Below are 56,971 nucleotides of genomic sequence, written 5' to 3' on the forward strand. Positions count from 1 at the left end.
CGGCCCTACACCAGCAACACCGAACGCACCGCAGCCCTGGCAGACTTCCTCCACACCTACAACCACCACCGCTGCCACACCGCACTCGCAGGCCAGCCACCCATCACCCGCGTGAACAACGCTGCGGGTCAATACACCTAGGGCGGGGCGCCCTGTCAGATGTGTGTCCGGTCCTAGCTCCGGCTCTACCGCCTTGCATGCCGGATGAAGGCGGAACAGTGGTGCGGCGTCAGGCGCTCTGATGTCTGCCGCGGGCAGATAAAGGGCGCCGGCAGTCCCCGTCGCGAGTGCTCCACTCGAACTTTTTCGGCGCGCGAGCGTGTCGGAGGTGTGTCGCGAACGGTGCGAGACAACGAGAAAGAGCGGGAATCAGTGAGACTGACTCCCGCTCTCTCATTTAGGCATCCGCCCAGCTCAGCGCATGATTCTTGCTGGCTGCATGGCGAGTGCCCCCGGCAGGATTCGAACCTGCGCACACGGCTCCGGAGGCCGTTGCTCTATCCCCTGAGCTACGGGGGCTTGTCGGTGGAACCGGTGGCTCCTGGCGACGGGTAGAACACTAGCAGGTGTTCCGGGGTGATCAGGAACGGGTTTGGGTGGGGCCCGTGCCCGCCGGGGTGGAAGTGGGGAAAACCCGGACGCGGTGGCCGGTGCGGACCTACTCTCAAGGTGTGCCAGCCGCGTCGGGTCGGGTGCTTGTTGTGGACGACAACAAGGTCATCCGGCAGCTGATCAGGGTCAACCTCGAGCTCGAAGGTCTCGAGGTCGTGACCGCGGCCGACGGTGCCGAGTGTCTTGATGTCGTTCATCAGGTACGGCCCGACGTCGTCACCCTCGACGTCGTCATGCCCCGGCTGGACGGCCTCCGTACCGCCGCCATGCTGCGCGCCGACCCGCGGACCCGTGATCTGCCCGTCGCCATCATCAGCGCCTGCTCGCAGTACGAGGTGGAGAGCGGGCTCGACGCCGGTGTCGACGCCTTCCTCGCCAAGCCCTTCGAGCCCGCCGAGCTGATACGTCTCGTACGGCAGCTCATCGAGCAGGGGGCCAACCGGGACTCGTCCGACGTCGGGGACGATCTCGGGGATGGTCTGGGGGATGGTCTTGAAAATTCCGTCAGTGCTGGTGAGGGGGCCGGGGGGCGCGCCGGCGGTTGATGCGACCAGCGGTGATCTGACCAGCGGTTGATTCCGGCGGTCGACATGGGTGGTGCGGCCTCCCTTGCCGAGGTGGCTCGGGCCGCCCGTCCCCGAGTCTCCGTCTGGCCTCCCCGCACTCCCCCGTCTCCCCAACCCCAAACCGGCTCGCATGTCCTCCCCCCTCCTCCCATACCCTTGTCCCGTGACCCCCGTCGAGCTGTCCCGTGCCGTGCTGGTGGCGGTGCGGTGTGCCGTTGACGCGGGGGAGCTGCGCGTCGCCGTGCCCGAGCGGGTCATGGTCACCGTGCCGGGGGCCGGCGGATGCGGGGACTACGCCACCAACGTCGCCCTCCGGCTCGCCGGTGAGGCCGGGCAGCCGGCACTGCGTGTCGCCGAGATCCTCAAGGAACGTCTCGCCCAGGTCGACGGTGTCGCGGACGTCGCGGACGTCGTCGTCACCGGGCCCGGGTTCCTCAACGTCCGCCTCCGCCGAGGCCCCGACGCCGCCGCGCTCGTGCGGGAGATCCGGGAGCGCGGTACGGCCTACGGGCACAGCGACGCGCTCGCCGGGCAGGTCGTCGAGTTGCGGGTGCCGTACGAGGCCCGTGCCGAGGCCGTCGCCGAGGCGCTCGTGCGGATCGTGGCCACCCAGGGCGGGCGCGTCGAGATCGAACACCGCGAGCCCGTCAACCTGCGGCCGGTACCCGCGCCCGAGGACCCCGCGCCGCTCGGTCCGGATGCCGCCCGCTGGGCCCTGCTCCACCCCGCCGCGCACGACCGGCCCCGGATCACCGCCGACCATCTCGTCCAGCGCGAGGGCAACCCCCTCTTCCGCATCCGCTACGCCCACGCCCGCACCCGGGCGCTCACCCGCAACGCCACCCGCCTCGGCTTCACCGCAGAACCCGGCGAGCTGCCCGAGCCCGAGTGGGAAGCACACGTGAGTCCGTCCGGTGCGTCCGGTCCGGCGGGTGGGTTCGGGCCGTCCAGTGCGTCCAGTGCGTTCGGGCCGTCCAGTGCGTTCGGGCCCTCCAGTGGGTTCACTGACGCCGACCCCCTCACAGGCCCCGACCTCATCCTCGGCCCCCGCCCCCGCCCCACCCCCACCCCCCGTCTCCTGGACCACCTCGCCGACCACCCCCGCGTGCTCACCTCCGCGGCCACCCACCGCGCCCCCGATCGGCTTGCCCGGCAGCTCATCAGCGTCGCCGATGCCGCTCTGCCCTTCCTCCTCACCGTCCTTCCGCACGGCGACGAGAAACCCTCGGCCGCCCACCGCGCCCGGCTCGCGCTCGCCGAAGCCGTCGGGGCGGTGCTGGCCGGCGGCCTGTCCCTGCTCGGCATCGACGCACCCGAACACCTCTGAGAGCCCGCCGACACCGCGCTCCCGGAGACACGAGACTGAGAGTCAGAGAGCCACCGTCATGAGCCGTTCCGCACACCCCGCCGGGCCCCGCCACGCCGACGTCCTGCCCGAGGGGCACTACGCCGCGCCGCCCGCCGACCTCAACTCCCTCGACCCCAAGGTGTGGGCCCAGACCGTGACGCGCGACGCCGACGGGGTCGTCACCGTCGGCGGCATCGACGTCAAGCGGATCGCCGAGGAGTTCGGCACGCCCGCCTACGTGCTGGACGAGGCCGACTTCCGTGCCCGGGCGCGCGCGTGGCGCACCGCCTTCGGGGCCGACGCCGACGTCTTCTACGCCGGCAAGGCGTTCCTCTCGCGCGCCGTCGTGCGCTGGTTGTACGAGGAGGGGCTCAACCTCGACGTCTGCTCCGGCGGCGAGCTGGCCACCGCGCTGTCCGGCGGCATGCCCGCCGAGCGCATCGCCTTCCACGGCAACAACAAGTCCACGGACGAGATCCGCCGCGCGGTCGAGGCGGGCGTCGGGCGCATCGTGCTCGACTCGTTCCAGGAGATCGTCCGGGTCGCGCACCTCGCTCAGTCGCTCGGCAAGCGGCAGAAGGTGCAGATCCGTGTCACCGTCGGCGTCGAGGCGCACACCCACGAGTTCATCGCCACGGCCCACGAGGACCAGAAGTTCGGCATCCCGCTGGCCGACGGGCAGGCCGCGGAGGCCGTCCGCCGCGCGCTCCAGCTCGACGGCCTCGAGGTCATCGGCATCCACAGCCACATCGGCTCGCAGATCTTCGACATGTCCGGCTTCGAGGTCGCCGCCCACCGGGTCGTCGGCCTGCTCAAGGACATCCGCGACGAGCACGGCGTGGAACTCCCCGAGATCGACCTCGGCGGCGGCCTCGGCATCGCGTACACCAGCGACGACGACCCGCGCGAGCCGCACGAGATCGCCAAGGCGCTCACCGAGATCGTCACGCGCGAGTGCGAGGCCGCCCGGCTGCGCACGCCGCGCATCTCCGTCGAGCCCGGACGCGCGATCGTCGGGCCCACCGCCTTCACGCTTTACGAGGTGGGCACCATCAAGCCGCTCGACGGGCTGCGGACGTACGTCTCCGTGGACGGCGGCATGTCGGACAACATCCGTACGGCGCTGTACGACGCCGAGTACAGCGTCGCGCTGGTCTCGCGCGCCTCGGACGCCCAGCCGATCCTCGCCCGGGTCGTCGGGAAGCACTGCGAGAGCGGGGACATCGTGGTCAAGGACGCGTTCCTGCCCGCCGACCTGGCACCGGGTGACCTCCTCGCGGTGCCCGCGACCGGGGCGTACTGCCGGTCGATGGCCAGCAACTACAACCACGTCCCGCGCCCGCCCGTCGTCGTCGCCGCCGACGGGGGCGCCCGGGTGATCGTCCGTCGCGAGACCGAGGAGGACCTGCTCCGGCTCGACGTCGGATGAGTCCGGCGGCGGACGGGGCGACGGCCCGGCACGGACCCTGCGACGGGCCCCCGACGAGCTTCGCGACAGCCCCGGTGACGAGGGGAAACGGACGCCGGAAGATCTCCCGTTCCACAACCCCCGCAAAATGAAATAGACGTCTCACGATCCGGACGAAGGGTAGAAACTCCCGTCCGGTGAGTGAGACTGGTGCAACCGTCGACGGTACGAGGAAACGAGGTCGGATGATGCGTACGCGTCCGCTGAAAGTGGCGCTGCTGGGCTGTGGGGTAGTCGGCTCAGAGGTGGCGCGCATCATGACGACGCACGCCGACGACCTCGCCGCACGCATCGGAGCCCCCGTCGAACTCGCGGGCGTGGCCGTCCGGCGCCCCTCCAAGGTCCGTGAGGGCATCCCCGCCGAGCTGATCACCACCGACGCCACCGCCCTGGTCAAACGCGGCGACATCGACGTCGTCGTGGAGGTCATCGGCGGCATCGAACCCGCCCGCACCCTGATCACCACCGCGTTCGAGCACGGCGCCTCCGTCGTCTCCGCGAACAAGGCGCTGCTCGCCCAGGACGGCGCCGCGCTGCACGCCGCCGCCGAGGAGAACGGCCGGGACCTCTACTACGAGGCCGCCGTCGCCGGCGCCATCCCGCTGATCCGCCCGCTGCGCGAGTCCCTCGCCGGCGACAAGGTCAACCGGGTGCTCGGCATCGTCAACGGCACGACCAACTTCATCCTCGACAAGATGGACTCCACGGGGGCCGGCTACCAGGAGGCCCTGGACGAGGCCACCGCCCTCGGGTACGCCGAGGCGGACCCCACCGCCGACGTCGAGGGCTTCGACGCCGCAGCCAAGGCCGCGATCCTCGCCGGCATCGCCTTCCACACCCGGGTGCGCCTCGACGACGTCTACCGCGAGGGCATGACCGAGGTCACCGCCGCCGACTTCGCCTCCGCCAAGCAGATGGGCTGCACCATCAAGCTGCTGGCCATCTGCGAGCGTTCGCAGGACGGCGCGTCCGTCACCGCGCGCGTGCACCCCGCGATGATCCCGCTGACCCACCCCCTCGCCTCCGTGCGCGGCGCGTACAACGCCGTGTTCGTCGAGTCGGACGCGGCCGGGCAGCTCATGTTCTACGGCCCCGGCGCGGGCGGCGCCCCGACCGCCTCCGCCGTCCTCGGCGACCTGGTCGCCGTCTGCCGCAACCGGCTGGGCGGCTCGACGGGGCCCGGCGAGTCGGCGTACGCCGCGCTGACGGTCTCGCCCATGGGCGACGTCGTCACGCGCTACCACATCAGCCTCGACGTGGCCGACAAACCGGGTGTACTGGCCCAGGTCGCGACGGTCTTCGCCGAACACGGCGTGTCCATCGATACGGTTCGGCAGCAGGGCAGAAATCCAGGCGGCGGGGGCGAAGCCGCCGTCGAACAGGGTGGCGGCGGGCGACGGGAGGGCGGCGAGGCGTCCCTCGTCGTCGTCACCCACCGGGCGTCCGACGCCTCCCTTTCCGGGACCGTCGAGGCGCTGCGCAAGCTCGACACCGTGCGGGGTGTCGCCAGCATCATGCGGGTTGAAGGAGAGTAACCAGCAATGACCCACCAGTGGCGCGGAATCATCGAGGAGTACCGGGACCGGTTGCCGGTGTCCGACACCACGCCGGTCGTGACGCTCCGTGAGGGTGGCACGCCGCTCGTGCCCGCGCAGGTGCTCTCCGAGCGCACCGGCTGCGAGGTCCACCTCAAGGTGGAGGGGGCCAATCCGACCGGCTCCTTCAAGGACCGCGGCATGACCATGGCCATCACACGGGCCAAGGAGGAGGGCGCGCAGGCCGTCATCTGCGCCTCCACCGGCAACACCTCGGCCTCCGCCGCCGCGTACGCGGTGCGTGCCGGGATGGTCTGCGCCGTCCTCGTCCCGCGGGGGAAGATCGCGCTCGGCAAGATGGGCCAGGCCCTGGTGCACGGCGCGAAGATCCTCCAGGTGGACGGCAACTTCGACGACTGCCTCACCCTGGCCCGCAGCCTCAGCGACAACTACCCGGTGGCCCTGGTCAATTCGGTCAACCCGGTGCGCATCGAGGGCCAGAAGACGGCCGCGTTCGAGATCGTCGACATGCTCGGCGACGCCCCCGACATCCATGTCCTGCCGGTGGGCAACGCGGGCAACATCACCGCCTACTGGAAGGGCTACACGGAGTACGCTGCCGACGGCGTGTCCGCCCACAGGCCCCGGATGTGGGGCTACCAGGCGTCCGGCAGCGCCCCGATCGTGCGCGGCGAGGTCGTCAAGGACCCCTCGACCATCGCCACCGCCATCCGCATCGGCAACCCCGCGTCCTGGCAGTACGCGCTGGCGGCGCGCGACGAGTCGGGCGGTCGCATCGACGAGGTGACCGACCGTGAAATCCTGCGCGCCTACCGGCTGTTGGCCGCGCAGGAGGGCGTCTTCGTGGAGCCCGCCTCGGCCGCGTCCGTGGCCGGTCTGCTGAAGGCCGCCGAGCAGGGCGAGGTCGACCCCGGTCAGCGCATCGTGTGCACCGTCACCGGCAACGGCCTCAAGGACCCCGACTGGGCGGTGGCCGGAGCGCCGCAGCCGGTGACCGTACCGGTCGACGCCGTCGCGGCGGCCGAGCGGCTGGGTCTCGGCTGACGGGGGTCGTCCGGGCCGTGCCCGGACGACCGTCCGGGCAACCCGGGTGCCCCTCGTGACGTCTTGACACGGGGACTCCCTACGAGGGGGGCACGGGGGGCTTGCGACACGCATCGTGCGCCTCCTGTGCGCCCTATGTCGCCACAGAACCTTCCTTCGATAGGCTGTACCGAACCCGCCCGCCGCATATGCCCGCGCATACGGCCGGGTGCCGCACCGTCGTAGCGGCCCGAGGGTCCTCACGTACGTATCGAAAGTCACTCGACCATCACGCAGCTCAAGGAGAGTCATCGAGCGATGGCCGGTCCAGCGTTCCGCGCCGCCGCCGTCCGGGTGCGCGTCCCCGCCACCAGCGCCAACCTCGGCCCGGGCTTCGACGCCCTCGGCCTCGCGTTGGGGCTCTACGACGACGTGGTCGTCCGGGTGGCCGACTCCGGGCTGCACATCGACATCGCGGGCGAGGGCGGCGAGACGCTCCCGCGCGACGAGAACCACCTGCTCGTACGGTCCCTGCGCACCGCCTTCGACCTGCTGGGCGGGCAGCCCCGCGGCCTGGAGATCGTCTGCGCCAACCGCATTCCGCACGGCCGGGGCCTCGGCTCCTCCTCCGCCGCGATCTGCGCCGGCATCGTCGCCGCGCGGGCGGTGACCATAGGCGGCGAGGCCCGCCTCGACGACGCGGCACTGCTCGAACTCGCCACGGAGATCGAGGGCCACCCCGACAACGTCGCGGCCTGTCTGCTCGGCGGCTTCACCCTCTCCTGGATGGAGGCCGGCGCCGCCCGCGCCATCAGGATGGAGCCCGCCGATTCCATCGTTCCGGTGGTTTTCGTGCCCGGGAAACCCGTCCTCACCGAGACCGCCCGCGGGCTGCTCCCGCGCACCGTGCCGCACGTCGACGCCGCGACCAACGCGGGCCGCGCCGCGCTGCTCGTCGAGGCCCTGACCCGGCGCCCCGAACTGCTGCTGCCCGCCACCGAGGACCGTCTCCACCAGGAGTACCGCGCGCCCGCCATGCCCGAGAGCGCCGCGCTGGTGGAGCGGCTGCGCGCCGACGGCATCCCGGCCGTGATCTCCGGTGCGGGCCCCACCGTCATGGCGCTGGCCGACGTCGGCACCGCCGACAAGGTCGAGGCGCTGGCCGGCACCGACTGGGCCGCCAACCGGCTCGGGCTCGACAAACAGGGAGCGAGCGTGCTGCCGCTTGCGACCTGACACACGGTTGCCGGATTTGGAGAGGGGGAATGTTTGTTGGATCCGGTAGTGTTAACCTCAAGTCTGCACCCGACCCCACCATGGCGAGGTGCTTCGTGTCCCCGTCAGGGACAGACATTCTTCCGGGAGTCTCCCAAGCCACTCGATGCTCCGTATGCCGTACCTGGGCAGTACGTCGTACGCGGGCACTGAGCAGGCCGCTGGGCTCGCTCCGGAATCGGTGCTACCACGCCACGTGACACCGGGTGCCACGGCTCACTGGTAGCGCCATCATCAGAAATTCTCTTCCGCCGCTTAGGGCGGACCACCGCCCCGGCACGGTTCACAAGGATGGGACCGAAGCCGGACAGCACAACCGGTCGCCGAGCCAGACAGGCCGACGTCCGCTCCAGGGAAGGACCCTTCGTGAGCGACACCACCGATCTGATGGGCGCACGTGTCGAGGAGACCGCTGCCGCGCCCGCCACGGACGCCTCCGCGCCTGCCACCGGTGCCGGCTCCCGGCGGCGCCGCGGTACCGGCCTCGAGGGCATGGTGCTGGCCGAGCTTCAGCAGGTCGCATCCGGCCTCGGCATCAGGGGCACGGCGCGCATGCGCAAGAGCCAGCTGATCGAGGTCATCAAGGAGGCGCAGGCCGGAGGCGGCTCCCAGGCCCCGGCCAAGGCCGACGCCACCGCCGAGACCAAGCCGAAGCGCCGGGCCACCTCCCGCACCCGCACGGGCGACGAGGCGGAGAAGAAGGCCGACGCGCAGGGCGAGGCCGCCGAGAAGGCCGTGGCCCAGCAGCAGATCGAGATCCCCGGCCAGCCGGCCGGAGGCACCGCCCGCGCGGGCGAGGCCGAGCGCGGGGGGGACGAGGCGCCCACCGAGCGCCGCCGTCGCCGCGCCACCGCGGAGGCGGGCAGCCCCACGGGCGCCGAGACGATCGCCGCCGAGGCGAAGAGCGAGCCGAAGGCCGAGACGCCCGCCCAGGCGCAGGGCGAGGCCAGGGGCGACGCCGGTGACGGCGAGGGCCGTGGCCGCCGCGACCGCCGTGAGCGGGGCCGCGAGCGCGACCGTGACCGGGACCGCGGTGACCGCGGCGACCGCCGTGGCAAGGGCGACGACCAGCAGCAGAGCCAGGGCGGCCAGCGCCAGCAGCAGAGCCAGCAGGCCGGCGGCCGTCAGCAGCAGCAACAGCAGGACGACGACGACTTCGAGGGCGGCCGCCGTGGCCGTCGGGGCCGTTACCGCGACCGTCGTGGCCGTCGTGGCCGTGACGAGATCGCCGAGCCGCAGCTGGCCGACGACGACGTGCTGATCCCCGTCGCGGGCATCCTGGACATCCTCGACAACTACGCGTTCATCCGGACCTCCGGCTACCTGCCGGGCCCGAACGACGTGTACGTCTCGCTCGCCCAGGTCCGCAAGAACGGTCTGCGCAAGGGCGACCACGTCACCGGCGCGGTCCGCCAGCCGAAGGAGGGCGAGCGGCGCGAGAAGTTCAACGCGCTGGTCCGCCTCGACTCCGTCAACGGCATGGCGCCCGAACACGGCCGTGGCCGCCCGGAGTTCAACAAGCTGACCCCGCTCTACCCGCAGGACCGGCTCCGTCTGGAGACCGACCCGGGTGTGCTGACGACCCGGATCATCGACCTGGTGTCGCCGATCGGCAAGGGCCAGCGCGGTCTGATCGTGGCCCCGCCGAAGACCGGCAAGACCATGATCATGCAGGCGATCGCCAACGCGATCACCCACAACAACCCCGAGTGCCACCTGATGGTCGTCCTCGTCGACGAGCGTCCGGAAGAGGTCACCGACATGCAGCGGTCGGTCAAGGGCGAGGTCATCTCCTCGACCTTCGACCGCCCGGCCGAGGACCACACCACGGTCGCCGAGCTGGCCATCGAGCGTGCCAAGCGCCTGGTGGAGCTGGGTCACGACGTGGTCGTGCTGCTCGACTCGATCACGCGTCTGGGCCGTGCGTACAACCTCGCGGCGCCCGCCTCCGGCCGCATCCTGTCCGGTGGTGTCGACTCGACGGCGCTGTACCCGCCGAAGCGCTTCTTCGGCGCGGCCCGCAACATCGAGGACGGCGGCTCGCTGACCATCCTCGCCACCGCCCTGGTGGACACCGGGTCCCGCATGGACGAGGTGATCTTCGAGGAGTTCAAGGGCACCGGCAACATGGAGCTCAAGCTCGACCGCAAGCTCGCCGACAAGCGCATCTTCCCGGCGGTGGACGTCGACGCGTCCGGCACCCGCAAGGAAGAGATCCTGCTCGGCAACGAGGAGCTGTCCGTCGTCTGGAAGCTGCGCCGGGTGCTGCACGCGCTCGACCAGCAGCAGGCGATCGAGCTGCTGCTCGACAAGATGAAGCAGACGAAGTCGAACGTCGAGTTCCTGATGCAGATCCAGAAGACGACGCCGACGCCCGGCAACGGCGACTAGTCGTCGACCGCGCAGTTCCCCGCGCCCCCCAGGGGCGCACCAGGGCCGGCCCCCGTCATCCGTGTGACGGGGGCCGGCCCTTTGGCGCAGAGAGGCAGGGGCGCGGTGTGCGCCCCTGCCATTCCTCGTCTCTGTGGGGGGACTTCCTTGAGCACAACTCCGTCCGGCCGTGGTCGTCACAGACGCCGGACACGTCTCGCCCTGCCGCTCGCCGCGGCCGGGATCGCCGCCGCCCTGGCCGCCGTGGCGGCGACCTCGTCCGCGGGCGCCGCCACCGCGCTGCCGGTGCCGACCGTGCGGCCGGTCGTCGTCCAGCCCTCGTCCGCCGTCCTGGAGGAGCGGATCGCGGGCGCGCTCGCCGGTGACGACACCGCCGCGGGGGGCGGCGGCAGGGCGCCCCTGAGCGCGCGCACCAGCGACCTGGCGGTGGACCCGAAGATCATCGGGGGTAGCACCACCACGATCTCCACCGCGCCGTGGATGGCCCAGCTCTGGTACTACGACGACCGGGGCACCGCCGACGAGGGCGACGACATCGGCTTCTTCTGCGGCGGCGCGGTCGTCGCGCCGACGAAGATCCTCACTGCCGCGCACTGCGTCAAGGGCTACAACTGGGGCGCCGACGGCGCGATCGTCACGGGCACCGCACAACTGCCGACCACCGGCAGCACCGGCACCACCGATCTGCACGGCGGCACCGTCACCGGTGTGCTGCGCCAGTGGAACCACCCCTCGTACAGCGCGACGACGATCAACAACGACATCGCCGTGCTGACCCTGGGTGCCCCCGTCCGGGCCACCCCGATCCGGATGACCACCGCGGGCGACACCGCCTCCTACGCGGCGAACACCGCCGCCAAGGTCTACGGCTGGGGCCGTACCAGCTCGACCAGCCAGGACATCTCCGGGACGCTGAAGACGGCGACCCTGCCCGTCCAGTCGGACACCACCTGCTCCCGCTTCTACGGCGCCGACTTCGTCAAGGGCCACATGGTCTGCGCCGGCAAGCCCGCCACCGGCAGCGACACCGGCACCACCTCCGCCTGCAACGGCGACTCGGGCGGACCGCTCGTGGTGAACGGCCGGATCGCCGGCATCGTCTCCTGGGGTGTCGAGAACTGTGTGGGCAAGGGCGCGTACAGCGTCTTCACCAGGGTCGGCGCCTACGTCGGCGCCGCCTACCCGCAGCTCGACGACGTCAACCTGAGCCACACCGACGGCAAGGCCGACCTGTGGGTGCGCCAGTCGTCCGACAGGACCGGCTGGGAGCGGGACTCCAAGGGCACCTCGCTCGGCAGCCGGATCTCCTGGGGCAACTGGAACGGCGTCGACGTCGTCCTCCAGACCGACCTCGACCGCGACGGTCACCAGGACCTCGTCGTCCGCGACAGCGCCACCGGTGACGTCTACTGGAAGCACTACGTGATCTCCAGCGGCTCCTGGTCCCGCACCCGGATCTTCACCGGCTGGAAGACCCGCACCCGGATCGTCGCGCCGGGCGACGTCACCGGCGACTACCTGCCCGACCTGCTGTCCGTCGACTCCGGCGGCACGCTGTGGATCTACCCGGGCAAGGGCAACGGCACCTTCGCGACCCGGGTGAAGGTCGGCACGGGCTGGAACCAGTACAACTCCCTGCGCGGGCACGGTGACTTCGACGGCGACGGCAGGGCCGACCTGATCGCGCGCAGGAGCAGCGGCGGCGACCTGTACCTGTACCGGGGGACCGGCAAGGCGGGCAGCGGGGCGTTCTCCGCACGGGTCAAGGTCCGCAGCGCCTGGACCGGTTACAACGCCTTCGACGCGGTCGGCGACCTCAGCGGCGACGGCAGGGCCGACTTCCTGGCCCGCACACCCGGCGGAACCCTCTACCTGTACAAGGGGACCGGCAAGGCCACCAGCGAGATCTTCGCCACACGGATCTCCCTGGGGACCGGATTCCAGCAGTACGACATCTGGGGATGAAGGACCAGGTGAACCGGGTTCAACCGGAATGACACCCTACGTACCGTGCCCGCCCGCACACGCCGCGGGCACGGTACGTGGTGCAACCCTTTCCCCGGTTTCGCCGTCTGACCAGGCGGAGCGACGATGGAGCGGTGACGACCGCGCCTGACCCCGAAAACAGGGGGTAATCGCCCGGAGACACGAACCGAGGAGCCCATGTCCGCCGAGAGCACACCCCCGTCCGGCATACCGACGCCCGACACCGACGGCCCCCGCCCGCCCCGCGGCGGCCGTGGCAGGGCCCTGCGGGCAGCGGCCTGGACGGTGGCGGGCATCGTCGTCCTGGGCGGCACCGGCGGCGGATACGTGTACTTCAAGCTCAACGGGAACATCAAGAGCGTCGACATCGACCAGGCCCTCGGCACCGACCGGCCGCGGAAGGTCGACGACGGCTCCGAGAACATCCTGGTCCTCGGCTCGGACAGCCGCTCGGGTGCCAACCGGAAGCTGGGCGGCGGCGCCGACGACGGCAGCGCACGCTCCGACACGGCGATGGTCGTGCACGTCTACGAGGGGCACCGGAGGGCGAGCGTGGTGTCCATACCCCGCGACACCCTCGTCGACCGCCCCGAGTGCACCGACACCCACGGCACCGCGCACTCCGCCGCGCACGGCGTGATGTTCAACTCCGCCTACTCCACGGGCGGCGCGGCCTGCGCGGTCAAGACCGTCGAGTCCCTCTCCGGCATCCGCATGGACCACTACCTGGAGGTCGACTTCGCCGGCTTCCAGAAGCTCGTCGACGACCTCGGCGGCGTCGAGGTCACCACGGCCAGGGACATCGACGACCCGCAGAGCCACCTCGACCTCAAGGCCGGCTCGCACCGGCTGGACGGCAAGCAGGCGCTCGGCCTGGTCCGCACCCGGCACGGCGTCGGCGACGGCTCCGACCTCGGCCGCATCCAGCTCCAGCAGGCGTTCGTGAAGGCCCTCGTCGAACAGGTCGAGCACGTCGGGAACATCAGCGACCCGAAGAAGCTGTACGACCTCGCCGACACCGCGACCAGGACCGTCACCACGGATTCCGACCTCGGCTCGGTCAACTCCCTCATGGACTTCGCGAACGGCCTCAAGGGCATCGGCGCGTCCGGGATGACCATGGTCACGCTCCCGGTCCAGTACGACAGGGCCGACCCCAACCGCGTCCTCGTCGACCGCCCCAAGGCCCAGCAGCTCTGGACGGCCCTCGCGGCCGACCTCCCGATCCCCGCGACGGCCACCCGGGGCACCGCGACGGGAGAGGCGAAGGGCGTGGTCAACGCTCCGTAGGCGGACCGGACGCCCCCCTCCCGGCCGGGGGAATAGATCACGGCAACCCCCGGTTTTGGGGGATGGCCCCAGTCCTGGCAGACTGGTACGTCGGCTCCGGTTCACGCTCCCGCATCCCGCGGCGGCGACCCGGCGCCCTCCCGAAACCTAGGAGACACCTTGAAGCGCGACATCCACCCCGCGTACGTCGAGACGCAGGTCAGCTGCACCTGCGGCGCGTCGTTCACCACCCGCAGCACCATCGAGTCCGGCACCGTCCGGGCCGAGGTCTGCTCCGAGTGCCACCCGTTCTACACGGGCAAGCAGAAGATCCTCGACACCGGTGGCCGTGTGGCCCGCTTCGAGGCCCGCTTCGGCAAGGCTGCCGCCGGCTCCAAGAAGTAGCGAGCCCCATTTCGCCGGTCCACGGCCACGCCCTCACCGAGGCGTGCCTGGACCGGCGTTTTTGGTCGCCCGCCTTCCCTTTCCGAAGCAGTACAGGAGCCGAACATGTTCGAGGCCGTCGAGGAACTCGTCGGTGAGCACGCCGACCTGGAGACGAAGCTCGCCGACCCGTCGGTCCACGCCGACCAGGCGAACGCGCGCAAGCTGAACAAGCGCTACGCCGAGCTGACCCCGATCGTCGCCACGTACCGCTCCTGGAAGCAGACCGGCGACGACATCGACACCGCGCGCGAACTCGCCGCCGACGACCCGGACTTCGCCGCCGAGGTCAAGGAGCTGGAGAAGCAGCGCGAGGACCTCACCGAGAAGCTGCGGCTGCTGCTCGTCCCGCGCGACCCCAGCGACGACAAGGACGTCATCCTGGAGATCAAGGCGGGCGCGGGCGGCGACGAGTCCGCGCTGTTCGCCGGCGACCTGCTGCGCATGTACCTGCGCTACGCCGAGCGCATCGGCTGGAAGACCGAGATCATCGACTCCACCGAGTCCGAGCTGGGCGGCTACAAGGACGTCCAGGTCGCCGTGAAGACCCGCGGCCAGACCGAGCCCGGCCAGGGCGTGTGGGCCCGGCTGAAGTACGAGGGCGGCGTGCACCGGGTGCAGCGCGTCCCGGCGACCGAGTCCCAGGGCCGTATCCACACCTCGGCCGCGGGCGTGCTGGTCACGCCGGAGGCCGAGGAGGTCGAGGTCGAGATCAACCCGAACGACCTCCGCATCGACGTCTACCGCTCCTCGGGCCCCGGCGGGCAGTCCGTCAACACCACGGACTCCGCGGTGCGCATCACGCACATTCCCACCGGAGTCGTCGCCTCCTGCCAGAACGAGAAGAGCCAGCTCCAGAACAAGGAGCAGGCACTGCGTATCCTGCGCTCCAGGCTGCTCGCCATGGCGCAGGAGGAGGCGGAGAGGGAGGCCGCCGACGCCCGCCGCAGCCAGGTCCGCACGGTCGACCGCTCCGAGAAGATCCGTACGTACAACTTCCCGGAGAACCGCATCTCGGACCACCGCGTCGGCTTCAAGGCGTACAACCTGGACCAGGTCCTGGACGGCGACCTCGACGCGGTGATCCAGGCGTGCGTCGACGCGGACTCGGCCGCCAAGCTCGCAGCCGCGTAAGGCGCGTCACGACGTATCCGAGCACACACGGAGGACCAGCGTGCAGCAAGATTTTGGGGGGCGACCCCCAAGCCCCCGCAGCGTGCTGCTCGCGGAGGTGGCCCAGGCCGCCCAGCGGCTGGCCGACGCCGGCGTGCCCTCGCCGCGCAACGACGCGGAGGAACTCGCCGCGTTCGTGCACGGCGTCAAGCGGGGCGCGCTGCACACCGTCAAGGACGCGGACTTCGACGCCCGCTACTGGGAGGTCATCGCCCGGCGCGAGCAGCGCGAGCCGTTGCAGCACATCACCGGGCGGGCCTACTTCCGTTACCTGGAACTCCAGGTCGGGCCCGGCGTGTTCGTGCCCCGGCCGGAGACCGAGTCGGTCGTCGGCTGGGCCATAGACGCCGTGCGCGCCATGGACGTCGTCGAACCGCTCATCGTCGACCTGTGCACCGGCTCGGGCGCCATCGCGCTCGCCCTCGCCCAGGAGGTCCCGCGCTCGCGCGTGCACGCCGTCGAACTGTCCGAGGAAGCCCTCCGGTGGACCCGCAAGAACATGGCGGGCTCCCGGGTCGACCTGCGCCAGGGCAACGCCCTCGACGCCTTCCACGACCTCGACGGCCAGGTCGACCTCGTCATCTCCAACCCGCCGTACATCCCGCTCACCGAGTGGGAGTACGTCGCCCCCGAGGCCCGGGACTACGACCCCGAACTCGCCCTGTTCTCCGGCGAGGACGGCCTGGACCTCATCCGGGGCCTGGAACGCGCCGCGCACCGGCTGCTGCGACCCGGGGGCGTCGTCGTCATCGAGCACGCCGACACCCAGGGCGGCCAGGTGCCGTGGATCTTCACCGAGGAGCGGGGCTGGGCCGACGCGGCCGACCACCCCGACCTCAACAACCGCCCGCGCTTCGCGACCGCCCGCAGGGCGCTGCCGTGAACGCCCCCCAGACTTTCTTCCCGAAGTACGCGTACGAGGAGGCCCGCTAGACATGGCACGGCGATACGACACCAATGACGCGACCGACCGTGTGACGGGTCTGCGCGAGGCCGCGTCCGCCGTCCGCCGGGGCGAACTCGTGGTGCTGCCGACCGACACGGTGTACGGCATCGGTGCCGACGCGTTCTCCTCGGAGGCCGTCGGTGATCTCCTCGACGCCAAGGGCCGGGGCCGCAGCATGCCCTCCCCCGTCCTCATCGGCTCCCCGAACACCCTGCACGGCCTCGTCACGGACTTCTCCGAGCTGGCCTGGGAACTCGTCGACGCGTTCTGGCCGGGTGCGCTCACCCTCGTCGCGAAGCACCAGCCGTCCCTCCAGTGGGACCTCGGGGACACCCGCGGCACCGTGGCCGTGCGCATGCCGCTGCACCCGGTCGCCATCGAACTGCTCACCGAGGTCGGCCCGATGGCCGTCTCCTCGGCGAACCTCACGGGCCACCCGGCGCCGGAGGACTGCGACGCCGCCCAGCAGATGCTCGGCGACTCCGTCTCCGTCTACCTCGACGGCGGTCCGACCCCGGGCAACGTGCCCTCGTCCATCGTCGACGTCACCCGCGAGGTGCCCGTGCTGCTGCGCGCGGGCGCGATCTCCGCGGAAGAGCTGCGGAAGGTCGTACCCGACCTCGAGGTGGCGAATTGACGGCCCCCGCATCCCCCCGGCTCCCGGCCGCGCACGACCAGGGGGGACCCCCATGCGTGGCATAGGCGACGGGGAGCGCCCCGCGGAGATCACGACGACGTTCGTCGGGCTTCCGCGTGACACCTTCCGCATCCTCCACGTCAGCACCGGCAATGTCTGCCGCTCACCCATCACCGAGCGGCTGACCCGCCATTTCGTGGCGGAGCGGCTGGGCATCCTGGGCGGCGCGCTGGTCGTGGAGAGCGCGGGCACCTGGGGGCACGAGGGCGCTCCGATGGAGGCCAACGCGGAGACCGTGCTGGGCGACTTCGGCGCGGACGCCTCCGGGTTCACCGGACGGGAGCTGCTCGACGAGCACGTCATCAGGGCCGACCTGGTCCTGACCGCGACGCGGGACCACCGTGCCCAGGTCATCTCCATGGGCCACTCGGCGGGGCTGCGCACCTTCACGCTCAAGGAGTTCACCCGACTGGTCCGGGCGATAGACCCGGCGACCCTGCCGCCCCTGGAGGACGGTGTGGTCGTGCGCGCCCGCGCGCTGGTCCGCGCGGCCGCCGCCCTGCGGGGCTGGCTGCTCGCGCCCACGGCGGAGGCGGACGAGGTCTACGACCCGTACGGCGCCCCCCTCACCTTCTTCCGCTCCGTCGGCGACGAGATACACGACGCCCTGGACCCGGTCGTCACGGCTCTGACCGGAGTCCCGGCCCACATGTGACCCGGGCGCTCCACCGCGCCTGTCGAGTGCCGGCCCCGCCGCGCGACCACGCGCGGGTGTCGCGGGCGGGCAGGGGACCGGGGGCGGGCCTACATTGGTCGTGTCCCGTTGTCGTTCCGGTCGGGAGCGTGCCATGTCGGTCAGCCCTGTCCTCGCGGCCGATGTCCTGCGGCGGCAGGACCCCGAGCTGGCCGGGATCGTGCTCGGCGAGACGGAACGGCAGTCGACGTCGCTCCAGCTGATCGCCGCCGAGAACTTCACGTCCCCGGCCGTGCTCGCCGCGCTCGGCTCGCCGCTCGCCAACAAGTACGCCGAGGGCTACCCCGGCGCCCGTCACCACGGCGGATGCGAGATCGTCGACGTCGCCGAGCGGATCGCCGTCGACCGGGCCAGGGCGCTGTTCGGAGCCGCCCACGCCAATGTCCAGCCCCATTCCGGCTCCTCCGCCGTCCTGGCGGCCTACGCGGCCCTCCTGCGCCCCGGAGACACCGTCCTGGCCCTCGGCCTGCCCCACGGCGGGCACCTCACCCACGGCTCCCCGGCGAACTTCTCGGGCCGCTGGTTCGACTTCGTCGCGTACGGGGTCGACGCGGAGACCGGCCTCGTCGACCACGACCAGGTCCGCGCCCTGGCCCGCGCGCACCGCCCCAAGGCGATCGTGTGCGGCTCGATCGCCTACCCCCGCCACCTCGACTACGCGTTCTTCCGCGAGGTCGCCGACGAGGTCGGCGCCTATCTCATCGCCGACGCCGCCCACCCCATCGGACTGGTGGCCGGCGGGGCGGCGCCCTCCCCGGTGCCGTACGCCGACATCGTGTGCGCCACCACCCACAAGGTGCTGCGGGGCCCGCGCGGCGGCATGCTGCTGTGCGGCGCCGACCTGGCCGACCGGGTGGACCGCGCGGTGTTCCCGTTCACCCAGGGCGGCGCCCAGATGCACACCATCGCGGCGAAGGCCGTGGCGTTCGGCGAGGCGGCCACCCCGGCCTTCACGGCGTACGCCCACCAGGTCGTCGCGAACGCCCGCGTGCTGGCCGCCGAGCTGGAGGCCGAGGGCCTGGCGGTCACCACCGGCGGCACGGACACCCATCTGATCACCGTCGACCCGGCGCCCCTCGGCGTCGACGGGCGGACCGCACGCGGCCGGCTGGCGGCCGCCGGGATGGTCCTGGACTGCTGCGCCCTGCCGCACGGCGACGCCCGGGGCCTGCGCCTGGGCACGGCGGCGCTGACGACCCAGGGCATGGGGGAGTCGGAGATGGTCCTGGTGGCCAAGCTGCTGGGCGGAGTGCTGCGCGGGGACGTCGAGCAGACGGCCGCGCGGGAGGAGGTCCGCGAGCTGGCCGGGACATTTCCGCCGTATCCCGGGTGATCGGGGGTAGACGACCCCTCGTCCAGCGAGTGCACAGCCACACGTGCAACCATCGTCGCTACCCGGCAGTCCCCACACATATGCGTCCGTCGCTAGGGTGTGGGGCTGTGATGGCCAGCGAGACCTGTGGGGAAGCCCGTGCGTGAATACCTGCTGACGCTCTGCATCACGGCCGCGGTGACGTATCTGCTGACAGGGCCGGTACGGAAGTTCGCGATCGTGGCGGGAGCCATGCCGGAGATCCGGGCACGTGACGTGCACCGGGAGCCCACTCCGCGCCTCGGCGGGATCGCCATGTTCTTCGGGCTGTGCGCGGGGCTGCTGGTCGCGGACCACCTCACCAACCTCAACGAGGTCTTCGCCAAGTCCAACGAGCCGCGGGCGCTGCTGTCCGGGGCCGCGCTGATCTGGCTGATCGGCGTCCTGGACGACAAGTTCGAGATCGACGCCCTGATCAAGCTGGGCGGCCAGATGATCGCCGCGGGCGTCATGGTCATGCAGGGTCTGACGATCCTGTGGCTGCCCGTCCCGGGCGTCGGCAACGTGGCGCTGACCCAGTGGCAGGGCACGCTGCTGACCGTCGCGCTCGTGGTCGTCACCATCAACGCGGTGAACTTCGTGGACGGCCTCGACGGCCTCGCCGCCGGCATGGTGTGCATCGCCGCGACCGCGTTCTTCCTGTACTCGTACCGGATCTGGTACTCGTACGGCATCGAGGCCGCCGCCCCGGCCACCCTGTTCGCGGCGATCCTCATGGGCATGTGCCTGGGCTTCCTGCCGCACAACATGCACCCCGCGCGGATCTTCATGGGCGACTCCGGCTCCATGCTGATCGGCCTGGTGCTCGCGGCCGGCGCCATCTCCATCACGGGTCAGGTCGACCCGGACGCGCTGAACCTGTACGCCGGGTCCGAGAAGGCGGCGGTGCACCAGACGGTGCCCGTGTACATCCCGCTGCTGCTGCCGCTGACGATCATCGCCGTGCCGGCCGCGGACCTCGTGCTCGCCATCGTGCGCCGCACCTGGCGCGGTCAGTCGCCGTTCGCCGCCGACCGCGGGCACCTGCACCACCGGCTCCTGGAGATCGGCCACTCGCACAGCCGGGCCGTGCTGATCATGTACTTCTGGTCGGCGCTGATCGCCTTCGGCGCCCTCGGCTACTCCGTGAACTCCGCGTCCATGTGGATCGTGCTCGGTGTCGTGCTGCTGAGCGCGATCGGTCTGGTGCTGCTCCTGCTGCCGCGCTTCACCCCGCGTGCGCCGCGCTGGGCCGAGAGCTTCGTGCCGCCGCGCTACCGGCGGCGCCGGACGGTGGAGGTCGTCGAGTCCACTCCAACCGAGGAGTGCGACGCGGACATTGAGGACGAACCGCGCACTCCGGTCACCGCTGGTGCGGCAGGACTGAACGGGTCGACCGCCATCGGAGGCCGCTCGCGGTTCCTCGACCGACGCCGGGCGGGAACACCCCGTTGATCGCGGCAAGGTAAGAATCTGACTAGAGCATTGCCAAGTCGTGGGGGAGTAAAGACCCCCAATACCAGACATGTTGGCCCGGATTTTGCACAAACGCGCAGCATCACTCTCACGTGTGACACCGAGCACACCTAGCAGGTAAAGACCTCATCAAATAGTTTGTGATACGGTTCACGAGAACCCCGGATAGAGCCGAAGGACCGTGATGCGACGGTCCCTTGGCGTGAGGTCTCCAACACTCAGACCGGGACTACGCTCGTCCATGACGACACCCTGCCCCCTGTGAAAAGCGGAGTTGCCGCCATGCCGTCCAATGACGTCCGGATCCTGGCCCAGGCCGCCGTGCCCACGGCTGCCGTCGGCGCGCTCGCCGCCGTCGTCGCCGCGGTGGTCGCGGGCGGCAAGGGAGCGACCGGGGCGGTCGTCGCGACGCTGATCGTGATCCTCTTCATGGGTCTCGGCCTCTATGTGCTCCAGCGCACGGCGGCGACGCTCCCGCACCTCTTCCAGGCCATGGGTCTCATGCTCTACGCGGCGCAGATCCTGCTGCTGTTCGTCTTCGTCGCGGCCTTCAAGAACACCACGCTGTTCGATCCCAAGGCCTTCGCGCTCACGCTCGTCGCCGGCACCCTCGCCTGGATCGCCGCGCAGACGCGTGCTCACATGAAGGCCAAGATCCTCTACGTCGAACCGGAATCGACCTCCTCCTCGACGGGCGCGAGGCCCGAAAAGTCGGGGCACTCGTCGTGAGAGGTAGGCCCGGGATAAAGACGTCTGAGATCTCCTGCTATCGTCCGGTGCCAACTGCGGCATCGCGGGCGCGGGCATCCGAGCTGACGCCTGCTCAATCGCGAGGCGAGATGCCCCCCAGCCGCCCCCACATCCGTCACACCAGTCCGGTGCCGACCCGCGGCCGTGCGCCGCGCCGACACAACGAGGTTGCCGTACCCATGCGCCACGCTGAAGGAGCCCGCGGTGAGTGCTGACCCGACGCAGGTGCTCGCCTTCGAGACCGACTGCCACATCTTCGACGGCTGTGGCTTCCCCGCTCCGGGCCTGCACTCGTTCCTGTTCGAGCCCCTCTGGGGCGACGCGGACAGCAACCTGTACTTCAACAAGACGATGCTGCTGGCCCTGCTCGGCTCGGTCATCATCATCGGGTTCTTCTGGGCCGCCTTCCGCAAGCCGAAGGTCGTCCCCGGCAAGCTCCAGATGGTCGCCGAGACCGGCTACGACTTCATCCGGCGCGGCGTCGTGTACGAGACGATCGGAAAGAAGGAGGGCGAGAAGTACGTTCCGCTGGTCGTCTCGCTGTTCTTCTTCATCTGGATGATGAACCTCTGGTCGGTCGTCCCGCTCGCCCAGTTCCCGGTGACGTCGATCATCTCGTACCCGCTCGTCCTGGCTCTGATCGTCTACGTCCTGTGGGTCTCCCTGACCTTCAAGCGGCACGGTTTCGTCGGCTTCTTCAAGAACGTCACCGGCTACGACAAGTCGCTGGGCGCGGTGCTGCCGCTCGCCATGCTGATCGAGTTCTTCTCGAACCTGCTGGTGCGGCCCTTCACCCACGCGGTGCGACTGTTCGCCAACATGTTCGCCGGCCACACCCTGCTGCTCCTCTTCACGATCGCCAGCTGGTACCTGCTGAACGGCATCGGCATCGCCTACGCCGGCGTCAGCTTCCTCATGACCATCGTGATGACGGCGTTCGAGCTCTTCATCCAGGCTCTTCAGGCGTACGTCTTCGTCCTGCTGACGTGCACCTACATCCAGGGTGCCCTGGCCGAGCACCACTGAGCTTCCCGACCCCCACCCCTGAATTCGTCCGGTGGCCAACCCCCACCGGTCCGTAAAGAAGAAGGAAGAACTGGCATGTCCCAGACCCTTGCCGCCGTCTCCGGCTCGCTCGGTTCCATCGGTTACGGCCTTGCCGCGATCGGCCCCGGCGTCGGCGTCGGCATCATCTTCGGCAACGGCACCCAGGCCCTGGCCCGCCAGCCCGAGGCGGCCGGCCTGATCCGCGCCAACCAGATCCTCGGCTTCGCCTTCTGTGAGGCGCTCGCCCTCATCGGCCTGGTCATGCCGTTCGTCTACGGCACCTGATCGCCCCGATCAGCGACAGCCCCCTAGACGAAAGGCACTGACATGAGCCAGCTGCTCATTCTGGCGGCCGAGGAGACGGAGAACCCCCTCGTCCCGCCGATCCCCGAGCTTGTCATCGGCCTGCTCGCCTTCGTCATCGTCTTCGGCTTCCTCGCCTGGAAGCTCCTCCCGAACATCAACAAGGTTCTGGAGCAGCGGCGCGAGGCCATCGAGGGCGGTATCGAGAAGGCCGAGGCCGCGCAGACCGAGGCCCAGAGCGTGCTGGAGCAGTACAAGGCTCAGCTCGCCGAGGCCCGTCACGAGGCCGCGCGCCTGCGCCAGGAGGCGCAGGAGCAGGGCGCCACGCTCATCTCCGAGATGCGCGCCGAGGGCCAGCGGCAGCGTGAGGAGATCGTCGCCGCCGGTCACACGCAGATCGAGGCCGACCGCAAGGCCGCCGCGTCCGCGCTGCGCCAGGACGTCGGCAAGCTCGCCACCGAACTGGCCGGCAAGCTCGTCGGTGAGTCCCTGGAGGACCACGCCCGCCAGAGCCGTGTCATCGACCGCTTCCTCGACGAGCTCGAGGAGAAGGCCGAGGCATCCCGATGACGGGTATGCACGGAGCGAGCCGCGAGGGACTGGCTGCCGGTCGGGAGCGTCTCGACGCGCTGACGGACCTCACGTCCGTGGACGCGGCGCAGCTCGCCGACGAGCTGGCGGCCGTCACCGCGGTGCTCGACCGCGAGGTGTCGCTGCGTCGGGTCCTGACCGACCCGGCGCAGTCCGGTGACGCCAAGGCCGAGCTCGTCGGGCGCCTGCTCGGCGGGCAGGTCGGCGGCAACACCGTCGACCTGGTCGCGGGTCTGGTGCGTTCCCGCTGGTCGCAGCCCCGTGACCTGGTGGACGTGCTGGAGGAGCTCGCCGACGTGGCGGACCTCACGGCCGCCCAGCGGACGGGTCGGCTCGACGGGGTCGAGGACGAGCTGTTCCGCTTCGGCCGGATCGTCGCCTCGAACACCGAGCTGCGCGCCGCGCTCACCGACCGCACGGCCGCCCGGTCGGCCAAGGCCGAGCTGATCGGCCGACTGCTCGGCGGCGGCCGGGCCACCCGGACCACCGAGCGTCTGGTGACGCGCCTTGTGACCGCGCCGCGGGGACGTAGCCTGGAGGCGGGACTCGAGTCCCTGTCCAAGCTCGCCGCCGACCGTCGCAACCGCGTCGTCGCCGTCGTCACCTCGGCGGTGCCGCTGAGTGACACGCAGAAGCAGCGCCTGGGCGCCGCCCTGGCGAAGCTCTACGGGCACACGATGCACCTCAACCTCGACGTCGACCCCGAGGTCGTCGGCGGGATCCGGGTGCAGGTCGGTGACGAGGTCATCAACGGCTCCCTCGCGGACCGGCTCGAGGACGCCGCCCGCCGCATGGCGAGCTAGCAGCAACTCAACACACGCAGTACGAACTGATGACGGCCCTGGTTGGGCCGTGCAGAGGATTCACCTCTTATTGGGGGGAGTCCCCGACTCGTGGAATACCCCCCAAGTGAAACTTCGGGCCCAACAAGGAGAGCAGGGAACCCAGATGGCGGAGCTCACGATCCGGCCGGAGGAGATCCGGGACGCGCTGGAGAACTTCGTCCAGTCGTACAAGCCGGACGCGGCCTCGCGCGAGGAGGTCGGTACGGTCACCCTTGCCGGCGACGGCATCGCGAAGGTCGAGGGTCTTCCCTCGGCCATGGCCAACGAACTGCTGAAGTTCGAGGACGGCACCCTCGGCCTCGCGCTCAACCTGGAAGAGCGCGAGATCGGCGCCATCGTCCTCGGTGAGTTCAGTGGCATCGAGGAGGGTCAGCCGGTCACGCGCACCGGTGAGGTCCTCTCCGTCGCGGTGGGCGAGGGCTACCTCGGCCGCGTCGTCGACCCGCTCGGCAACCCCATCGACGGCCTCGGCGAGATCGAGACGTCCGGCCGCCGCGCCCTGGAGCTCCAGGCTCCCGGCGTCATGGCCCGCAAGTCGGTGCACGAGCCGATGGAGACCGGCTACAAGGCCGTCGACGCGATGACCCCGGTCGGCCGCGGCCAGCGTCAGCTGATCATCGGCGACCGCCAGACGGGCAAGACCGCCCTGGCCGTCGACACGATCATCAACCAGCGCGACAACTGGCGCTCGGGCGACCCGAAGAAGCAGGTCCGCTGCGTCTACGTCGCCATCGGCCAGAAGGGCTCGACCATCGCCTCCGTGCGTGGCGCCCTCGAAGAGGCCGGCGCGCTGGAGTACACGACCATCGTCGCCGCCCCGGCGTCCGACCCGGCCGGCTTCAAGTACCTGGCGCCGTACACCGGTTCGGCCATCGGCCAGCACTGGATGTACGACGGCAAGCACGTCCTCATCATCTTCGACGACCTCTCGAAGCAGGCCGACGCCTACCGCGCCGTCTCCCTGCTGCTGCGCCGCCCGCCGGGCCGCGAGGCCTACCCGGGTGACGTCTTCTACCTGCACTCCCGTCTGCTGGAGCGCTGCGCCAAGCTCTCCGACGACATGGGCGCCGGTTCGATGACCGGTCTGCCGATCGTCGAGACCAAGGCCAACGACGTCTCGGCGTTCATCCCGACCAACGTCATCTCCATCACCGACGGCCAGTGCTTCCTGGAGTCGGACCTGTTCAACGCCGGTCAGCGCCCCGCGCTGAACGTCGGTATCTCCGTCTCCCGAGTCGGCGGTTCCGCGCAGCACAAGGCGATGAAGCAGGTCTCCGGCCGCCTCCGTCTGGACCTGGCCCAGTACCGCGAGCTGGAGGCGTTCGCCGCCTTCGGTTCCGACCTGGACGCCGCGTCGAAGTCGCAGCTGGAGCGTGGTCAGCGACTGGTCGAGCTGCTCAAGCAGGCTCAGTACCAGCCGATGCCGACCGAGGACCAGGTCGTCTCCGTGTGGGCCGGTACCACCGGCAAGATGGACGACGTCCCGGTCTCCGACATCCGCCGCTTCGAGAAGGAGCTCCTCGAGTACCTGCACCGCAAGGAGCAGGGCCTCATGACCTCCATCAAGGAGGGCGGCAAGATGTCGGACGACACCCTCACCGCCGTCGCCGACGCGATCACCGACTTCAAGAAGCAGTTCGAGACCTCGGACGGCAAGCTCCTCGGCGAGGACGCCCCGGCCGCGGCCAAGTGACGTAAGGAAGGGACCTGACTCATGGGAGCCCAGCTCCGGGTCTACAAGCGTCGCATCCGATCCGTCACCGCGACCAAGAAGATCACCAAGGCGATGGAGATGATCGCCGCCTCACGTGTGGTCAAGGCGCAGCGCAAGGTGCGGGCCTCCACGCCGTACGCGACCGAGCTCACCCGCGCGGTCACGGCGGTCGGCACGGGGTCGAACACCAAGCACCCGCTGACCACCGAGGCGGAGACGCCCACCCGTTCCGCGGTCCTGCTCCTCACGAGCGACCGCGGTCTGGCCGGCGCCTTCAACTCCAACGCCATCAAGGCCGCCGAGCAGCTGACGGCGCGCCTCGAGGCGGAGGGCAAGGAGGTCGACACCTACATCGTCGGCCGCCGCGGTCTGGCCCACTACAACTTCCGCGAGCGCAAGGTCGTGGAGTCGTGGGCGGGCTTCACCGACGAGCCCTCGTACGCGGACGCCAAGAAGGTCGCGGCGCCGCTGATCGAGGCCATCGAGACGGAGACGGCGGAGGGCGGGGTGGATGAACTCCACATCGTCTACACCGAGTTCGTGTCGATGATGACGCAGACGGCGCTCGGCGCCCGGCTGCTGCCGCTCAGCCTCGAAGAGGTCGCGGAGGAGCGCGCAGCCAAGGGCGACGAGATCCTCCCGCTGTACGACTTCGAGCCGTCGGCGGAGGACGTCCTCGACGCCCTGCTGCCGCGGTACGTGGAGAGCCGGATCTACAACGCGCTGCTCCAGTCGGCGGCTTCGAAGCACGCCGCCACGCGGCGCGCGATGAAGTCGGCCACCGACAACGCGGGTGAGCTGATCAACACGCTCTCCCGTCTTGCCAACGCGGCCCGCCAGGCCGAAATCACCCAGGAAATCAGCGAGATCGTCGGTGGCGCGAGCGCCCTGGCCGACGCGACCGCGGGGAGTGACCGCTAATGACCACCACTGTTGAGACCGCGACGGCCACGGGCCGCGTCGCCCGGGTCATCGGCCCGGTCGTCGACGTGGAGTTCCCCGTCGACGCGATGCCGGACATCTACAACGCCCTGCACGTCGAGGTCGCCGACCCGGCGAACGAGGGCGAGAAGAAGACGCTGACCCTGGAGGTCGCCCAGCACCTGGGTGACGGCCTGGTCCGCACCATCTCCATGCAGCCCACCGACGGTCTGGTCCGCCAGGCCCCGGTCACCGACACCGGCGACGGCATCACCGTCCCGGTCGGCGACTTCACCAAGGGCAAGGTCTTCAACACCCTCGGTGACGTGCTCAACGTCGACGAGCAGTACGAGGGTGAGCGCTGGTCCATCCACCGCAAGGCCCCCAACTTCGACGAGCTCGAGTCGAAGACCGAGATGTTCGAGACCGGCGTCAAGGTCATCGACCTGCTGACCCCGTACGTCAAGGGCGGCAAGATCGGCCTGTTCGGCGGTGCCGGTGTCGGCAAGACGGTGCTCATCCAGGAGATGATCTACCGCGTCGCCAACAACCACGACGGTGTCTCCGTGTTCGCCGGTGTCGGCGAGCGCACCCGTGAGGGCAACGACCTCATCGAGGAGATGGCGGACTCGGGCGTCATCGACAAGACCGCCCTGGTCTTCGGCCAGATGGACGAGCCCCCGGGCACCCGTCTGCGCGTCGCGCTGGCCGGCCTCACCATGGCCGAGTACTTCCGTGACGTCCAGAAGCAGGACGTGCTGTTCTTCATCGACAACATCTTCCGCTTCACCCAGGCCGGTTCCGAGGTCTCCACGCTGCTCGGCCGTATGCCGTCCGCGGTGGGTTACCAGCCGAACCTGGCCGACGAGATGGGTCTCCTCCAGGAGCGCATCACCTCGACCCGCGGTCACTCGATCACCTCGATGCAGGCGATCTACGTCCCCGCGGACGACCTGACCGACCCGGCCCCGGCCACCACCTTCGCCCACCTCGACGCGACGACGGTGCTCTCCCGTCCGATCTCCGAGAAGGGCATCTACCCGGCCGTGGACCCGCTGGACTCCACGTCCCGCATCCTGGACCCGCGCTACATCGCGGCGGACCACTACAACACCGCCATGCGCGTGAAGACGGTCCTCCAGAAGTACAAGGACCTCCAGGACATCATCGCGATCCTCGGTATCGACGAGCTGGGCGAAGAGGACAAGCTCGTCGTCCACCGGGCCCGTCGCGTGGAGCGCTTCCTGTCCCAGAACACCCACGTCGCCAAGCAGTTCACCGGCGTCGACGGGTCGGACGTGCCGCTGGACGAGTCGATCGCCGCGTTCAACGCGATCATCGACGGCGAGTACGACCACTTCCCGGAGCAGGCGTTCTTCCTGTGCGGTGGCATCGAGGACCTCAAGGCCAACGCCAAGGAGCTGGGCGTCTCCTGAGCCCCGTGCTCACCGGAGGGGGCGGGGCACGTCCCGCCCCCTCTCTCACGCCCCATAGAATTGACCCCAACACCCGGCACTACCGCCGGGTGGTGACCCGAGGAGCCACCCTTGGCTGCTGAGCTGCACGTCGAGCTGGTCGCCGCCGACCGCCAGGTCTGGTCCGGCGAGGCCACCCTGGTCGTCGCGCGCACCACGTCCGGCGACATCGGCGTCATGCCCGGTCACCAGCCGCTGCTCGGTGTGCTGGAGTCGGGCCCGGTGACCATCCGTACGAGTGAAGGTGGAACGGTCGTCGCCGCGGTGCACGGCGGTTTCATCTCCTTCGCGGACAACAAGCTGTCGCTGCTGGCCGAGATCGCCGAGCTGTCGGACGAGATCGACATCCAGCGCGCGGAGCGGGCGCTCGAGCGCGCGAAGTCGGAGGCCGACGCCTCCGCCGAGCGCCGCGCGGACGTTCGCCTGCGGGCGGCGACGGCGCGCTGACCGTGGGCGACCCCGGGGCCCTCTAGGCTCTGGGGGAGCCGTGTGACGACGTCACTCAGCCGCGGCCGGGTACCGGATCATTTCCGGTACCCGGCCGCGGCTGAGGCAGATGTGGGTCTTTTTTACGTTCCATTACCTAGGAGACGAGGAGGTCGGTGCCGATGGTCCTCGCTCTGACTGTCTGCGGGATCGTGGTCGCGCTCGTGGTGGTGGGACTGTTCCTGTTCGGGCTGCGGCGCAGACTGATCCAGCGTTCGGGCGGGACCTTCGACTGTTCGCTGCGCTGGGACGTGCCCGAGAAGCCGGACACCGGCGGCAAGGGCTGGAGCTACGGCGTGGCCCGCTACAACGGCGACCGCATCGAGTGGTACCGCGTCTTCTCCTACGCCCCCCGCCCGCGCCGCGTCCTGGAACGCTCGGCGATCGAGGTGGCCGGCCGGCGTGTCCCCGAGGGCGAGGAGGAGCTGGCGCTGCTCTCCGACGCCGTCATCCTGGCCTGCGTCCACCGGGGCACGCGCCTCGAACTCGCGATGAGCGAGGACGCGCTGACCGGTTTCCTCGCGTGGCTCGAAGCGGCCCCGCCCGGTCAGCGAGTGAATGTGGCGTAGCCACATTCACTCGCTGACCGGGGGTCTCCCCCGGACGAGGTCCGGGGGAGTGTCAACGTCGCTCGGTGCTGGGTGATCCGCTGCCGTCTACTGGAGACCGCTGTTGATGGCGCTCACCAGTTCGCCGTTGTCGGTGTCACCGCTGAACTCCCAGAAGAACGCGCCGCCGAGCCCCTGGCTCTTGGCCCAGCTCATCTTGCCGATGATCGTCGACGGGGTGTCGTAGGACCACCAGTTGTTGCCGCAGTGCGCGTACGCCGTGCCCGCGATGGTCCCGGTGACCGGGCAGGACGTCTTGAGCACCTTGTAGTCGGCGATGCCGGCCTCGGGGGTGCTCGGCGCCGGACCCGTGGCCGAGCCGCCGGGCGCGTCCTGCGTCACACCGGTCCAGCCGCGGCCGTAGAAGCCGATGCCGATGAGCAGCTTGTTCGCGGGCACGCCCTTCGACTTGAACTTGGCGATGGCGTCGGCCGTGGTGAAGCCGGGCGTCGGGATGCCGTTGTACGTGGTCAGCGGGGAGTGCGGAGCGGTCGGGCCGTCCGCGTCGAACGCGCCGAAGAAGTCGTACGTCATGACGTTGTACCAGTTGACGTACTGCGCGGCCCCGGCGTAGTCCGCGGCGTCGATCTTGCCGCCGCTGGTGCCGTCGGCCGTGGTGGCGGCGGTGACCAGGTAGTTGGCGCCGAACTTGGCCCGCAGCGCGGACATCAGGTTCTTGTAGGCCGCGGCACCGCTGGTGTCGCAGCTCAGGCCGCAGGCGTTCGGGTACTCCCAGTCGATGTCGATGCCGTCGAAGACATCGGCCCAGCGCGGGTCCTCGACCAGGTCGTAGCAGGACTGCGCGAAGGCGGCGGGGTTCTGTGCGGCCTGGCCGAAGCCGCCCGACCAGGTCCAGCCGCCGAAGGACCACAGCACCTTGATGTTCGGGTACTTGGCCTTGAGCTGGCGCAGCTGGTTGAAGTTGCCGCGCAGCGGCTGGTCCCAGGTGTCCGCGACGCCGCTGACCGACTGGTCGGCGGTGAACGCCTTGTCGTAGTCGGCGTAGGAGTCGCCGATCACGCACTTGCCGCCGGTGACGTTGCCGAAGGCGTAGTTGATGTGCGTGATCTTCGCGGCGGAACCGGAGGTCACCAGGTTCTTGACCTGGTAGTTGCGCTCGTAGGTGCCCCACTCGGTGAGGTAGCCGAGCTTGACCTTGCTGCCGCCGGTGGGCGGGGGAGTGGTGCCGCCGCCGGTGGTGCGCACGGAGACCGCGCCGCTGACCGGGCCGGTCTGGTCGGCGGTGTCGCGGGCGCGCACGGTGTACGAGTAGTCGGTGCCGGCGCTCAGCCCGCTGTCGGTGTACGAGGTGGTCGTCACCGTGGCGACCGTGGTGCCGCCGCGCAGCACGTCGTAGTTCTTGACGCCCTTGTCGTCGGTGGCGGCCGACCAGGAGAGCCGCACGGAGGTGTCGGTGACGTTGGAGGCGGTCGGGGTGCCCGGCGCGGAGGGGGCCGCGTCGCCGGGTACGGTGCCGCCGCCGTCACAACTGCCGCCGTTGAGCTTGCAGTTGGTGGGGGAGCCGGAGCCCGCGCCGTTGAAGCCGAAGGTGACGGTCGCACCGGGGGCGATGGTGCCGTTGTACGACTTGTTCTTGGCGGTCCAGTGGGTGCCGGCGGAGGTGACGTCGGCGTCCCAGGCGGAGGTGACGGAGGTGCCGGAGGGGAAGTCCCACTCGACGGTCCAGGAGCTGATCGCCGCGGTACCCGTGTTCTTGACGGTCCATCGGCCCTCGAAGCCGGAGCCCCAGTCCTGGGCCTTGACATAGGTGGCGGTCGCGCTGCCGGCGGCCTGCGCCGGGCCCGCGAGGCCGACCAGGCCGGCGAGGGGGAGCAGCAGGGTGGCGAACCCTGCCGCCGCTCTGTGTCTGAAGCGCATGCTGCGCCTCCTCTTCGTTATGTGCCTCCGGCGCGCTCACGCGGGCCCTCGGCGGGGGGTCGGGGCATGACTGAGCCTTCACACCCGCAGTGCGGCGAGAATAGAAAGGTCTGGACCATAGGTCAATAGGTCTGGACCAGTGCCCGGTTGTCCTGCTAGATCCCCAACTCCTCCATCGACACGCCCCCTTGGCCGTGCCGTGTCCTAGCGTTCGCCGCCCGGCACCCACAGGACGTCGCCGGTCTTCCCGTTCGCCGCGCGGGCCAGGATGAACAACAGGTCCGACAGCCGGTTGAGATAGGTCGCGGTGAGCGGGTTCATGGTCTCGCCGTGCACCTCGAGCGCCGCCCAGGTGGAGCGCTCGGCGCGGCGGGTGACCGTGCACGCCTGGTGCAGCAGGGCCGCGCCCGGGGTGCCCCCGGGGAGGATGAACGAACGCAGCTTCTCCAGGCGCTCGTTGAACCGGTCGCAGTCGGCCTCCAGCCGGTCGACGTAGAACTGCTCGACGCGCAGCGCCGGCACCGGGTCCTTCTCGCCGGGCGGTGTCCGCGTGACGGGCGTCGACAGGTCCGCGCCGACGTCGAACAGGTCGTTCTGCACCCGGGTGAGCACCTCGACGACGTCCTCGTCCAGCGCGCCCAGCGCGATCGCCGTCCCGATCACCGCGTTCGCCTCGTTGGCGTCGGCGTACGCGGCGATCCGCGCGTCGGTCTTGGGCACCCGGCTCATGTCCCCGAGGTTCGTGGTGCCCTTGTCCCCGGTCCTCGTATAGATACGCGTCAGATTGACCATGGCCCCAGCCTAGTGACGTGCCGCCCGCGGCCCGGGAGGACGGCGTGACAGGTGTCTCACGGCGTGAGACGTGACACGCGTTACTAACCGCTTACACGGCCGTCCACGAGCGCTAGTGTCCGCGAGTGACATACATGAACAGCGTGTGAGCGTTTCAAAGGGGAGTCGCACAGTGGCACGGAAGCTCGCGGTCATCGGGGCCGGCCTCATGGGGTCCGGCATCGCTCAGGTCTCCGCCCAGGCGGGCTGGGACGTCGTCCTGCGCGACGTCACCGACGAGGCCCTGGCACGCGGCACCGACGCCATCAAGTCCTCGTACGACAGGTTCGTGAGCAAGGGCAAGCTGGAGGCGCACGACGCCGAGGCCGCCCTCGCCCGTATCACCACGACCACCGACCTCGACGCCGCCGCGGACGCCGACGTCGTCGTCGAGGCCGTCTTCGAGAAGCTGGAGGTCAAGCACGAGATCTTCCGCACGCTCGACAAGCTCGTGCGCGAGGACACCGTGCTCGCCTCCAACACCTCCGCCATCCCGATCACCAAGATCGCGGCGGCCACGGACCGTCCCGAACGCGTCGTCGGTGTCCACTTCTTCTCGCCGGTCCCGATGATGCAGCTCGTCGAACTCGTCCGCGGCTACAAGACCAGCGACGAAACCCTCGCCACCGCGCGGGAGTTCGCCGAGTCCGTCGGCAAGACCTGCATCGTCGTCAACCGCGACGTCGCCGGGTTCGTGACCACCCGCCTCATCTCCGCGCTCGTCGTGGAGGCGACCAAGCTCTACGAGTCGGGCGTCGCCAGCGCCGAGGACATCGACCTCGCCTGCAAGCTGGGCTTCGGCCACGCCATGGGCCCGCTCGCCACCGCGGACCTCACCGGCGTCGACATCCTGCTGCACGCCACCGGCAACATCTACACCGAGTCGCAGGACGAGAAGTTCGCCCCGCCGGAGCTGATGCGCCGGATGGTTGACGCCGGTGACATCGGTCGCAAGAGCGGGCAGGGCTTCTACACCTACTGATCTTCGGTCCTGTCCGGCCGCCGGCACCGTGCTGTCCTCGGGAGTTTCACTCCAGGGGGTGAATTCGGTACCGGTTCGCTCACGGACGGCAACCTCGTGGTGCCCCACGCAGTCACAGGTGGCATCAACGGGGAACACGGAGTACGCATACGCACTCACGGGGAGCTCATATGTTCATCAGGGGCGACCACGCCGAGCTGGTCGTCGGGGGCCGCCTCGACGTCCGCAGCGCGGCGGACGCCCGTACGGTCCTGCACTCGGCCGTCGACGACGGTGCCGGCGACCTGGTGCTCGACCTGTCCGCACTCGACTCCTGGGACGCCACAGGACTGGGGGTGATCATGGGGGCCCACCGGCGGGCCGGCCGCTGCGGCCGACGCCTGGTGCTGCGCGGCGTACCCCCGCAGATGCAACGGCTGCTCGTCGCCACCCGGCTGCACCGCATCCTGGCCATCGAGGGCGGCATCGGGGTCGAGTCCCTGCCGCGCGTGTGACGGCAGCGCCCGACGAGGGCCGGGGGAGACCCGGATACACGTCGTCGAACCGCACGTCGCAGGCAATCCTCACGAGACCGTGACGTCTCGGACGGCGCGGTACCCCGGACTGTCGGAGATACTGTGCGAAGGTTTAGGGTTCGGTCGCCCGCTTCCTCAAGACCCTCTGGCGGGACCGGACCGGAAGCGACAGCGCGGTGTGCAGCAGGCCGGGAGGGGCCGGTGAACGGGCACACGACGCTTTTGGGGGGCTTGCACCTATGGACCCGATCAACCGGGGACCCGAGGACCACGGCCACGACGGTGACGGCGGCATGCCGCGCCAGCGCCCGCCCAGGGACTCCCTCGCACCCGACTTCGCCCCGAGCACGCCCGCGGTCGTCCGTACCGTGCAGGTCGTCTCCGGCGAGTTCCTGCTGACCGTCAACCCCGTCGACGGCAGCGAGATAGAACCCTGCCCGCCCGCCGAACGTCCGGGCCGGCCCGAGAAGCTCACCGAGGCCGACCGCGTCGACGCCGACCGCGCGGCCCGCCCGCCCGTGCCGCCCGGCCCCGCACAGCCCGCGCTGCCGCTCCTGGAGCGCCAGGACGACCGCGAGCAGCTGGTACGGCTGCTGGCCCGTGGACGCTCCGTCCGCCTCACCGGACCCTCGGGGGCCGGCCGCACCGCCCTGCTCGACCTCGTCGCCGACGACTGCTCCGACCTCGCCCCCGACGGCGTGGTCCGCCTCAGCGGCTTCCGCCACACCGTCGACGACGTCCTGCGCGACCTCTTCCACGCCGTCCACCGGGCGCCCCAGCACCGCCCGGACCATGACGAACTGCTCGGCCTCGTCCGTGAGATCGGAGCCGTCGTCGTCCTCGACGACCTGGAGTTCGGCGGCGCCGCCCTCGACGAACTGCTCGACGCGACCCCCGAGTGCGCCTTCCTGTTCGGCGCCACCCCCGACGTCCCGGCACCGGCCGCCGACTCCGGCGTGGAGGAGGTCGTCCTCGACGGACTGGAGCGCGCCGCCGGCATCGACCTGCTGGAGCGGGCCGCCGGGCGGGTCCTCACCGAGGAGGAGTCCAACTGGGCCGGGGACCTCTGGTTCGAGTCCGAGGGGCTGCCCCTCCGGTTCGTCCAGGCCGGTGCCCTGCTGCGCCAGCGCGACCAACTGCGGGTCAGCCGCGGCGCGGTGGACGAGTTCGGCGTCTTCCAGGACGAGATCCCCGCCGACGCGGCCTTCGACGCCGTGGACGGCGAGGAGGTGCCGCTGCCGTCGCTCGGCGAGGCCGCCGCGCCCGCGCCGCTGCTCGCCGCCCGGCTCAGCGCCTCCGCGCGCGCCACCCTGCGGTTCGCCGTCGCCCTCGGCGGCGAGGTCCCGCACCAGGCGCATCTGCCCGCGCTCGTCGGCGACACCCACGCGGACGCCGCCCTCGGCGAACTCGCCGCCTGCGGGCTGGTCTCGCCGGTCGGCGCCCGCTACCGGCTCGCCGCCGGAGTCCTCACGCAGCTGGAGGCCGCCGGGTACGCCGACGACCTCGCCGACCGGGCCCTCACGGCCGCCCAGCACTACACCTGGTGGGCCGGGCACCCCTCCGTCACGCCCGAGAGGGTGTCCGCCGAGGCCGAGGCCGTCCTCGCCGCGCTGGGCGCCCTGGTGCCGCTGACCGGACCGGTCGAGGAGGGGGAGAGCCCCGCCGTACTGCTCGCCCGCGCCGCCGCGCCCGCCTTTGCCGCCGGGCTGCGCTGGAGCGCGTGGGAGCGGGCGCTGCGGGCCGGTGCGGAGGCCGCGCAGCTGGCCGGGGATGTGGCCGAACAGGTCTACTTCCACCATGAGTTGGGGATACTCGCGCTCTGCGAGGGGCAGCTCGACCGGGCCCGCGCGGAGCTGGAGGCGTCGATCGGGCTGCGGGGCGCGCTCGCCGACAAGCGGGGGACGGTCGCGGGGCGCCGCGCGCTCGCGCTGGTCGGCGACCGGGCGGGGGACCTGCCCGGGTTCGGGGCGACGGCGGGGGAGGAGGTGCCGGACGCCCACCAGGACGAGTCGGCCTCGCCGGCCGGGGGTACGCCGGTCGGGGACACCCTGGTGAGCCGCCGGGTCGCCGTGGTGAAGCCGCAGGGCGGGGTCGGTGGCGGGGGCGGGGGCATACGGCGGGCCGCGCGGCGCAATCTCGTGGCGGCCGGGTCCGGTGCGCTGCTCGTCGCGGTGCTCGGCACGGTGGTGGGGCTCGGGATGACGTCCCACGACAGCGCCGACCACACGCCGTCGGAGAACCTGAACGTCAATCCGTCCGTGAGCCAGGGGGCCGACGACGGGGGCGACTCGGTGGACACGACGAAGAAGGACGACAAGGGCGACACCGGTACGGCGACCAGCCGGCCGACGGATCCGGGGCCCGACGGCACGTTCGGCACGTCGGACGACCCGACACCGCCGGCGGAACCCGACCACCCGTCGGACGCCCCGAGCGGCACGACGAGCCCGAGGGGCAACACCCCGGGCAAACCAACCACGTCCCCTTCGGGCAGGCCGCCGACGTCGAAGCCGCCGACGCAGTCCCCTTCGGACGAGCCACCGTCGGGCAGCCCGTCTTCCCCCAGCGCATCTCCGTCCGACTCGCCCACGTCGGAGACGCCGTCCTCGCCGGCCACGTCCAACTCGGCGAGCGGCCCCGCGACGAGCGCCTCCGCGTCCGCGGGTTCGACCACGGCCACCCCGACCAACACGGTGATCTGACCCCCGGCTGCCGGCCCCCCGCGGCCCGGCCCGGCACCGCCGACCACCGCCGCGCCGGCCGAGCGCCGTCGCGGCGGGGATCAGAAGAGGGGGAGTTTGTCGTCCACCGCCGACCCCCGCCGTACCGGCCGAGCGCCGTCGCGGCGGGGTGGGAGGGGGCTGGGGTTGGGGTCGGGGGAGGGGCAGGTTGCTGGGCGCGGGCCCGGGCGGCCCCCCGTCGCCCGGTCAGTGCCCCCAGGACCCCCGTCGCCCGGTCAGTGCCCCCAGGACCCCCGTCGCCCGGTCAGTGCCCCCAGGGGATCAGAAGAGGCGGAGTTTGTCGTCTTCGATGCCTCTCAGGGCGTCGTAGTCGAGGATCTGGCAGCCGATGCCCCGGTCCGTGGCGAGGACTCGGGCCTGGGGCTTGATCTCCTGGGCCGCGAAGATGCCGCGGACCGGCGCCAGATGGGGGTCGCGGTTCAACAGCTCCAGGTAGCGGGTGAGTTGCTCCACCCCGTCGATCTCACCGCGGCGCTTGATCTCGATGGCCACCGTCTGCCCGGCCGCGTCCCGGCACAGGATGTCGACCGGCCCGATCGCCGTCATGTACTCGCGCCGGATCAGCGTGTAGCCCTCGCCGAGGGTCTCGATGCGGTCGGCGAGCAGTTCCTGGAGGTGCGCTTCCACGCCGTCCTTGATCAGGCCGGGATCCACCCCGAGTTCGTGCGAGGAGTCGTGCAGGACCTCCTCCATCGTGATGATGAGCTTCTCACCCGCCTTGTTGACGACGGTCCACACGCCCTCCTCCTCACCGGCCCCCTCCTTCAGCGTGCAGGGCGGCGACATCCAGTTGAGGGGCTTGTAGGCCCGGTCGTCCGCGTGGATCGAGACGCTCCCGTCCGCCTTGACCAGGATCAGACGGGGGGCCGAGGGGAGATGGGCGGTGAGCCGGCCGGCGTAGTCGACGGAGCACCGGGCGATGACGAGACGCATGGTCGGCAACGCTACTCGACACCCCGCCGCGCACGCGATTCGCCCACCCTCCCGCCGCCCCGGCCCACCGCGGTGTTCCCGCCCGCCCCTCCGGAACCCGCCCTATTTTCCTGAAAACTCTTGTTCATCCCTGGCCGATTGTGTGCCCAACGGGACCGGCGCATGTACGCATTCTGCTGGTGTCGTCACGGTCGGTTGCCTACCGTAGTGAACGGGAGGTCGCGGTGCGTGTACGCAGCGTGTCCGGTTCCGTGATCCCCCGTACCCGTCCGCCAACCCCTGCTGTTTCGGGGGTCCGAGAGGAGAACCCATGTCGCTCGACGTCTCACCGGCCCTACTCGAACAGGCCGAGCGAGGCGAGGTCGACGAAGCTGACTTCGTCGACTGCGTCCGGACCTCCCTGCCCTACGCATGGGAGATGATCAGCTCCCTGGTGGCCCAGCTGAAGGTGGACGGCGGAGCGTTCGCCGACAACCAGACGCCTCCGCCGGACGAGCACGCACGCGGTCAGCTGCTGCGCGCGCTCGCGAGCGACGCGATCCGCGGCGCCCTCCAGCGGCACTTCGGTGTGCGGCTGGCCTTCCAGAACTGCCACCGCGTGGCGGTGTTCCCGCTGGACGCCTCGGTCGACGAGACGCTGGCCCGCTTCACCTCGGTGCGCAACCAGCTGCTGAACCAGTCGCCGGAACTGCGGGACTGCTGACGCAGTGAAACCGCAGGCTTGCCGCTCCGCACGCGGGAGGTGCGTCGAGCACCGGGGCGGCAAGCCTCCCGCGCGGTGGGGGAGTCGCCTGGTGTCACCGAAGGTGGGGGAGTACCTCGGTGCCCAGTCGGCGCACGTTCTCCTCCGTCGCCGCCAGGTCTCCCGTGCCCTCGACGAGCAGCGCGAAGCGTGAGATGCCGGTCCGCTCCGACGTCGCCGTCAGCCGGTCCGCACACAGCCGGGGCGTGCCCACGGGGTGCAGTCCGCAGAGCAGTTCGGTGTACGCGAGCGGGTCGCGCATCGCGCGCGGGCGGTCGTCGACCGTCACATGGGCCTCCAGGCCCTGTTTCAGCCAGCCCGGCATCGCCTTCGTCAGCGCCTCCACCGCGTCCGTGCGCCGGTCCGCGATCTGGCAGACGCCCGCCGAGACATGGGCCGCCCGGAGCACGTCGTCCGCCGGCCGTCCGGCCGCGCGGGCGTGCCGCCGCCACAGGGCGACCATCTCGGCCTTCTCCTCGTCCCCGACGTGCATCCCGAGCAGCATCGGCAGCCCCCGCTCGGCCGCGAGCCGCACACTGGCCGGAGAGGTACAGGCGACGACGACCTCCGGCCCCGGCTCCTCCGCCAACTCCTCCGACGGCCTTGGTACGACGGGGACTTCACGGAACGCGTAGCGCTCGCCGGACGCCGAGACGGCCGGTTCGCGCAGCCAGCGCACCAGCAGATCGAGTGATTCCGGGAAGCCGTGCTCGTACGCGTCGAGGCCCGAGCCGAAGACCTCCAGATCCACCCAGGGGCCGCCGCGCCCCACGCCCAGCGAGAAGCGCCCGCCGCTCGTCAGGTGCAGCAGCGCGGCCTGCTCGCCGAGGGCGACCGGGTGGGCGGTGGGCAGCACGCTGACCGCCGTGCCGACCCGGATGCGGCGGGTGCGGCCGAGCAGCAGCGCGGCCAGCGTGACCGCGGACGGGCAGGTGCCGTACGGCACGAAGTGGTGTTCCGCGAGCCAGACCGCGTCCAGCCCCGCCTCCTCGGCGACCTCCGCCGAGCGCACCGCCCGGTGCAGTGCCTCCCCCTGGCCCTGACCCGGGAACTGGGCCGCCAGCACAAAACTTCCTACGCGCATCGCATTTCCTGCTTCCTTGGCTCCGACCCGGAGCTCCCCCGACGGGCATAACCTTCCGACACGTGCCGAGGACACGGTCCGGCGAGGAGATTTGCGGATTGTCTGGAGAATGAGTTGCCGTGGAGGGGGACTTGTACGGGTTGGTGGCCTACGCGTACCCCTGGGTGCGCCGCGTAGGCTGGATCCAGACCCTGCATCCTGTATAGCCCCGTGAGGTGTCCCGTGTCCCCGCGTCGCAACCGACCCAAAGGCCAGAACGGCGCGACCGCGTCCGGCCGGAGCGCCGAGGACGACGGCACGGGCCGCTACGGCGGCTGGCAGTCCACGGAGAGCTGGCAGGGCGAGGCGTGGAACGTGCGCCATGTCGCGGGGGCGAGCGCGGAGGGCAAGACCTACCGGTGCCCCGGCTGCGACCAGCTGATCCCGTCCGCCGTTCCGCACGTGGTGGCCTGGCCGGAGCACGCGGGGGTCGACGACCGGCGGCACTGGCACAAGGCGTGCTGGAACGCGAAGGACCGCCGCACCACCCGGGTGCAGCGGTCCCGCAACGCGCCTCGTTTCTAGCTCCCGTTCAGCGGTTCACACGTCCCGCCGCTCCAGGAGGAGCCAGGCGCCGGCGAAGGCGGCGGCCGTCACCCCGAGGATGATCCACAGCGGGTCCCAGCCCGACGGGCCGGACTGGCTCAGCGAGTTGGAGTAGAAGACGCTCAGCTGGTTCGGGATCGAGTACTCGAACAGCGCCTCGCGCACCTTCTCCAGGGACGAGGAGAACATGAACAGCGCGATCACCAGCGGGGCGAGCACGGCGCCGATCATGATGGTGATGGCGCCCGCGGAGTGCCGGATGACCGAGCCGATGACGAGCGAGAGCAGGCCGAGCAGGGCGATGTAGAAGCTGATGCCGACGGTGCCCTTCAGCCACTCCCCTGAGGTGGGCGTGCGGGCGCCGACGCCGTCCAGCATCGCGACCTGGGTCACGGCGACGAGCGCGGTGGCCGCGAGGGTGACCACGAAGGCGACCAGGAAGAACACGATGGACTTCGCGGCGAGGACGCGTCCGCGGGTGGGGCAGGCCGTCATCGTCGTGCGGATCATGCCGGTGCTGTACTCGGAGGCGGTGGTCAGGACGCCGAGCGTGATGATGCAGATGCTGCCGAGCAGGAGGCCGAAGAAGCCGAGCGCGAGGGCGTTCTCGTCGCCGGTGACCTCGGAGGTGGAGTTCGCGACGATGGCGCCGGCGAGGACGCCGATGCCGACGACGAGCAGGACGAAGACGCCCAGCGTCCACATCGTCGAGCGCACCGACTTGATCTTCGTCCACTCGGAGGCGACGGCGTGCCCGAGGTGGGTGCGCACGACGGGGATCGGCGAGGTGTACCCGGGGAGCGCCCCACCGGGCGCGGCCGGCTGCGGCGGCATGGGGTGCTGGGTACTCATCGGACGTCCTCGGACTCGGTCGACAACGGTGCCCGCGGCGCTTGCGCGGGCTGGGCGGGCGCCGACGCCTGCGCGGCCGGGGCCGACGAAGGCTGCGCCTGCCCGACGGGGGACTGCGCGGGCTGGGCCGGGGCCGCCTGGGCCACCGGTGCCGGCCCGGGCTGGGGCTGCGCCGCCGTGGCCGCCCCGGGGGGCGGTGCCGTCGGCGGGGCCGCGGGCCGCGGCTGCCCCGAGGGAGCCGCACCGGACGGGGACGGTGTGGCCGGGGCCGACGGGGTGCCGGGCTGCGCCTGGGCCGCCGGGGCCGATCCCGTGTGGGACGGTGTCGCCGGGCCGGGAGCGGGCTGTGGCTGCGGCACCGGGCTCGGCTGTGCGTACGGGTTCGGGTGACCCGGTGGCGTGGGTGGCGCGGGCGTCGGGGTGGCGTACGGGTTCGGGGTGCCCGGGGCGGCGTAGGGGCCCTGCGGCTGCGGAGGTGGTGGGGCGTACCAGCCGGGCTGGTTCTGGCCGGGAACCGGCATGGGGGGCTGTGCGCCCGGCGGCAGCGGCTGCTGGAGGCCCGCCTTCTGGTCCGTCGTCGAGCGGTAGTCCACGGCGCCCTGCGTCATCCGCATGTACGCCTCCTCCAGCGACGCCTGGTGCGGCGACAGCTCCCACAGCCGTACGTCGGCCGTGTGCGCCAGCTCGCTGATGCGCGGCAGCGCGAGCCCCGTCACCCGCAGCCCCCCGTCCTGCTCCGGCAGCACGTGCCCGCCCGCCTCGGTCAGCACGGACGTCAGCTTCTCCCGCAGCTGCGGCTCGGTCTCCGGCGTACGCACCCGGGCGAAGTCCGCGGAGTTGGCCGAAATGAAGTCCCGCACGCTCATGTCGGCCATCAGCTGACCGCGGCCGATCACGATGAGGTGGTCCGCCGTCAGCGCCATCTCGCTCATCAGGTGCGAGGAGACGAAGACCGTCCGCCCCTCCGCGGCCAGCGCCTTCATCAGGTTGCGCACCCACAGGATGCCCTCGGGGTCGAGCCCGTTGACCGGCTCGTCGAACAGCAGCACCTGCGGATCGCCGAGCAGTGCCGCCGCGATCCCGAGCCGCTGGCCCATGCCGAGCGAGAACCCCTTGGACCGCCGCCGGGCAACGTCCTGGAGGCCCACCACGCCGAGCACCTCGTCCACCCGCCGGGCCGGGATGCCCGACAGCTGGGCCAGGCTCAGCAGATGGTTGCGGGCGTGCCGGCCGCCGTGCACGGCCTTGGCGTCGAGCAGCGCGCCCACCTGGCGCGGCGCGTTCGGCAGCTTCCGGTACGGGTAGCCGCCGATCGTCACCGTGCCCGCGGTGGGGTTGTCCAGACCCAGGATCATGCGCATGGTCGTCGACTTTCCCGAGCCGTTGGGCCCGAGGAAGCCGGTGACTGCTCCGGGTCGTACCTGGAAGGAAAGGTTGTACACGGCGGTCTTGTCGCCGTAGCGCTTGGTCAGGCCGACAGCCTCGATCATGCTCCGCACCCATCGAAGGTTCAGGACAGCGGGGCACACGCCCCCGTAAGGGTTAGGAGGATATCGGGGCGCTGACGGTTCCGCCCAAGGGAGGGCAAAGCGCGGGGACCACTACGCGTCACGCCGTTTCAGCAGCACGTAACCCCCCACGAGCGCCGCGACCACCCACAGCCCCATGATGCCGAGGCCGCCCCACGGGCCGTACGGCGTGTCGTCGTCGATCCTCGGCACCACCTGCATGATGCGGCTGCCCGCCTGGTCCGGCAGGTAGCGGCCGATCTTCTTCGTCGCGTCGACGTTGCCGAGGATGTTGGAGATCAGGAAGAAGAACGGCATCAGGATGCCCAGCGACAGCATCGGCGAGCGCAGCATCACGGCGACGCCCATCGAGAACATCGCGATGAGCATCATGTAGAGCCCGCCGCCCAGCACCGCCCGCAGCACCCCCGGGTCGCCGAGCTGCGCCCGGTGCGAGCCGAGCATCGTCTGTCCGAGGGTGAACGCCGCGAAGCCGGTGGCCAGCCCGACGACCAGCGAGAGCACCGCGGCCACCGCGATCTTGCTGAACAGGAAGGTGCCCCGGCGCGGCACGGCCGCCAGCGAGGTGCGGATCATGCCGGTGCTGTACTCGTTCGAGACGACCAGCACCCCGAACACGATCATCGCGAGCTGGCCGAGACTCATGCCCGCGAAGCTCACGAACGTCGGGTCGAAGGAGAGCTGCTCCCGTCGTGGCATGCCGTCGAACTGGTTCTTCGACAGCGCGGAGATCAGCACACCCAGCGCGATGGTCACGACCACGGCCAGGGACAGCGTCCACACCGTCGACGCCACGGACCGGATCTTGGTCCACTCGGACCTGATGACCTGGGCGGTCGCCATGGCTCAGGCCCCCTTCCAGTCGGCGCCCCAGTCCTGCCGGGGCGCGGTGGTGCCGGAGTGCGCGTGGTACTCCACCGACTCCGCCGTGAGCTGCATGAACGCCTCCTCCAGGGAGGCCTGCTGCGGGCTCAGCTCGTGCAGCACGATCCCGTACTGCGCGGCCAGCTCGCCGATCCGCTCCGCCTTGCCGCCCTCCACCTCCAGGGCCCCGCCGCCGGCCTCGACGACGGTGATCCCGTCCTGGTGCAGCACGTCCAGCAGCCGTTCGCGCTGAGGGGAGCGGATACGGACGTACGCCCGCGAGTTCTGCCGGATGAATTCGGCCATCGAGGTGTCCGCGAGCAGCCGGCCCTGCCCGATGACCACGAGGTGATCGGCCGTCAGCGCCATCTCGCTCATCAGGTGCGAGGAGACGAAGACCGTCCGCCCCTGCGCGGCCAGCGACTTCATCAGGTTGCGGATCCAGTGGATGCCCTCGGGGTCGAGCCCGTTGACCGGCTCGTCGAACATCAGGATGCGCGGGTCGCCCAGCAGCGCGCCCGCGATTCCCAGGCGCTGGCCCATGCCGAGCGAGAACCCCTTGGCCTTCTTGCGGGCCACGGCCGTCAGACCCACGGTGTCCAGCACCTCGTGGACTCGGCTCGTGGGGATGCCGTTGCTCTGCGCCAGACACAGCAGGTGGTTGAAGGCGCTGCGCCCGCCGTGCGTCGCCTTCGCGTCGAGCAGGGCGCCGATGTACGTCAGCGGGTCCTTCAACTGGTCGTAGTGCTTGCCGTCGATGCGGACGTCACCGGTGGTGGGACGGTCGAGGCCCAGGATCATCCGCATCGTCGTGGACTTGCCGGCGCCGTTCGGTCCGAGGAACCCCGTGACGATGCCCGGCCGCACGGTGAACGTCAGACCGTCCACCGCGACCTTGTCGCCGTAGCGCTTCGTCAGCCCTGCCAGCTCGATCATGCCGACACGCTAAAACGCCGCGAAGCCCCCTGCCACCGGAGTGACAGAGGGCTCCACAGATGTTCAGCCGGTGTACGACGGGCGTTACCGGGACTGCTGGGCCGGGACGCCGCGGGAGATCGGCTCGTCCTCGGCCGGGGAGCTGGCGGCGGCGACCGCGGCGCCCGTGAGGGTGGCGAGCATCTCGCGGACGTTCGTCAGCTGGGCGTTGATGCTGTCGCGACGGTTGGTGAGGGCGGCCAGCTCGCGCTCGGATTCCGAACGGATCCGGTCGGCCTTCGCGTTGGCGTCGGCCACGATGTCCTCGGCCTGGCGCTGCGCGGTCTCGACCGTCTGGCGGGCACGGCGCTCGGCGTCGGTGCGCAGCTTCTCGGCCTCCAGGCGCAGCTGCTCGGCGCGGTGCTCGATCTCGGCGAGGCGCTTCTCGGCCTTCTGCTGACGCGAGGCCAGGTCGCGCTCGGACTGCTCGCGGCGCTTGGCCAGGTTCGTCTCGAAGTCCGCGGCGGCCTGGGCGGCCTTGGCGCGGGTCTCCTCGAAGAGGGCGTCGGCCTCCTCACGCTTGGACTGCGCGTCCTTCTGGGCGTCGGCGCGCAGCTGCTGCGCTTCGCTCTTCGCCTTGTCGACGATCCGGACGCCCTCGTCCTCGGCCTTCGCCTTGCGCTCCGAGGCGAACGACTCGGCGTCGTTGCGGACCTGCTGGGCCGCCGACTCGGCGAGCTCGCGGTGCTGCTCGGCCGCGCGCCGGGCCTCCTCGCGCAGGTCCTTCGCCTCCTCCTCGGCGAGGCGGAGGATCTTCTCGACACGCGCGCCGAGGCCGGCGTACGACGGCTCGGCGTCGGTTACCTGGGCCTGGGCGTTCTGCGTCTCGAGGTGGAGCTCCTCGATGCGCTTTTCCAGAGCGGTGATGCGGGCGAGAGCGCTGTCACGGTCGGAGACGAGCTTGGAGATCCGTTCGTCCACCTGAGCGCGGTCGTACCCACGCCGCACTAGCTCGAAGCCGTAGGGGGAAGTGTCGCTCATGGGGTTCCTGTCAAATGAGACCGGTGAGGTGATAGGTGGAATCCTAGGGGCCGAAGCGGTGTGTCATCGAGCGGATACGTGTTTGATCTGGAGAATGACACCCCTTTTGGGTGGCGAACCGCCTGAGGGCTTGCCAAATTCTTGGTCAAAGGCCCCAGAAGACACCCGAATCGGACCCCGGCGCTAGCTGTCGGACGACTTGCCACCCGAACGAGGGGCTCCGACGGTGGCACTCGCCTTGACGCCGTTGTCCTTGCCGGTTGACGGCGCCTCGAACGACTCCAGCGCCTCCAGGACGTCCTGCACCCGGGAGATCTCGGCGTTGATGTCCTCGCGGCGGCGCACCAGGATCTCCAGCTCGCGCTTGCCCTCCTCGACCGTGCGCCGCGCCTCGCGGATCGCCTCGGCCTTGAGCTCCTCGGCCTCCCGGATGAGCGTGGCCTTCTTCTGCTCGGCCTCCTTGAGCAGGCCCTCGGCCTTCTTGACCGCGGCGATGCGCACCTTGCCGGCCTCGGAGTCGGCCTCCGAGACCAGGTCCTTGGCCTTCGCCTGCGCCTTGGCCAGCTGCTCCTCGGCGGCCTTGATGAGCGCGTCGCAGCGGTCGCCGGTCGACTTCATCGTCTCGGCGGCCTCCCGGCGGGCCCGCTCGTGCAGCTCCTCGATCTCGTTCGTGATGCGCTCGCGCAGCTCCTCGGCGCGCTCCCGGATCGCGGTGGCGTCCCGGCGGGCGCCCACCAGCAGCTCGTCCGCGTCCGTACGGGCCTTCTCCACCCGCGAGTTGCCCTCGACCGTGGCCTCGGACACCAGCCGGTCCGCCTCGGTGCGGGCCGCGCCGACCATGGTGTCGGCCTGCGACTCGGCGTCCGCGGTGGTCTTCTGCGCCTGCTGCTGGGCCTCGGTGAGCAGCTTGTCGGCCTCGGCCGCGGTCTCCGTGATGAGCGTGTCGACCTGCTCGGCCGCCTCCGAGCGACGCTTGTTGGCGTCCCTGCGGGCCTCGTCGAGGGTGCGGTCGGCCTCCTCGCGCGCCGCGGACACCAGCCGCTCGGCCTCCGCCTCCGTGTCCGAGCGCAGCCGCTCGGAGTCGACGCGGATGCGTTCGGCGTGCTGCTGCGCGCCGCCCACGGTCTCCGCCGCCTCGGCCCGCAGCCGCTCCGCGTCGCCGCTCGCGTCCGAGATCAGCTTCTCGGCCTTGCCGATGGCGTCGGCCCGGACCCGCTCGGCCTCCGCGATCGTCTCCGACTGGAGCCGCTCGGCCTCGTTGCGGGCCTCCGTGATGAGGGTGTCCGCCTGGGTCGCCGCGTCGGAGCGGATCCGGTTGGCGTCCTCGCGGGCCTCGGCGCGTGCGCGCGTGGCGTCCTGGTCGGCCTGCGCGATCGTGTCGGACGCCTCGGTGCGCGCCCGCTGCGCGTGCGCCGCCGCGTCGGACCGCAGCCGCTCGGCCTCGGTGATCGCATCCGTCGTCGTCCGCTCGGCGAGCGCGCGGGCCGCCTCCGACTCCTCGACGGCCTCGCGCCGCACCCGGCTCGCGTCCTCGCCGGCGCGCTCGCGCTCCGCGTAGGCGTCGCCGCGGACGCGGTCGGCCTCCTCCTCGGCCTCCCGGCGCGTACGGTCCGCCACGTGTTCGGCGGCCGAGCGCAGCCCGGCGATCTCCTCCTGCGCCTGCTCGTGCAGCCCGGCGACGGAGTCCCGTACCTGCTGGGCGTGCTGTTCGGCCGCCGCCACCATCTCGGTGGCCCGCCGGTCCGCCTCCTCGACCAGGCGGACGGCCTCGGCCTGGGCCTCCTCCACGCGGTTGCGCGCGGAGGCCAGCAGCTCCTCGCTCCGCTCGCGGGCGTGCTCGCGCTCCTGGTCCGCCTCCTGGCGGGCGGAACCGAGCAGTTCCTCGGCCTCGCGGCGGCGCCGCAGGGCCTCCTCCTGGGCGGCGGCCAGCGTCTCGGACGCCTCCGTGGCCAGCCGTTCGGCGGCGGCCTGCGCCTCCGCGCGGACCCGGTCGGCGGTGTCCTGGGCCTCCGTCTTCAGCCGCTCGGCCTCGGCCGCGGCCTCCGACCGCAGGCGCACGGCGACGTTCTCGCCCTCGGCGCGGGACGCGGACGCGTCCGCCGCGGCCTCGTCGCGCAGCCGCTCCGCCTCCGCCTCCGCCTGCTGCAGCAGGGCGCGGATCCGCTCGGCGGCCTCGGCCCGCAGCCGCTCGCCCTCCTCGCCGGCCTCCCGGCGGATCCGGGCGGCCTCCTCCCGGGCTTCGGTGAGGGCCCGCTCGGCGGAGGCCAGCCGCTCCTCGGCCTCGGTGTGCAGCCGGGTCAGCTCCTCGGCGGCCTCCGCGCGCCGGGCCTCCACCGCACGCTCGGTGTCCTCGCGCAGCTCGCGCGCGGCCCGCTCGGCGTCCGCCTTGAGCGCGTCGGACTGCTCCACGCTCTCCGCGCGGTGCCGCTCGGCCTCCTTGCGGGTGCGCTCCAGGGTCTCCTCGGCCTGCCGGCGCAGCGTCGTCGCGCGCTCGATGGCCTCCGTACGGACCTTCTCGCTGTCCGTCGTGGCGCTCTGGCGCAGCTCGTCCGCGTCGGCCTTCGCCTTGGCCAGCAGCTCCTCGGCGGACTTGGCCGCCTCCTCGATCTGCTGGACGGCCTCGCGCCGGGCCTCGGCGCGGATGCGCTCGCCCTCGGCGACCGCGTCGGCGCGCAGCTGCTCGGCCTCGCCGCGCAGCCGACGGGCCTCCTCCTGGAGCTCGACCGTCTTGGCGCGGTACTCCTTGGTGTCGTCCTTCGCCGCGCCCTTGAGCTGCTCGGAGATGTCGTGCGCCTCGGCGCGCAGCCGGTCCGCCTCGGCCTCGGCCTCCGTGCGGATGCGCTCGGCCTCCTCGGCGGCGGCCTTGGTGGTCCGCTTGGCCTCCTCGGACGCCTTGTCGAGGACGTCCTCGGCGGTCTTCGCGGCCTTCGACAGCTGGGAGGCGGCCTCCTCGGCGGTGACGCTGCGCGCCTTCTCGCCGGCCTCGGCGAGCAGCTTCTCGGCGTCCGCGCGGGCGTCCGCGACGATCTGCTCGGCCTCGGCCCGGGTCGCCTCCGCGTCCTTGGTGGCCTCGCTGACCAGCCGGGCGACCTGCTCCTTCGCGGTGCGGGTGCGCTGTTCGTTGGCGGTCTCGGCGCTGGAGAGGGCCTTCGAGGCCGCGTCCTTGGCCTCGGCGAGGACCTTCTCGGCCTCGCCGCGGGCCTCGCGCAGCGCCGTGTCGGCCTCGGCCATGCGCTGCTCGGCGGCCCGGCTCAGCTCGCTCGCCTGGCGGCGGGCCGTGTCCGACTCGCTCGCCGTGGAGCTGCGCAGCTGCTCGGCGTGGTCGGCGGCCTCCTGGGCCTGGGTGGAGGCGGCGTTCAGCAGGCGCTCGGCGTCCGTACGGGCACGGCGCAGGATCTGCTCGGCCTCCGTGCGGGCGTTCTCCGCCTCGCTCTGGAGCCGCTGCCGGGCCTCGCCCGTCAGCCGCTCGGCCTCCGCGCGGGCGGCGGCGATGGACTGCTCGGCCTCCGCGCGGGACTCGTCGAGCAGCCGGCGGGCCTGGGACTCGCTGCGGGAGCGCAGCTGCTCGGCCCAGGCGACGTTCTCGTTGACGTGCGACTCGACCGTGCGCCGGCGCTCGGCGAGCTCCTGGTCGAGCTGCTGGCGGCGGGTGACCGCCTCCTGGTGCAGCTCCGTCTGGAGCCGCGCGGCCTGCTCGGCGTGCTCCTGGAGGATGCGCTGGGTCTGCGCGCGCACCTGGCTCAGCTCGCGCTCGGCGTCCTGGCGCAGCTGGTCGGCCTGCATCTGCGCGTTGCGCAGCATCTGCTCGGCCTGATAGCCGATGTCACCGCCGTCGAACGCGGGCCTGGACATGATGGTGCGGCGCGCCTCGTGCAGCTTGGCGCGCAGCACCTCGACCTGGTAGCCGAGGTCCTCGGCGTGCTGGATCGCCTTTTCCCGCTCGGTCTTCAGCCGCTTCATCTCGGCCTCGAACCGAGAGAGGTGGTCGACGTCAGCCGCCGGCTCTCGCTCCTGGCTCTCGTAGCCCCGCACTGCGCGGTCCCATCCGTCCCCTGGTCGCAAGTTTCTCCGAACGAGCCCCGTCCGTCCGCCGAACGGAGCCCCCGGGGAATGGTGTCAGATCAACGGCGGAGCATGGGCTGCTGCCCCGACGCTCGTCCCCCGAAACCCGGACCCCGGCATGCGGCCACCCCGGTCTCGGCGGGCGACCGCCCCCAACCCTACCGGCCTCTATGTACGAGGGTCAGTGCTCAGGTGACTCAACGGCCGCCGAAGTGACCAGTTCTGTCAGGACTCCGTGGCAGTCCTTGGGGTGCAGGAAGGTGATCCGGGACCCCATCGAACCGCGGCGGGGCTGCTCGTACAGAACGCGTACGCCCTTGTCGCGGATGTCCTCGGAGTCGCCGTCGACGTCCGCGGTGCCGAAGGCGATGTGGTGGACGCCCTCACCGTTCTTGGCCAGCCACTTTCCGACCGCGGAGTCTTCGCGGACCGGTTCCAGCAACTGGAGGTACGAAGCCCCTCCGTCGGACGTATCGTTGATCTTGAGCATGGCCTCGCGCACGCCCTGCTCCTCGTTGACCTCGGAGTGGAAGACCTCGAAGCCGTACGTGGCCCGGTAGAACTCGACCGTGGCGTCGAGGTCGTGGCAGGCAATCCCGATGTGGTCGATTCGCGTCAGCATGGTCTCAGTGCAGCGCCACCGGGCCGGTTACGCAACGTGCGCGCGATCACACCGACGGCCCGATGACGGGGCGGAGTACCGCTCAGTACATTCGAAGTAAACCCTCGTTCACTCCTCGGCTTTGTGCAGCTGAAAGGGGATCGCAGCTCATGTCAGGAACCCACAGCACGCCCTCCGTGATCGTCGCGGGCGCCCGCACCCCGATGGGCCGTCTGCTCGGCTCGCTCAAGTCATTCTCTGGCGCGGATTTGGGGGGCATCGCGATCAAGGCCGCCCTGGAGCGCGCCGGGATCACCGGCGACCAGGTGCAGTACGTGATCATGGGCCAGGTCCTCCAGGCCGGGGCGGGGCAGATCCCGGCGCGGCAGGCCGCCGTCAAGGCGGGCATCCCGATGAGCGTCCCGGCGCTGACGATCAACAAGGTGTGCCTCTCCGGCCTCGACGCCATCGCCCTCGCCGACCAGCTGATCCGCGCGGGCGAGTTCGACATCGTGGTGGCGGGCGGCCAGGAGTCCATGACCAACGCCCCGCACCTGCTGCCCAAGTCCCGCGAGGGCTACAAGTACGGCGCCGTGCAGATGCTCGACGCGATGGCGTACGACGGCCTGACCGACCCCTGGGAGGCCGTCCCCATGGGCGAGTCCACCGAGAAGCACAACACGCGCCTCGGCATCGGCCGCGCCGAGCAGGACGAGATCGCCGCACTCTCCCACCAGCGGGCCGCCGCCGCGCAGAAGAACGGCGTCTTCGAGGCCGAGATCACCCCGGTCGAGATCCCGCAGCGCAAGGGTGAGCCCGTCGTCTTCAGCAAGGACGAGGGCATCCGCGCGGACACCACCGCCGAGTCGCTGGGCAAGCTGCGCCCGGCGTTCGCGAAGGACGGCACGATCACCGCCGGCACCTCCTCGCAGATCTCCGACGGCGCCGCCGCCGTGGTCGTGATGAGCCGGGCCAAGGCGGAGGAACTGGGCCTGGAGTGGATCGCCGAGATCGGCGCCCACGGCAATGTGGCAGGACCGGACAACTCGCTCCAGTCCCAGCCGTCGAACGCGATCCTGCACGCGCTGGGCAAGGAGGGCCTCGAGGTCTCCGACCTGGACCTCATCGAGATCAACGAGGCGTTCGCCGCCGTCGCCCACCAGTCCGTGAAGGAGCTCGGCGTGTCCCCGGAAAGGGTGAACGTCAACGGTGGGGCCATCGCCCTCGGTCACCCGATCGGCATGTCCGGCGCCCGGCTCGTCCTGCACCTCGCGCTGGAGCTGAAGCGCCGGGGCGGCGGGGTCGGCGCGGCCGCGCTGTGCGGCGGCGGCGGTCAGGGCGACGCGCTGATCGTGCGCGTGGCCAAGGGCTGAACGGAACTCACGGGCGGAACGGAGCTGTGATGCAGGACGTCTCCTCGTTGGTGGCCCAGGCCAGGGACGGGCGGCCGCGTGCCGTGGCCCGGCTGATCTCCCTGGTGGAGGGGGCGTCCCCGCAGCTCAGGGAGGTCATGGCGGCCCTCGCGCCGCTGACCGGCGGCGCGTACGTCGTCGGGCTGACCGGCTCTCCCGGGGTCGGCAAGTCCACGTCGACGTCCGCCCTGGTCACCGCGTACCGCAAGCAGGGCAGGCGGGTCGGCGTCCTCGCCGTCGACCCGTCGTCGCCGTTCTCCGGCGGCGCGCTGCTCGGCGACCGTGTGCGCATGTCGGAGCACGCCTCCGACCCGGGCGTCTACATCCGCTCCATGGCCACCCGCGGTCACCTCGGCGGCCTCGCCTGGGCGGCCCCGCAGGCGATCCGGGTGCTGGACGCGGCGGGCTGCGACGTGATCCTGGTCGAGACGGTCGGCGTCGGCCAGTCCGAGGTGGAGATCGCCTCCCAGGCCGACACGTCGGTGGTGCTGCTGGCCCCGGGCATGGGCGACGGCATCCAGGCGGCCAAGGCGGGCATCCTGGAGATCGGCGACGTGTACGTCGTCAACAAGGCCGACCGGGACGGCGCCGACGCCACCGCGCGTGAGCTGAACCACATGCTCGGCCTCGGCGAGGCGCGCGGACCCGGCGACTGGCGGCCGCCCATCGTCAAGACGGTCGCGGCCCGCGGCGAGGGCATCGACGAGGTCGTGGAGGCCCTGGAGAAGCACCGGGCGTGGACGGAGGAGCACGGGGTGCTGGCCGAGCGCCGACGGGCCCGTGCCGCCCGCGAGGTCGAGACGATCGCCGTCACGGCGCTGCGTGAACGCATCGGCGACCTGCACGGCGACCGCCGCCTCAGCGCCCTCGCGGAACGCATCGTGACGGGCGAACTCGACCCCTACCGCGCGGCCGACGAACTGGTCGCGGGCCTCACCCGAAGCTGACCGGGGGTGCGCTCCCGGCGGACCGGGCCCGCCCGCGGCCGGCCGGGCCCACCCCGGGCCGGTCGGGCGCGCTGTCCGCGGGGTGCTCGGTCAGGGACGTCCGCGCTGGCCCCGCAGATGGTCGGCCACCGGCTTCAGGGACGTGTCCAGCTTGGCCAGCGCCTCGGGGGACAGCAGGTCCATGAAGTGCCGCCGCACCGACGCCACGTGGTGCGGCGCCACCTTCCGCATCGTCTCCATGCCGTGCTCGGTGAGCACGGCGTACAGCCCCCGCCGGTCCGACTCGCAGTTCTCGCGCCGGACCAGGTCCGCGTTCTCCATGCGGGTGATCTGGTGCGAGAGCCGGCTCTTGGACTGGAGGGTGGCGGAGGCGAGGTCGCTCATCCGCATCCGCACGTCCTCCGACTCGGACAGGTTCACCAGGATCTCGTAGTCGTTCATCGTCAGACCGAACGGCTGGAGATCCTTTTCGAGCTGGTACGTCAACAGCCTGTTGACCTCCAGGTGGGTGCGCCAGGCGCACTGCTCCGCATCGGTCAGCCAGCGCGTGGCCGTCTCGGTCTCCATGAATGAAGTCTACCTAAGAAGTTGAAAGGCGAACTAGTGACGGTGGTGTGACGGTGCGCACGCGTTCGACGTCACACTCCGCAGACTACCGCTCACAGCCCGAAGCGACGCTGGAGGTCGCCCAGCTGTCCGGGAAGCCTCGGTGCGCCCTGCGCGGGTCCGTGACCTCCCGGAACCCCGCCGCCCGGCACCCCCGGCTCATGCGGAACCGCTCCCGTCGCCTGCTCGGCCATCAGGGTTTCCGTCGACTGGAGCAGCACCGTGCCGGCCCCGACGAACTCGAACTGGTGCTCCTCCCCGGAGGCCCCGCCGAGACCCGTCATCGCACGTAGACCGCCCATGACACCGGTGAGGTAGGCGTGGTCGTAGTGGTGGCAGGGGGAGGGGCAGTCGGCCCAGCCCACCAGCGCCTGCGGGTCCACCCGGATCGGCGGCTCCACGAACACCACCGGCCCGTTCGAGGCGGCCACGAACTTCCCCGTCCCGATGAGGGTGAGGAAGCCCGGCACGATCGACTGCTTGAGCGCGAGGCTTGGCTGAAAAGCGAGCAGGTTGCCGGAACGGACGGTCAGGTTGCCGTCCTCCAGGTCGTACGAGTTGACGTCGAAGGCCCGGTCGGCGAGGAGCATGCGGCCCGAGCCCTCCGCCACCACCCAGTCGCTCGCGTGGAGGGGCGAGTGGAACGACGTCCGCACGAGCCGGTCGAGCCGCCCGTGCCCGATGCCGTTGAACTCGATCGCCCCGTAGTAGGCGATCATCTTGCCCTTCTGGAGGAACCACTGGCTGCCCTTGAGGTCCACGCAGAAGGTGTACGGGTTCACGTTGTCGTCGACGGGCAGGGTCATGGGGTCGTACACGACCGGCCCGCCGCCCCCGTATGCGCTCACAGCTTCTCCTCCGACGCCTGGACGTACACCACACCGTTGCCGCTCAGCTCCAGCTGGAACCCCTCGCCCGAGCCCCGGCCGACCATGTCGCGCCAGCCGAGCGCGGTGGAGAGCCGGTTGCGCACGTCGCCGTGGTGGGCGACGTACGCCTGGGGGTCGACGTGGACCGGGCGCTGCGGCGTGACCGGCAGTTCGAAGACCCCGCCGTGCGCCATGACCGCCACCGAGCCATGGCCCTTCAGCGTGGTCGTGAACAGCCCCTGACCGGTGACCTGCCCGCGCACCATGCCCATGACCCCGCCCTGCGAGCCCATGAACATCGTCCCCTGCTGGAGGGTGCCCTCGAAGGCGAGCAGCCGGTCCGCCTCGACGTACAGGGTGTCGCCGGAGAGGTTGATGACGTGGACGTGGTGGCCGCCGTGCCCGAAGAACACCGTGCCGCTGCCCTCCACGGACATCAGCGGCGTCGCCTCGCCCGCGACCCGGCGGCCCAGCATCGACATGACGCCGCCCTGCCCGCCCTGGACGCTGGGTGTGAAGCCGACCTCGCCCCGGTACGCCAGCATCGCCCCGCGCTGGCTGAACAGCCGCTGCCCCGGGACGACGGTCGCCTCCACCATCTTGGAGTTGATCTCCCTGAAGGCCATCTCAGACGTCCCCCGCGATCGTGTTGCGCTCGCTCGGCTGTACGTAGACCAGTCCGTCGCCCTCGAAGCGGATCTGGAACGCCTCGCCGCCGCCCTCACCGAGGAACGTGCGGAAGGTCACACCCGACTGGAACGACTGCCGCAGATCGCCCTGATGGGCGATGTACGCGCCGGGGTCGACGGTCAGCGGGAACTGCGGGCCGACCCGCAGCACCACGGCCGGACCGTCGGACATGATCGCCGCCTGCCCGTGGCCCTCGACCGTCGTCGTGAACAGCCCGTTGCCCTGGGACGCCCCGCGCAGCCCGGTGAACGTGGTCCCCGTGCGCAGCCCCGCGTCCGTCACGAGCAGATTGCTCGACTCCACGTACAGCTTGTCCCCCCGCAGTTGCACGAGGTTGATCTCGGACGCGCGGTCCGCGAACCAGCACGTCCCGTGGCCCTTCACCTCCATCACGGTCATCTGCTCACCGGTGAGCCGCCGGGTCACCATCCCCCGCAGTCCCTCACCGCCGCCCGTCAGCTTCTTGAAGGCCATCTGCCCGTCGTACGCGACCATCGAGCCGTTCTTCGCCTTCACGGCGTCCCCGGTCATGTCGACGGCGAGCACCTTGCTCCCTTGGAGCCGGAACATCGCCACGGTGCGAAGGTAACCGGGAACGGGCGGTTGCGGACAGACCCCTCCCACCGGGACCGCGGGTTCGTGCGTCACAATGGGCGAGCGTTTGTGCTTCCGTTCACAAAGCGACCGCGCCGTCAGCGAATCTCCCACCGAAGGTGACCCGTGGACCTCAAGACAGCCTCCGCCCTCCGCCGCCTCCGCCTGGTCTCCGCGCCCGAGGCCGTGTCCTTCCTCGTCCTGCTCGTCTGCTCGGTGCTCAAGCGGACCACCGACTTCAACGCGGTGCCCGTGATGGGCGCGGTCCACGGTGTGCTGTTCATCCTGTACGTGATCTTCTGGGCCGACGCCTGGAACCGCGCCAAGTGGGGCCCGGGCACGGCGGCGCTCTACTTCGTCCTCTCGGTGCTGCCCACCGGCGGCTTCTTCGCCGAGCGCAAGCTGCGCCGCGAGGCCGAGAGCGCGGTCATCGCCGCCCGCGCCCGCAAGGAAGGCGTGGTGAACGCGTGATCGTCGCCTTCTCCGTGACACCGCTCGGCGTCGGTGAGGATGTCGGCGAGTACGTCGCCGACGCCGTCCGTGTCGTCCGCGCCTCCGGGCTGCCGCACCGCACCGACGCCATGTTCACCTCGATCGAGGGCGAGTGGGACGAGGTCATGGACGTCGTCCGGCGGGCCGTCGCCGCCGTCGAGGAGCGCGCCCCGCGCGTGTCGCTCGTGCTCAAGGCCGACATCCGCCCCGGCGTCACCGACGGACTCACCTCCAAGGTGGAGACGATCGAACGCCACCTGGCCCAGTAGCGACGCCACCTCGCCCGGTGGTTCCGCTCAGCCGCCCGTGGCCAGGGCGATGCCCAGGGGGGTGCGTTCGTAGTGGACCTCGTGGCCGTAGCGGCGGGCGGTGAGCAGGCCCGCGTCGCGCAGCGCGGTCAGATGGGCGGAGACCGACGAGGGGGACAGCGGGAGCCGGCGGGACAGCGCGGTCGTCGTCGCCGGCTCGTCCAGGGCCGCCAGGACGCTCGCCCGGCCCCGGCCGAGGAGCCGGACCAGGGCGTCCGGGGCGCGCTCGGCGGGCTGTGACCACAGGCCCCCGATGCCCCGCGCCGGATAGACCAGCGCGGGCTGCCACGGCGGATCGAAGCTGCTGACCACGTCCGGCCAGACGAACACGCTCGGCATCAGCACCAGCCCCCGCCCGCCGAGGTGCCGCTCGTGCCGCCCCCGGGACTCGACGGTCAGCGTCCCGGCGTGCCAGCCGCAGCGCCGGCTGATCTCCGGGAGCAGCCCGCCGAGACCCACCTCCGCCAGCCGCCGCGAGTGGAACACGACGTCCGCCTCCAGCAGCGCCCGCAGCCGTGGCCAGTCCGGCTCGACCAGCACCCGCCACGCCTCCTCCAGCACCCCGGTCAGCTCGCGGATCATCCGCGCCGGATCGGCCAGCCAGGCCCGGCCCCGCGGCGACTCCAGCGCCCCCGGGGTGTCCGCGAGCGATCGCGCCGTGTCCTCGCGCGCCGCCCCGGGATCGGCCGCCCGCACCGTCGCCAGCTCCTCCTCGAACGTCGCCGCCGGACCGAGCGGCGGCGGGACCAGCCAGTCCGGCGAGTGCCCGCGCCGCGGCATCAGCAGCCACAGCGGGGCGAGGTCGAGGCCGGCCGCCGCCGTACGGATGCGGCGCAGCCAGTGCGCGTGGTACCCGTGCCGGTCCGGCCGCCGCAGCGTGCGCACCGCCTCCGTCGTCTCCCACAGCGGCGACAGCGAGAACCGGCAGCGCAGGAAGTCCTCCTCCGCGAAGTGCAGTCGCGACGACACGGGCAGCTCCGGCGGAAGATTCGGCTGACGCCGAAACTCTACGGCCGCCCCCGCGCCCCCGTGCACCCTGCCGTCCGTGACCGCAGACCCCCAGGCCCCGAAGGCGCCGGACACCGGCTACACCCGTGTCTTCGCCGTGCGCGAGTTCCGCGCCGTCTTCGCCGCGCACGTCCTGTCCATGCTCGGCGTGATCGTCAGCGAGATCGCGCTGTCCGTGCTCGTCTACGACCTCACCGGCTCGCCCCTGCTGAGCGCGCTCGCCTTCGCGCTGGGCTTCCTGCCGTACCTCCTCGGCGGCACGCTCCTCGCCGGGCTCGCCGACCGCTTCCCCGCCCGCCGCGTCCTCGTGGTGTGCGACCTGGTGTGCGCGGGCTGCGTCGCCCTGATGGCGGTGCCCGGCACCGGCATCACCGTCCTGCTCGCCCTGCGCTGCTGCCTCGCCGTCGTCTCCCCGGTGTTCGCCGGCACCCGGATGGCCACCCTCGCCGACATCCTGGGCGGCGGCGACCTGTTCGTCCTCGGCCGCTCCCTGCTGCGCATCGTCGCGCAGAGCGCGCTGCTGATCGGGTACGGCCTCGGCGGGCTGCTGCTCACCGTCGTCGCGCCCCGGCACGCCCTGCTCGTCACCGTCGCCACCTTCCTGGCCTCGGCCGCCCTGCTGCGCCTGGGCACCCGAGCCCGGCCCGCCCGCGCCACGGCGACCCGGGGCCTGGCCGGCTCCCGGCAGCTGCTCGCCGACCGCCGGGTGCGCCTCCTGCTGCTCCTCTTCTGGATCCCGGCCCTGTTCTCCGTGGTGCCCGAGGCGCTGGCCGCCCCGTACGCCGACGCGCTGGGCGCCGGCTCCACCGGCCTCGGCCTGCTGATGTGCGCGCTGCCCGTCGGCACGGTCGCCGGTGAGCTGTTCGCGGGGGCGC

Annotated in this window: 52 protein-coding genes, 1 tRNA gene and 1 pseudogene (1 of these 54 cut by a window edge); 37 read left to right on the forward strand and 17 right to left on the reverse strand. The window is 71.2% G+C overall.

What is annotated here, in order from left to right; genetic code table 11:
• Positions 1–141, forward strand: a pseudogene (locus AB0F77_RS32185) (IS481 family transposase); the annotation flags it as partial.
• Between the two features lie 306 nt (positions 142–447).
• On the opposite strand, the gene AB0F77_RS32190 reads toward AB0F77_RS32185, so the two are convergent.
• Positions 448–519 (reverse strand) — tRNA-Arg (locus AB0F77_RS32190).
• Positions 520–596: 77 nt separating this feature from the next.
• Here AB0F77_RS32190 and AB0F77_RS32195 point away from each other — a divergent pair.
• The 26 genes from AB0F77_RS32195 (at position 597) to AB0F77_RS32320 (ending at position 28,976) form a co-directional block, all read left to right on the forward strand.
• Positions 597–1,157 carry a response regulator gene (locus tag AB0F77_RS32195; RefSeq protein ID WP_361955207.1) on the forward strand — a complete coding sequence of 187 codons (561 nt, stop codon included), beginning with the start codon at positions 597–599 and terminating at the stop codon, positions 1,155–1,157.
• 184 nt (positions 1,158–1,341) lie between these two features.
• Entirely contained in the window at positions 1,342–2,505 is a 1,164-nt protein-coding gene (nrtL, locus tag AB0F77_RS32200; RefSeq protein WP_361955208.1) for an ArgS-related anticodon-binding protein NrtL, read from the forward strand.
• A gap of 58 nt (positions 2,506–2,563) precedes the next feature.
• Positions 2,564–3,955, forward strand: a complete 1,392-nt coding sequence (gene lysA / locus AB0F77_RS32205; RefSeq protein ID WP_361955209.1) for a diaminopimelate decarboxylase — start codon at positions 2,564–2,566, stop codon at positions 3,953–3,955.
• Positions 3,956–4,182: 227 nt separating this feature from the next.
• Positions 4,183–5,529, forward strand: a complete 1,347-nt coding sequence (locus tag AB0F77_RS32210) for a homoserine dehydrogenase (RefSeq protein WP_361955278.1) — start codon at positions 4,183–4,185, stop codon at positions 5,527–5,529.
• Positions 5,530–5,535: 6 nt separating this feature from the next.
• The gene (gene thrC, locus AB0F77_RS32215) at positions 5,536–6,594 is read left to right on the forward strand and encodes a threonine synthase (protein WP_361955210.1); all 1,059 of its coding nucleotides are present in this window, start codon (positions 5,536–5,538) and stop codon (positions 6,592–6,594) included.
• Between the two features lie 297 nt (positions 6,595–6,891).
• Positions 6,892–7,809 (forward strand): homoserine kinase, encoded by a 918-nt coding sequence (gene thrB, locus AB0F77_RS32220; protein WP_361955211.1) that lies wholly within the window; start codon positions 6,892–6,894, stop codon positions 7,807–7,809.
• A gap of 405 nt (positions 7,810–8,214) precedes the next feature.
• Positions 8,215–10,239 (forward strand): transcription termination factor Rho, encoded by a 2,025-nt coding sequence (gene rho / locus AB0F77_RS32225; protein WP_361955212.1) that lies wholly within the window; start codon positions 8,215–8,217, stop codon positions 10,237–10,239.
• A gap of 147 nt (positions 10,240–10,386) precedes the next feature.
• The gene (locus AB0F77_RS32230; protein WP_361955213.1) at positions 10,387–12,204 is read left to right on the forward strand and encodes a trypsin-like serine protease; all 1,818 of its coding nucleotides are present in this window, start codon (positions 10,387–10,389) and stop codon (positions 12,202–12,204) included.
• A gap of 198 nt (positions 12,205–12,402) precedes the next feature.
• A complete protein-coding gene (locus AB0F77_RS32235; protein WP_361955214.1) occupies positions 12,403–13,515 on the forward strand; it encodes an LCP family protein in 1,113 nt (370 codons plus the stop codon).
• Between the two features lie 159 nt (positions 13,516–13,674).
• Entirely contained in the window at positions 13,675–13,899 is a 225-nt protein-coding gene (gene rpmE, locus AB0F77_RS32240) for a 50S ribosomal protein L31 (protein WP_100568051.1), read from the forward strand.
• Between the two features lie 105 nt (positions 13,900–14,004).
• Entirely contained in the window at positions 14,005–15,072 is a 1,068-nt protein-coding gene (prfA, locus tag AB0F77_RS32245; RefSeq protein WP_361955215.1) for a peptide chain release factor 1, read from the forward strand.
• Between the two features lie 82 nt (positions 15,073–15,154).
• The gene (gene prmC, locus AB0F77_RS32250) at positions 15,155–15,994 is read left to right on the forward strand and encodes a peptide chain release factor N(5)-glutamine methyltransferase (RefSeq protein ID WP_361955216.1); all 840 of its coding nucleotides are present in this window, start codon (positions 15,155–15,157) and stop codon (positions 15,992–15,994) included.
• Positions 15,995–16,046: 52 nt separating this feature from the next.
• Positions 16,047–16,694, forward strand: a complete 648-nt coding sequence (locus AB0F77_RS32255) for an L-threonylcarbamoyladenylate synthase (protein ID WP_361955217.1) — start codon at positions 16,047–16,049, stop codon at positions 16,692–16,694.
• A gap of 52 nt (positions 16,695–16,746) precedes the next feature.
• Positions 16,747–17,409, forward strand: a complete 663-nt coding sequence (locus AB0F77_RS32260) for a protein-tyrosine-phosphatase (protein ID WP_361955218.1) — start codon at positions 16,747–16,749, stop codon at positions 17,407–17,409.
• A 133-nt stretch (positions 17,410–17,542) separates the two neighbouring features.
• Positions 17,543–18,781 carry a serine hydroxymethyltransferase gene (glyA, locus tag AB0F77_RS32265; protein WP_361955219.1) on the forward strand — a complete coding sequence of 413 codons (1,239 nt, stop codon included), beginning with the start codon at positions 17,543–17,545 and terminating at the stop codon, positions 18,779–18,781.
• Positions 18,782–18,919: 138 nt separating this feature from the next.
• On the forward strand, positions 18,920–20,254 hold the full coding sequence (locus AB0F77_RS32270; protein ID WP_361955220.1) for an MraY family glycosyltransferase: 1,335 nt from the start codon (positions 18,920–18,922) through the stop codon (positions 20,252–20,254).
• Between the two features lie 303 nt (positions 20,255–20,557).
• The gene (locus AB0F77_RS32275) at positions 20,558–21,004 is read left to right on the forward strand and encodes a hypothetical protein (RefSeq protein ID WP_361955221.1); all 447 of its coding nucleotides are present in this window, start codon (positions 20,558–20,560) and stop codon (positions 21,002–21,004) included.
• 225 nt (positions 21,005–21,229) lie between these two features.
• Positions 21,230–22,051 carry a F0F1 ATP synthase subunit A gene (gene atpB, locus AB0F77_RS32280; RefSeq protein WP_361955222.1) on the forward strand — a complete coding sequence of 274 codons (822 nt, stop codon included), beginning with the start codon at positions 21,230–21,232 and terminating at the stop codon, positions 22,049–22,051.
• Positions 22,052–22,126: 75 nt separating this feature from the next.
• Entirely contained in the window at positions 22,127–22,357 is a 231-nt protein-coding gene (gene atpE / locus AB0F77_RS32285) for an ATP synthase F0 subunit C (protein ID WP_028804225.1), read from the forward strand.
• A 42-nt stretch (positions 22,358–22,399) separates the two neighbouring features.
• Positions 22,400–22,945 (forward strand): F0F1 ATP synthase subunit B, encoded by a 546-nt coding sequence (locus tag AB0F77_RS32290; protein WP_361955223.1) that lies wholly within the window; start codon positions 22,400–22,402, stop codon positions 22,943–22,945.
• Positions 22,946–22,950: 5 nt separating this feature from the next.
• Positions 22,951–23,769 carry a F0F1 ATP synthase subunit delta gene (locus AB0F77_RS32295; RefSeq protein WP_361955279.1) on the forward strand — a complete coding sequence of 273 codons (819 nt, stop codon included), beginning with the start codon at positions 22,951–22,953 and terminating at the stop codon, positions 23,767–23,769.
• A gap of 145 nt (positions 23,770–23,914) precedes the next feature.
• Positions 23,915–25,504 (forward strand): F0F1 ATP synthase subunit alpha, encoded by a 1,590-nt coding sequence (gene atpA, locus AB0F77_RS32300; RefSeq protein WP_361955224.1) that lies wholly within the window; start codon positions 23,915–23,917, stop codon positions 25,502–25,504.
• Between the two features lie 21 nt (positions 25,505–25,525).
• Positions 25,526–26,446 (forward strand): F0F1 ATP synthase subunit gamma, encoded by a 921-nt coding sequence (locus tag AB0F77_RS32305; RefSeq protein WP_361955225.1) that lies wholly within the window; start codon positions 25,526–25,528, stop codon positions 26,444–26,446.
• A complete protein-coding gene (gene atpD / locus AB0F77_RS32310; RefSeq protein WP_361955226.1) occupies positions 26,446–27,882 on the forward strand; it encodes a F0F1 ATP synthase subunit beta in 1,437 nt (478 codons plus the stop codon). The genes AB0F77_RS32305 and atpD overlap by 1 nt, the downstream gene beginning before the upstream one ends.
• A gap of 111 nt (positions 27,883–27,993) precedes the next feature.
• Positions 27,994–28,368 carry a F0F1 ATP synthase subunit epsilon gene (locus AB0F77_RS32315; RefSeq protein WP_361955227.1) on the forward strand — a complete coding sequence of 125 codons (375 nt, stop codon included), beginning with the start codon at positions 27,994–27,996 and terminating at the stop codon, positions 28,366–28,368.
• Between the two features lie 161 nt (positions 28,369–28,529).
• Positions 28,530–28,976, forward strand: coding sequence for a DUF2550 domain-containing protein (locus AB0F77_RS32320; RefSeq protein WP_361955228.1), 447 nt, complete (start codon positions 28,530–28,532; stop codon positions 28,974–28,976).
• An 87-nt stretch (positions 28,977–29,063) separates the two neighbouring features.
• Here the strand turns inward: AB0F77_RS32320 and AB0F77_RS32325 are convergent, their stop codons facing one another.
• Positions 29,064–30,893, reverse strand: coding sequence for a glycoside hydrolase family 18 chitinase (locus AB0F77_RS32325; protein ID WP_361955229.1), 1,830 nt, complete (start codon positions 30,891–30,893; stop codon positions 29,064–29,066).
• Positions 30,894–31,097: 204 nt separating this feature from the next.
• Positions 31,098–31,685, reverse strand: a complete 588-nt coding sequence (locus tag AB0F77_RS32330) for a cob(I)yrinic acid a,c-diamide adenosyltransferase (RefSeq protein ID WP_361955230.1) — start codon at positions 31,683–31,685, stop codon at positions 31,098–31,100.
• Between the two features lie 172 nt (positions 31,686–31,857).
• On the opposite strand from AB0F77_RS32330, the gene AB0F77_RS32335 reads away from it, so the two are divergent.
• The 3 genes from AB0F77_RS32335 (at position 31,858) to AB0F77_RS32345 (ending at position 35,923) form a co-directional block, all read left to right on the forward strand.
• Positions 31,858–32,706 (forward strand): 3-hydroxyacyl-CoA dehydrogenase family protein, encoded by an 849-nt coding sequence (locus tag AB0F77_RS32335; protein WP_361955231.1) that lies wholly within the window; start codon positions 31,858–31,860, stop codon positions 32,704–32,706.
• A 170-nt stretch (positions 32,707–32,876) separates the two neighbouring features.
• Entirely contained in the window at positions 32,877–33,200 is a 324-nt protein-coding gene (locus AB0F77_RS32340; protein WP_361955232.1) for an STAS domain-containing protein, read from the forward strand.
• A gap of 260 nt (positions 33,201–33,460) precedes the next feature.
• A complete protein-coding gene (locus AB0F77_RS32345) occupies positions 33,461–35,923 on the forward strand; it encodes an ATP-binding protein (RefSeq protein ID WP_361955233.1) in 2,463 nt (820 codons plus the stop codon).
• 300 nt (positions 35,924–36,223) lie between these two features.
• Here the strand turns inward: AB0F77_RS32345 and nucS are convergent, their stop codons facing one another.
• Entirely contained in the window at positions 36,224–36,895 is a 672-nt protein-coding gene (nucS, locus tag AB0F77_RS32350; RefSeq protein ID WP_361955234.1) for an endonuclease NucS, read from the reverse strand.
• 310 nt (positions 36,896–37,205) lie between these two features.
• Between nucS and AB0F77_RS32355 the strand changes: the two genes are divergently transcribed.
• Positions 37,206–37,598: an SCO5389 family protein gene (locus tag AB0F77_RS32355; RefSeq protein WP_361955235.1), complete on the forward strand. Its 393-nt coding sequence runs from the start codon at positions 37,206–37,208 to the stop codon at positions 37,596–37,598.
• 94 nt (positions 37,599–37,692) lie between these two features.
• On the opposite strand, the gene AB0F77_RS32360 is transcribed toward AB0F77_RS32355, so the two are convergent.
• On the reverse strand, positions 37,693–38,721 hold the full coding sequence (locus AB0F77_RS32360; protein ID WP_361955236.1) for an LLM class flavin-dependent oxidoreductase: 1,029 nt from the start codon (positions 38,719–38,721) through the stop codon (positions 37,693–37,695).
• Between the two features lie 222 nt (positions 38,722–38,943).
• On the opposite strand from AB0F77_RS32360, the gene AB0F77_RS32365 reads away from it, so the two are divergent.
• The gene (locus tag AB0F77_RS32365; RefSeq protein ID WP_361955237.1) at positions 38,944–39,285 is read left to right on the forward strand and encodes an ATP/GTP-binding protein; all 342 of its coding nucleotides are present in this window, start codon (positions 38,944–38,946) and stop codon (positions 39,283–39,285) included.
• Positions 39,286–39,300: 15 nt separating this feature from the next.
• Here the strand turns inward: AB0F77_RS32365 and AB0F77_RS32370 are convergent, their stop codons facing one another.
• From AB0F77_RS32370 to mce, 7 genes are all read right to left on the reverse strand, one after another.
• Positions 39,301–40,158: an ABC transporter permease gene (locus tag AB0F77_RS32370; RefSeq protein WP_361955238.1), complete on the reverse strand. Its 858-nt coding sequence runs from the start codon at positions 40,156–40,158 to the stop codon at positions 39,301–39,303.
• Positions 40,155–41,648 (reverse strand): ABC transporter ATP-binding protein, encoded by a 1,494-nt coding sequence (locus tag AB0F77_RS32375; RefSeq protein WP_361955239.1) that lies wholly within the window; start codon positions 41,646–41,648, stop codon positions 40,155–40,157. Before AB0F77_RS32375 ends, AB0F77_RS32370 begins: the two co-directional genes overlap by 4 nt.
• A gap of 111 nt (positions 41,649–41,759) precedes the next feature.
• A complete protein-coding gene (locus AB0F77_RS32380) occupies positions 41,760–42,530 on the reverse strand; it encodes an ABC transporter permease (RefSeq protein WP_361955240.1) in 771 nt (256 codons plus the stop codon).
• A 3-nt stretch (positions 42,531–42,533) separates the two neighbouring features.
• Positions 42,534–43,487 carry an ABC transporter ATP-binding protein gene (locus AB0F77_RS32385; protein ID WP_361955241.1) on the reverse strand — a complete coding sequence of 318 codons (954 nt, stop codon included), beginning with the start codon at positions 43,485–43,487 and terminating at the stop codon, positions 42,534–42,536.
• Between the two features lie 84 nt (positions 43,488–43,571).
• Positions 43,572–44,507 (reverse strand): cellulose-binding protein, encoded by a 936-nt coding sequence (locus tag AB0F77_RS32390; protein WP_361955242.1) that lies wholly within the window; start codon positions 44,505–44,507, stop codon positions 43,572–43,574.
• A 183-nt stretch (positions 44,508–44,690) separates the two neighbouring features.
• Entirely contained in the window at positions 44,691–48,539 is a 3,849-nt protein-coding gene (gene scy, locus AB0F77_RS32395) for a polarized growth protein Scy (protein WP_361955243.1), read from the reverse strand.
• Between the two features lie 211 nt (positions 48,540–48,750).
• Positions 48,751–49,191 carry a methylmalonyl-CoA epimerase gene (mce, locus tag AB0F77_RS32400; protein ID WP_361955244.1) on the reverse strand — a complete coding sequence of 147 codons (441 nt, stop codon included), beginning with the start codon at positions 49,189–49,191 and terminating at the stop codon, positions 48,751–48,753.
• A 149-nt stretch (positions 49,192–49,340) separates the two neighbouring features.
• On the opposite strand from mce, the gene AB0F77_RS32405 reads away from it, so the two are divergent.
• Complete coding sequence (locus AB0F77_RS32405; RefSeq protein ID WP_361955245.1) at positions 49,341–50,543, forward strand: acetyl-CoA C-acetyltransferase; 1,203 nt, start codon at positions 49,341–49,343, stop codon at positions 50,541–50,543.
• A gap of 29 nt (positions 50,544–50,572) precedes the next feature.
• Positions 50,573–51,529 (forward strand): methylmalonyl Co-A mutase-associated GTPase MeaB, encoded by a 957-nt coding sequence (meaB, locus tag AB0F77_RS32410; RefSeq protein ID WP_361955246.1) that lies wholly within the window; start codon positions 50,573–50,575, stop codon positions 51,527–51,529.
• A gap of 90 nt (positions 51,530–51,619) precedes the next feature.
• On the opposite strand, the gene AB0F77_RS32415 is transcribed toward meaB, so the two are convergent.
• The 4 genes from AB0F77_RS32415 to AB0F77_RS32430 form a co-directional block, all read right to left on the reverse strand.
• The gene (locus AB0F77_RS32415) at positions 51,620–52,096 is read right to left on the reverse strand and encodes a MarR family transcriptional regulator (protein ID WP_361955247.1); all 477 of its coding nucleotides are present in this window, start codon (positions 52,094–52,096) and stop codon (positions 51,620–51,622) included.
• Positions 52,097–52,188: 92 nt separating this feature from the next.
• Positions 52,189–52,983 carry an AIM24 family protein gene (locus AB0F77_RS32420; RefSeq protein WP_361955248.1) on the reverse strand — a complete coding sequence of 265 codons (795 nt, stop codon included), beginning with the start codon at positions 52,981–52,983 and terminating at the stop codon, positions 52,189–52,191.
• Positions 52,980–53,630, reverse strand: coding sequence for an AIM24 family protein (locus tag AB0F77_RS32425; RefSeq protein WP_361955249.1), 651 nt, complete (start codon positions 53,628–53,630; stop codon positions 52,980–52,982). Before AB0F77_RS32425 ends, AB0F77_RS32420 begins: the two co-directional genes overlap by 4 nt.
• Position 53,631: 1 nt before the next feature.
• On the reverse strand, positions 53,632–54,264 hold the full coding sequence (locus AB0F77_RS32430; RefSeq protein WP_361955280.1) for an AIM24 family protein: 633 nt from the start codon (positions 54,262–54,264) through the stop codon (positions 53,632–53,634).
• A gap of 150 nt (positions 54,265–54,414) precedes the next feature.
• Between AB0F77_RS32430 and AB0F77_RS32435 the strand changes: the two genes are divergently transcribed.
• Both AB0F77_RS32435 and AB0F77_RS32440 read left to right on the forward strand, forming a co-directional pair.
• The gene (locus AB0F77_RS32435) at positions 54,415–54,759 is read left to right on the forward strand and encodes a DUF3817 domain-containing protein (RefSeq protein ID WP_361955250.1); all 345 of its coding nucleotides are present in this window, start codon (positions 54,415–54,417) and stop codon (positions 54,757–54,759) included.
• Entirely contained in the window at positions 54,756–55,049 is a 294-nt protein-coding gene (locus AB0F77_RS32440) for an MTH1187 family thiamine-binding protein (RefSeq protein ID WP_361955251.1), read from the forward strand. The genes AB0F77_RS32435 and AB0F77_RS32440 overlap by 4 nt, the downstream gene beginning before the upstream one ends.
• Before the next feature lie 27 nt (positions 55,050–55,076).
• On the opposite strand, the gene AB0F77_RS32445 is transcribed toward AB0F77_RS32440, so the two are convergent.
• Positions 55,077–56,057, reverse strand: a complete 981-nt coding sequence (locus AB0F77_RS32445) for a DUF5937 family protein (protein ID WP_361955252.1) — start codon at positions 56,055–56,057, stop codon at positions 55,077–55,079.
• 178 nt (positions 56,058–56,235) lie between these two features.
• Here AB0F77_RS32445 and AB0F77_RS32450 point away from each other — a divergent pair, with 178 nt between their 5' ends.
• On the forward strand, positions 56,236–56,971 hold the 5' portion of the coding sequence (locus AB0F77_RS32450; protein WP_361955281.1) for an MFS transporter. Its footprint extends 401 nt past the window's final position; the window shows 736 of its 1,137 coding nt (coding positions 1–736); the start codon lies at positions 56,236–56,238; its stop codon lies off the right edge, out of view.

The organism is Streptomyces sp. NPDC026672 (assembly GCF_040638185.1).
Classification (GTDB): Bacteria; Actinomycetota; Actinomycetes; order Streptomycetales; family Streptomycetaceae; genus Streptomyces.

What these genes read in the sequence shown, in the direction of transcription:
- AB0F77_RS32360 (WP_361955236.1), bottom strand. Translation starts at nt 38,721, where the DNA reads ATGCGCGTAGGAAGTTTTGTGCTGGCGGCCCAGTTCCCGGGTCAGGGC.
- AB0F77_RS32275 (WP_361955221.1), top strand. Translation starts at nt 20,558, where the DNA reads ATGCCGTCCAATGACGTCCGGATCCTGGCCCAGGCCGCCGTGCCCACG.
- meaB (WP_361955246.1), top strand. Translation starts at nt 50,573, where the DNA reads ATGCAGGACGTCTCCTCGTTGGTGGCCCAGGCCAGGGACGGGCGGCCG.
- nucS (WP_361955234.1), bottom strand. Translation starts at nt 36,895, where the DNA reads ATGCGTCTCGTCATCGCCCGGTGCTCCGTCGACTACGCCGGCCGGCTC.
- atpE (WP_028804225.1), top strand. Translation starts at nt 22,127, where the DNA reads ATGTCCCAGACCCTTGCCGCCGTCTCCGGCTCGCTCGGTTCCATCGGT.
- thrB (WP_361955211.1), top strand. Translation starts at nt 6,892, where the DNA reads ATGGCCGGTCCAGCGTTCCGCGCCGCCGCCGTCCGGGTGCGCGTCCCC.
- AB0F77_RS32390 (WP_361955242.1), bottom strand. Translation starts at nt 44,507, where the DNA reads ATGAGCGACACTTCCCCCTACGGCTTCGAGCTAGTGCGGCGTGGGTAC.
- AB0F77_RS32345 (WP_361955233.1), top strand. Translation starts at nt 33,461, where the DNA reads ATGGACCCGATCAACCGGGGACCCGAGGACCACGGCCACGACGGTGAC.
- mce (WP_361955244.1), bottom strand. Translation starts at nt 49,191, where the DNA reads ATGCTGACGCGAATCGACCACATCGGGATTGCCTGCCACGACCTCGAC.
- AB0F77_RS32330 (WP_361955230.1), bottom strand. Translation starts at nt 31,685, where the DNA reads ATGGTCAATCTGACGCGTATCTATACGAGGACCGGGGACAAGGGCACC.
- AB0F77_RS32405 (WP_361955245.1), top strand. Translation starts at nt 49,341, where the DNA reads ATGTCAGGAACCCACAGCACGCCCTCCGTGATCGTCGCGGGCGCCCGC.
- prfA (WP_361955215.1), top strand. Translation starts at nt 14,005, where the DNA reads ATGTTCGAGGCCGTCGAGGAACTCGTCGGTGAGCACGCCGACCTGGAG.
- AB0F77_RS32210 (WP_361955278.1), top strand. Translation starts at nt 4,183, where the DNA reads ATGCGTACGCGTCCGCTGAAAGTGGCGCTGCTGGGCTGTGGGGTAGTC.
- thrC (WP_361955210.1), top strand. Translation starts at nt 5,536, where the DNA reads ATGACCCACCAGTGGCGCGGAATCATCGAGGAGTACCGGGACCGGTTG.
- AB0F77_RS32430 (WP_361955280.1), bottom strand. Translation starts at nt 54,264, where the DNA reads ATGTTCCGGCTCCAAGGGAGCAAGGTGCTCGCCGTCGACATGACCGGG.
- AB0F77_RS32325 (WP_361955229.1), bottom strand. Translation starts at nt 30,893, where the DNA reads ATGCGCTTCAGACACAGAGCGGCGGCAGGGTTCGCCACCCTGCTGCTC.
- AB0F77_RS32290 (WP_361955223.1), top strand. Translation starts at nt 22,400, where the DNA reads ATGAGCCAGCTGCTCATTCTGGCGGCCGAGGAGACGGAGAACCCCCTC.
- AB0F77_RS32260 (WP_361955218.1), top strand. Translation starts at nt 16,747, where the DNA reads ATGCGTGGCATAGGCGACGGGGAGCGCCCCGCGGAGATCACGACGACG.
- atpD (WP_361955226.1), top strand. Translation starts at nt 26,446, where the DNA reads ATGACCACCACTGTTGAGACCGCGACGGCCACGGGCCGCGTCGCCCGG.
- AB0F77_RS32235 (WP_361955214.1), top strand. Translation starts at nt 12,403, where the DNA reads ATGTCCGCCGAGAGCACACCCCCGTCCGGCATACCGACGCCCGACACC.
- lysA (WP_361955209.1), top strand. Translation starts at nt 2,564, where the DNA reads ATGAGCCGTTCCGCACACCCCGCCGGGCCCCGCCACGCCGACGTCCTG.
- glyA (WP_361955219.1), top strand. Translation starts at nt 17,543, where the DNA reads ATGTCGGTCAGCCCTGTCCTCGCGGCCGATGTCCTGCGGCGGCAGGAC.
- AB0F77_RS32320 (WP_361955228.1), top strand. Translation starts at nt 28,530, where the DNA reads ATGGTCCTCGCTCTGACTGTCTGCGGGATCGTGGTCGCGCTCGTGGTG.
- atpA (WP_361955224.1), top strand. Translation starts at nt 23,915, where the DNA reads ATGGCGGAGCTCACGATCCGGCCGGAGGAGATCCGGGACGCGCTGGAG.
- AB0F77_RS32425 (WP_361955249.1), bottom strand. Translation starts at nt 53,630, where the DNA reads ATGGCCTTCAGGGAGATCAACTCCAAGATGGTGGAGGCGACCGTCGTC.
- AB0F77_RS32385 (WP_361955241.1), bottom strand. Translation starts at nt 43,487, where the DNA reads ATGATCGAGCTGGCAGGGCTGACGAAGCGCTACGGCGACAAGGTCGCG.
- AB0F77_RS32340 (WP_361955232.1), top strand. Translation starts at nt 32,877, where the DNA reads ATGTTCATCAGGGGCGACCACGCCGAGCTGGTCGTCGGGGGCCGCCTC.
- AB0F77_RS32305 (WP_361955225.1), top strand. Translation starts at nt 25,526, where the DNA reads ATGGGAGCCCAGCTCCGGGTCTACAAGCGTCGCATCCGATCCGTCACC.
- AB0F77_RS32355 (WP_361955235.1), top strand. Translation starts at nt 37,206, where the DNA reads ATGTCGCTCGACGTCTCACCGGCCCTACTCGAACAGGCCGAGCGAGGC.
- AB0F77_RS32255 (WP_361955217.1), top strand. Translation starts at nt 16,047, where the DNA reads ATGGCACGGCGATACGACACCAATGACGCGACCGACCGTGTGACGGGT.
- AB0F77_RS32295 (WP_361955279.1), top strand. Translation starts at nt 22,951, where the DNA reads ATGCACGGAGCGAGCCGCGAGGGACTGGCTGCCGGTCGGGAGCGTCTC.
- AB0F77_RS32415 (WP_361955247.1), bottom strand. Translation starts at nt 52,096, where the DNA reads ATGGAGACCGAGACGGCCACGCGCTGGCTGACCGATGCGGAGCAGTGC.
- AB0F77_RS32375 (WP_361955239.1), bottom strand. Translation starts at nt 41,648, where the DNA reads ATGATCGAGGCTGTCGGCCTGACCAAGCGCTACGGCGACAAGACCGCC.
- AB0F77_RS32370 (WP_361955238.1), bottom strand. Translation starts at nt 40,158, where the DNA reads ATGAGTACCCAGCACCCCATGCCGCCGCAGCCGGCCGCGCCCGGTGGG.
- AB0F77_RS32380 (WP_361955240.1), bottom strand. Translation starts at nt 42,530, where the DNA reads ATGGCGACCGCCCAGGTCATCAGGTCCGAGTGGACCAAGATCCGGTCC.